The sequence below is a fragment of the Chromobacterium indicum genome (assembly GCF_039708975.1).
Classification (GTDB): Bacteria; Pseudomonadota; Gammaproteobacteria; order Burkholderiales; family Chromobacteriaceae; genus Chromobacterium; species Chromobacterium piscinae.
In genome coordinates, this window is the sequence record NZ_JAYFSJ010000008.1 from 1 (window position 1) to 55,901 (window position 55,901).

The 55,901-nt window shown below is 66.1% G+C and carries 52 protein-coding genes (1 of these 52 running past the window's edge); 10 read left to right on the forward strand and 42 right to left on the reverse strand.

From position 1 onward, the window contains the following. Positions 1–389 precede the first annotated feature (389 nt). The 10 genes from VA599_RS11890 to VA599_RS11935 form a co-directional block, all read right to left on the reverse strand. Positions 390–1,238: an HDOD domain-containing protein gene (locus tag VA599_RS11890; RefSeq protein ID WP_021478685.1), complete on the reverse strand. Its 849-nt coding sequence runs from the start codon at positions 1,236–1,238 to the stop codon at positions 390–392. A gap of 298 nt (positions 1,239–1,536) precedes the next feature. Next, positions 1,537–3,498, reverse strand: coding sequence for an acetoacetate--CoA ligase (locus VA599_RS11895; RefSeq protein ID WP_346788726.1), 1,962 nt, complete (start codon positions 3,496–3,498; stop codon positions 1,537–1,539). A 64-nt stretch (positions 3,499–3,562) separates the two neighbouring features. Beyond that, entirely contained in the window at positions 3,563–4,456 is an 894-nt protein-coding gene (locus VA599_RS11900) for a hydroxymethylglutaryl-CoA lyase (protein WP_166438443.1), read from the reverse strand. A gap of 9 nt (positions 4,457–4,465) precedes the next feature. Next, on the reverse strand, positions 4,466–4,975 hold the full coding sequence (locus VA599_RS11905) for a GyrI-like domain-containing protein (RefSeq protein WP_346788727.1): 510 nt from the start codon (positions 4,973–4,975) through the stop codon (positions 4,466–4,468). 10 nt (positions 4,976–4,985) lie between these two features. Then, positions 4,986–5,468: a tetratricopeptide repeat protein gene (locus tag VA599_RS11910; protein ID WP_346788728.1), complete on the reverse strand. Its 483-nt coding sequence runs from the start codon at positions 5,466–5,468 to the stop codon at positions 4,986–4,988. 34 nt (positions 5,469–5,502) lie between these two features. Continuing rightward, positions 5,503–7,458: an acetyl/propionyl/methylcrotonyl-CoA carboxylase subunit alpha gene (locus VA599_RS11915; RefSeq protein WP_346788729.1), complete on the reverse strand. Its 1,956-nt coding sequence runs from the start codon at positions 7,456–7,458 to the stop codon at positions 5,503–5,505. Positions 7,459–7,471: 13 nt separating this feature from the next. Beyond that, positions 7,472–8,263, reverse strand: a complete 792-nt coding sequence (locus tag VA599_RS11920) for an enoyl-CoA hydratase/isomerase family protein (RefSeq protein WP_234004344.1) — start codon at positions 8,261–8,263, stop codon at positions 7,472–7,474. Positions 8,264–8,270: 7 nt separating this feature from the next. Continuing rightward, positions 8,271–9,869 carry a carboxyl transferase domain-containing protein gene (locus VA599_RS11925; protein WP_346788730.1) on the reverse strand — a complete coding sequence of 533 codons (1,599 nt, stop codon included), beginning with the start codon at positions 9,867–9,869 and terminating at the stop codon, positions 8,271–8,273. Between the two features lie 13 nt (positions 9,870–9,882). Further along, the gene (locus tag VA599_RS11930; RefSeq protein WP_346788731.1) at positions 9,883–10,245 is read right to left on the reverse strand and encodes a nuclear transport factor 2 family protein; all 363 of its coding nucleotides are present in this window, start codon (positions 10,243–10,245) and stop codon (positions 9,883–9,885) included. A gap of 131 nt (positions 10,246–10,376) precedes the next feature. Continuing rightward, entirely contained in the window at positions 10,377–11,546 is a 1,170-nt protein-coding gene (locus tag VA599_RS11935; protein ID WP_021478694.1) for an isovaleryl-CoA dehydrogenase, read from the reverse strand. 211 nt (positions 11,547–11,757) lie between these two features. Here VA599_RS11935 and VA599_RS11940 point away from each other — a divergent pair, with 211 nt between their 5' ends. Next, complete coding sequence (locus VA599_RS11940; RefSeq protein WP_346788733.1) at positions 11,758–12,201, forward strand: YaiI/YqxD family protein; 444 nt, start codon at positions 11,758–11,760, stop codon at positions 12,199–12,201. A 391-nt stretch (positions 12,202–12,592) separates the two neighbouring features. Here the strand turns inward: VA599_RS11940 and VA599_RS11945 are convergent, their stop codons facing one another. From VA599_RS11945 to VA599_RS11960, 4 genes are all read right to left on the reverse strand, one after another. Further along, on the reverse strand, positions 12,593–13,816 hold the full coding sequence (locus VA599_RS11945; protein WP_346788735.1) for an L-lactate MFS transporter: 1,224 nt from the start codon (positions 13,814–13,816) through the stop codon (positions 12,593–12,595). A 106-nt stretch (positions 13,817–13,922) separates the two neighbouring features. Further along, positions 13,923–14,669, reverse strand: coding sequence for a LytR/AlgR family response regulator transcription factor (locus tag VA599_RS11950; RefSeq protein ID WP_021478697.1), 747 nt, complete (start codon positions 14,667–14,669; stop codon positions 13,923–13,925). Continuing rightward, the gene (locus VA599_RS11955; RefSeq protein WP_346788737.1) at positions 14,663–16,336 is read right to left on the reverse strand and encodes a LytS/YhcK type 5TM receptor domain-containing protein; all 1,674 of its coding nucleotides are present in this window, start codon (positions 16,334–16,336) and stop codon (positions 14,663–14,665) included. Before VA599_RS11955 ends, VA599_RS11950 begins: the two co-directional genes overlap by 7 nt. Positions 16,337–16,491: 155 nt before the next feature. Next, on the reverse strand, positions 16,492–17,034 hold the full coding sequence (locus VA599_RS11960) for a carboxymuconolactone decarboxylase family protein (RefSeq protein WP_346788739.1): 543 nt from the start codon (positions 17,032–17,034) through the stop codon (positions 16,492–16,494). Positions 17,035–17,152: 118 nt separating this feature from the next. Between VA599_RS11960 and VA599_RS11965 the strand changes: the two genes are divergently transcribed. Beyond that, a complete protein-coding gene (locus VA599_RS11965) occupies positions 17,153–18,052 on the forward strand; it encodes a LysR family transcriptional regulator (protein WP_346788740.1) in 900 nt (299 codons plus the stop codon). On the opposite strand, the gene VA599_RS11970 is transcribed toward VA599_RS11965, so the two are convergent. From VA599_RS11970 to VA599_RS11980, 3 genes are all read right to left on the reverse strand, one after another. Continuing rightward, positions 18,042–20,030, reverse strand: coding sequence for a 2Fe-2S iron-sulfur cluster-binding protein (locus tag VA599_RS11970; RefSeq protein ID WP_346788741.1), 1,989 nt, complete (start codon positions 20,028–20,030; stop codon positions 18,042–18,044). The genes VA599_RS11965 and VA599_RS11970 overlap by 11 nt on opposite strands. Before the next feature lie 16 nt (positions 20,031–20,046). Further along, positions 20,047–20,661 (reverse strand): glutathione S-transferase family protein, encoded by a 615-nt coding sequence (locus tag VA599_RS11975; RefSeq protein ID WP_021478702.1) that lies wholly within the window; start codon positions 20,659–20,661, stop codon positions 20,047–20,049. A 114-nt stretch (positions 20,662–20,775) separates the two neighbouring features. Further along, positions 20,776–21,288 (reverse strand): MarR family winged helix-turn-helix transcriptional regulator, encoded by a 513-nt coding sequence (locus VA599_RS11980; RefSeq protein WP_021478703.1) that lies wholly within the window; start codon positions 21,286–21,288, stop codon positions 20,776–20,778. 112 nt (positions 21,289–21,400) lie between these two features. Here VA599_RS11980 and VA599_RS11985 point away from each other — a divergent pair, with 112 nt between their 5' ends. Further along, positions 21,401–22,288, forward strand: coding sequence for an EamA family transporter (locus VA599_RS11985; RefSeq protein WP_104946734.1), 888 nt, complete (start codon positions 21,401–21,403; stop codon positions 22,286–22,288). Positions 22,289–22,291: 3 nt separating this feature from the next. Here VA599_RS11985 and VA599_RS11990 read toward each other — a convergent pair whose 3' ends face one another. From VA599_RS11990 to VA599_RS12095, 22 genes are all read right to left on the reverse strand, one after another. Continuing rightward, positions 22,292–23,869, reverse strand: a complete 1,578-nt coding sequence (locus VA599_RS11990; protein ID WP_104946735.1) for an aldehyde dehydrogenase (NADP(+)) — start codon at positions 23,867–23,869, stop codon at positions 22,292–22,294. Then, on the reverse strand, positions 23,869–25,248 hold the full coding sequence (locus VA599_RS11995) for a diaminobutyrate--2-oxoglutarate transaminase family protein (protein ID WP_021476239.1): 1,380 nt from the start codon (positions 25,246–25,248) through the stop codon (positions 23,869–23,871). Before VA599_RS11995 ends, VA599_RS11990 begins: the two co-directional genes overlap by 1 nt. 36 nt (positions 25,249–25,284) lie before the next feature. Next, on the reverse strand, positions 25,285–26,286 hold the full coding sequence (locus tag VA599_RS12000; RefSeq protein WP_346788744.1) for a fatty acid desaturase family protein: 1,002 nt from the start codon (positions 26,284–26,286) through the stop codon (positions 25,285–25,287). Between the two features lie 63 nt (positions 26,287–26,349). Continuing rightward, a complete protein-coding gene (locus tag VA599_RS12005; RefSeq protein WP_346788745.1) occupies positions 26,350–27,780 on the reverse strand; it encodes an FAD-binding oxidoreductase in 1,431 nt (476 codons plus the stop codon). Between the two features lie 5 nt (positions 27,781–27,785). Then, positions 27,786–28,328 carry a hypothetical protein gene (locus tag VA599_RS12010; protein WP_021475829.1) on the reverse strand — a complete coding sequence of 181 codons (543 nt, stop codon included), beginning with the start codon at positions 28,326–28,328 and terminating at the stop codon, positions 27,786–27,788. A gap of 19 nt (positions 28,329–28,347) precedes the next feature. Further along, positions 28,348–29,409: a TauD/TfdA family dioxygenase gene (locus VA599_RS12015; RefSeq protein WP_346788746.1), complete on the reverse strand. Its 1,062-nt coding sequence runs from the start codon at positions 29,407–29,409 to the stop codon at positions 28,348–28,350. Between the two features lie 14 nt (positions 29,410–29,423). Next, positions 29,424–30,086 carry a class I SAM-dependent methyltransferase gene (locus VA599_RS12020; protein ID WP_104946740.1) on the reverse strand — a complete coding sequence of 221 codons (663 nt, stop codon included), beginning with the start codon at positions 30,084–30,086 and terminating at the stop codon, positions 29,424–29,426. A 133-nt stretch (positions 30,087–30,219) separates the two neighbouring features. Next, positions 30,220–31,401: a citrate/2-methylcitrate synthase gene (locus tag VA599_RS12025; protein ID WP_346788747.1), complete on the reverse strand. Its 1,182-nt coding sequence runs from the start codon at positions 31,399–31,401 to the stop codon at positions 30,220–30,222. Continuing rightward, the gene (locus VA599_RS12030; RefSeq protein WP_346788748.1) at positions 31,370–33,250 is read right to left on the reverse strand and encodes an acyl-CoA dehydrogenase family protein; all 1,881 of its coding nucleotides are present in this window, start codon (positions 33,248–33,250) and stop codon (positions 31,370–31,372) included. The genes VA599_RS12025 and VA599_RS12030 overlap by 32 nt, the downstream gene beginning before the upstream one ends. Positions 33,251–33,270: 20 nt before the next feature. Then, positions 33,271–34,254: a hypothetical protein gene (locus VA599_RS12035; RefSeq protein WP_104946743.1), complete on the reverse strand. Its 984-nt coding sequence runs from the start codon at positions 34,252–34,254 to the stop codon at positions 33,271–33,273. Between the two features lie 4 nt (positions 34,255–34,258). Next, a complete protein-coding gene (locus VA599_RS12040; RefSeq protein WP_021475749.1) occupies positions 34,259–35,806 on the reverse strand; it encodes an acyl-CoA ligase (AMP-forming), exosortase A system-associated in 1,548 nt (515 codons plus the stop codon). Beyond that, positions 35,803–36,993 (reverse strand): type III PLP-dependent enzyme domain-containing protein, encoded by a 1,191-nt coding sequence (locus VA599_RS12045; protein WP_346788749.1) that lies wholly within the window; start codon positions 36,991–36,993, stop codon positions 35,803–35,805. The genes VA599_RS12040 and VA599_RS12045 overlap by 4 nt, the downstream gene beginning before the upstream one ends. Continuing rightward, positions 36,980–37,957, reverse strand: coding sequence for a beta-ketoacyl-[acyl-carrier-protein] synthase family protein (locus VA599_RS12050; protein ID WP_346788750.1), 978 nt, complete (start codon positions 37,955–37,957; stop codon positions 36,980–36,982). The genes VA599_RS12045 and VA599_RS12050 overlap by 14 nt, the downstream gene beginning before the upstream one ends. Positions 37,958–37,969: 12 nt before the next feature. After that, positions 37,970–38,959 (reverse strand): ferritin-like domain-containing protein, encoded by a 990-nt coding sequence (locus VA599_RS12055; protein ID WP_031296074.1) that lies wholly within the window; start codon positions 38,957–38,959, stop codon positions 37,970–37,972. A gap of 10 nt (positions 38,960–38,969) precedes the next feature. After that, complete coding sequence (locus VA599_RS12060; RefSeq protein WP_346788751.1) at positions 38,970–39,518, reverse strand: hypothetical protein; 549 nt, start codon at positions 39,516–39,518, stop codon at positions 38,970–38,972. Continuing rightward, entirely contained in the window at positions 39,515–40,363 is an 849-nt protein-coding gene (locus VA599_RS12065) for a hypothetical protein (protein WP_346788752.1), read from the reverse strand. Before VA599_RS12065 ends, VA599_RS12060 begins: the two co-directional genes overlap by 4 nt. A gap of 26 nt (positions 40,364–40,389) precedes the next feature. Then, positions 40,390–40,629: an acyl carrier protein gene (locus VA599_RS12070; RefSeq protein WP_021476263.1), complete on the reverse strand. Its 240-nt coding sequence runs from the start codon at positions 40,627–40,629 to the stop codon at positions 40,390–40,392. Positions 40,630–40,655: 26 nt separating this feature from the next. Beyond that, a complete protein-coding gene (locus VA599_RS12075) occupies positions 40,656–41,750 on the reverse strand; it encodes a hypothetical protein (RefSeq protein ID WP_346788753.1) in 1,095 nt (364 codons plus the stop codon). 43 nt (positions 41,751–41,793) lie between these two features. Continuing rightward, the gene (locus VA599_RS12080; protein WP_346788754.1) at positions 41,794–43,512 is read right to left on the reverse strand and encodes an AMP-binding protein; all 1,719 of its coding nucleotides are present in this window, start codon (positions 43,510–43,512) and stop codon (positions 41,794–41,796) included. Between the two features lie 665 nt (positions 43,513–44,177). Next, the gene (locus VA599_RS12085; protein ID WP_346788755.1) at positions 44,178–44,714 is read right to left on the reverse strand and encodes a GNAT family N-acetyltransferase; all 537 of its coding nucleotides are present in this window, start codon (positions 44,712–44,714) and stop codon (positions 44,178–44,180) included. Positions 44,715–44,782: 68 nt separating this feature from the next. After that, the gene (locus VA599_RS12090; protein WP_346788756.1) at positions 44,783–45,175 is read right to left on the reverse strand and encodes a MerR family transcriptional regulator; all 393 of its coding nucleotides are present in this window, start codon (positions 45,173–45,175) and stop codon (positions 44,783–44,785) included. Between the two features lie 473 nt (positions 45,176–45,648). Continuing rightward, positions 45,649–46,119 (reverse strand): RICIN domain-containing protein, encoded by a 471-nt coding sequence (locus VA599_RS12095; RefSeq protein WP_081665967.1) that lies wholly within the window; start codon positions 46,117–46,119, stop codon positions 45,649–45,651. A 738-nt stretch (positions 46,120–46,857) separates the two neighbouring features. Here VA599_RS12095 and VA599_RS12100 point away from each other — a divergent pair. Both VA599_RS12100 and VA599_RS12105 read left to right on the forward strand, forming a co-directional pair. Next, positions 46,858–47,538 carry a YecA family protein gene (locus VA599_RS12100; RefSeq protein WP_021476270.1) on the forward strand — a complete coding sequence of 227 codons (681 nt, stop codon included), beginning with the start codon at positions 46,858–46,860 and terminating at the stop codon, positions 47,536–47,538. Positions 47,539–47,700: 162 nt separating this feature from the next. Further along, positions 47,701–48,666: a CE1 family esterase gene (locus VA599_RS12105; RefSeq protein ID WP_346788757.1), complete on the forward strand. Its 966-nt coding sequence runs from the start codon at positions 47,701–47,703 to the stop codon at positions 48,664–48,666. 47 nt (positions 48,667–48,713) lie between these two features. Here the strand turns inward: VA599_RS12105 and VA599_RS12110 are convergent, their stop codons facing one another. The 3 genes from VA599_RS12110 to VA599_RS12120 all read right to left on the reverse strand — a co-directional run bounded on the left by VA599_RS12110 (position 48,714) and on the right by VA599_RS12120 (position 51,873). Further along, entirely contained in the window at positions 48,714–49,232 is a 519-nt protein-coding gene (locus VA599_RS12110; RefSeq protein ID WP_346788758.1) for a DUF5610 domain-containing protein, read from the reverse strand. A 17-nt stretch (positions 49,233–49,249) separates the two neighbouring features. Beyond that, positions 49,250–49,894, reverse strand: a complete 645-nt coding sequence (locus VA599_RS12115; protein WP_346788759.1) for a DUF5610 domain-containing protein — start codon at positions 49,892–49,894, stop codon at positions 49,250–49,252. A gap of 194 nt (positions 49,895–50,088) precedes the next feature. Continuing rightward, complete coding sequence (locus VA599_RS12120; protein WP_346788760.1) at positions 50,089–51,873, reverse strand: acyl-CoA dehydrogenase C-terminal domain-containing protein; 1,785 nt, start codon at positions 51,871–51,873, stop codon at positions 50,089–50,091. Positions 51,874–52,062: 189 nt separating this feature from the next. Between VA599_RS12120 and VA599_RS12125 the strand changes: the two genes are divergently transcribed. The 5 genes from VA599_RS12125 to VA599_RS12145 form a co-directional block, all read left to right on the forward strand. Then, positions 52,063–52,620: a DUF2062 domain-containing protein gene (locus VA599_RS12125; RefSeq protein WP_346788761.1), complete on the forward strand. Its 558-nt coding sequence runs from the start codon at positions 52,063–52,065 to the stop codon at positions 52,618–52,620. Next, positions 52,607–53,164 (forward strand): NUDIX domain-containing protein, encoded by a 558-nt coding sequence (locus VA599_RS12130; protein ID WP_021476276.1) that lies wholly within the window; start codon positions 52,607–52,609, stop codon positions 53,162–53,164. Before VA599_RS12125 ends, VA599_RS12130 begins: the two co-directional genes overlap by 14 nt. After that, the gene (locus tag VA599_RS12135; protein WP_104946755.1) at positions 53,151–53,468 is read left to right on the forward strand and encodes a PilZ domain-containing protein; all 318 of its coding nucleotides are present in this window, start codon (positions 53,151–53,153) and stop codon (positions 53,466–53,468) included. Before VA599_RS12130 ends, VA599_RS12135 begins: the two co-directional genes overlap by 14 nt. A 303-nt stretch (positions 53,469–53,771) precedes the next feature. Continuing rightward, positions 53,772–55,700: a PrkA family serine protein kinase gene (locus VA599_RS12140; protein WP_021476278.1), complete on the forward strand. Its 1,929-nt coding sequence runs from the start codon at positions 53,772–53,774 to the stop codon at positions 55,698–55,700. 149 nt (positions 55,701–55,849) lie between these two features. Beyond that, on the forward strand, positions 55,850–55,901 hold the start of the coding sequence (locus VA599_RS12145; RefSeq protein WP_021476279.1) for a YeaH/YhbH family protein. It continues 1,229 nt past the right edge of the window; only the first 52 of its 1,281 coding nucleotides appear in the window; the start codon lies at positions 55,850–55,852; the stop codon falls past the right edge of the window.

Genomic DNA, 55,901 nt, shown 5'->3' on the forward strand with positions numbered 1-55,901 from the left:
TGCGGCAGCAGCTGTTCCGGGCCGGCGGCGTCGCTGGCGATGGCAAGGGTGATATGGCGGTTGGCTTGGGAGAAGGCGGAGGCGAAGGAGGCGAGCAGGGCAGTAATGTCCATGGTTCTTCCATGCATGCGCCTCTGAGCGTCGGGCGCTTGTCGGGATGTAACAGAATGGGAAGAACGCAGGATAACCTTTTTAAAGATAGGGATGTGATGGAGGTGGCTGTACTTTTGGGCAGGTTGGACTTGGTTTGTTCTGAGTTTTCGGACACTAATTAAAGATGGATCATGCCGACCAAAGTGCAGTGTTCATGATCAAGACTCGGCGTGTCGTTCCAAAACGTCAACCGTACCTTGCTTCGATTTGTGCGGCGAGCCATAAGGGCCGGCTTTTCATTCTCCTTGCAGGCCCGCGAGAATATGAGTCTTCTGCTCATCGGAAAGCGGCAGGGCCGAGATCAGTTTTTCCTTGGCGACGCCTGGTATGTACTGGGAGATATTGTCGATATCGAAAGGCAGGGCCGGGTTGTCCGGATCCTGGGTCAGGTGGCGGGCGCAGTCGATGGCGATTTGCGCGATATGGGTGCGCGGCCGGTCGACGCCCCTGATCAGCTGGCTGATCATCTGCGGCAACTGCCAGATGTCGGCCAGCGCCAGCGTCAATTGCCGGAAGGTGAATCCGGCGGTGTTCAACTGGGCCAAGCCGGTTCGGTTGGCGCGTCCGGATTCGAATTCCGCGATGGCGGCGGTCGGCAATTCCGGCGCGAAATGCCAAAGCAGCAAATCTCCGGTTTCGGAAAGCAGCGTGGCCAGCGAGATTTCCTCGGGCGAGGTGTCGGCACGGAAATTCGACCACGCCCGCGCGATGCTGGACGCCATGACGGCGGTGGAAACCGCCGCTTTCCAGCCGGGATGATCCACATTCACGACCGGGCTTCTGGAAATCAGCGAATATAATTCATCGCTGCCCAGCTGGAGGATGGTGGCCAATTGGGTGGTGGTTTCCTTGCCCAGCCGCCTGGAGCGGTGCCGCTCGGCCTCTATCAGCAATTTGACGGCCAGATAGGGATCGTCGTGAACCATTTCCACCAGTTCCCGCGGCGAAAATTCAGGCGCCTCTTTCCCCTGGGATTTCAGCGATTGGAAAATATCCCGCGTCGCCGATAGAACGGGAATGTCCTTGTCTTTCAGGTAGGCCGCCCATTGTTCAACACCCCAGCCTTGCTGGTGCCGGCTCAACATTTTTCCGCTCCGTAAATCGTTGCGCTTCGCTTTGCTCGCGCGATCGGCGGATTCCGCCCGCATTCGCGGGATCCATCGCTGCCAGGCAAGCGCTTTAGCCTTCTATTCATAATAATTCAGTTCCAGGCTTCCAGCGCTTGAAAACATCCCGATATTGCCCCCGCCTCGCGCATTTGGCGGATTTCGGAATGAAGCTGTCGCGTTGGAGAGGTTTTGGCCGGGCCGTTGCCGATCGCGCGGCGAAAATAAAAACGAGGGCGGCTACCCTCGTTTGCTGAATCGCGCGCGCGGCGGCAGTTTATTCGCCCAGCTCGCTCAGGTTTTCGAACAGCTTTAGCGCTTCCGGATTGGCCAGCGCGCTGACATTGCTGACCGGACGGCCATGGATCACATTCTTCACCGCCAGTTCGACGATCTTGCCGCTGACGGTGCGGGGGATGTCGGCCACCGCGACGATGCGGGCGGGTACGTGGCGGGGGCTGGCGCCGTTCTTGATCTGGGCCTTGATGCGGCCGGCCAGGTCTTCGTCAAGCTGCACGCCCTCGCGCAGCTTGACGAACAGCACCACGCGCTCGTCGTCCTGCCAGGCTTGGCCGACGGCCAGGCTCTCCAGCACTTCCGGGAACGCTTCCACCTGCCGGTAGATTTCGGCGGTGCCGATGCGCACGCCGCCGGGATTGAGCACCGCGTCGGAGCGGCCGTAGATGATCACGCCGTCGTGCTGGGTGACTTCGGCGTAGTCGCCGTGGCACCAGATGTTGGGGAAGCGGCCGAAGTAGGCTTGGCGGTATTTCTCGCCGTCAGGGTCGTTCCAGAAACCGATCGGCATGGACGGGAACGGCTTCAGGCAGACCAGCTCGCCTTTTTCGCGGTACAGCGGGCGGCCCAGCTCATCGTAGATGTCCACCGCCATCCCCAGGCCGCGGCATTGCAGCTCGCCGCGGTAGACCGGCAGCGTCGGCGCGCCCAGCGCGAAGCAGGAGACAATGTCGGTGCCGCCGGAGACGGAGGCGAGGTTGAGGTCGGACTTGATGTTCTCGTACACCCAGTCGTAGCTTTCCGCCACCAGCGGCGAGCCGGTGGAGAACAGGCTGCGCAGCTTGGGCAGCTGCCAGTCGCGGGCGGGGACGAGAGGGGTTTTCCTCAGGCTGTCGATGTACTTGGCCGAGGTGCCGAAGTGGGTGAAGCCGTGCTCGGCGGCGTAGTCCCACTGCGCGCGGCCGTCATCGGCGAACGGCGAGCCGTCGTACAGCATCAGCGCCGCGCCGGAGGCGAGGCCGCTCACCAGCCAGTTCCACATCATCCAGCCGCAGGTGGTGAAGTAGAACAGGTGGTCGCCCTGATGGACGTCGGCGTGCAGCTGGTGTTCCTTCAGGTGCTGCAGCAGCGTGCCGCCGGCGCCGTGGACGATGCACTTGGGCTTGCCGGTGGTGCCGCTGGAATACAGGATGTACAACGGGTGGTTGAACGGCAGGCGCAGGTATTCCACCGGGCGGGCGTCGAAGCCGGCGAGGAAGGCGCCCAGCGTCTGCGCGCGCGGCACGGCGGAGGCGAAGTCCACGCCATCGCCCAAGTAGGGCACCACCACGAAGCGCTCCACGCTGGGCAGCTTCTCCGCCAGGTGGATCATCTTGGCGCGGATGTCCACCGCCTTGCCGTTGTACCAGTAGCCATCCGGGCAGAACAGGATCTTGGGCTCGGTCTGGCCGAAGCGGTCCAGCGCGCCGTCGGTGCCGAAGTCGGGCGAGCCGCTGGTCCACACCGCGCCTAGGCTGCTGGCGGCCAGCATCGCCGCCAGCGTAGCCGGTATATTGGGCATGAAGCCGGCTACGCGGTCGCCCGGCTGGATGCCGGCCGCGCGCATCGCCTGCTGCAGGCGGGAGACCAACTGGTTCAGCTCGCGCCAGGACAGTTTCTGCTCGATCTTGTCCTCGCCGCGGAACACCACGGCCAGCGTGTCGTCGTCGCGGCGCAGCAGGTTTTCCGCGAAGTTGAGCCGGGATTCGGGAAAGAAGCGGGCGGCCAGCATGTCGTCGCCGTTTTCCAGCGCGACCGAGCCCTTGTCGCCGATCACGCCGCAGTAATCCCATACCAGCGACCAGAAGCGGCCCGGGTCTTCGACGCTGGCGCGCCACAGGCGGTGGTAGTCGGGCAGCTCCTTGCCCCAGACGGTTTCGGCCAGGCGGGCGAAGGCGGTGAGATGGCAGCCGGACAGCCGCTCGGCGGAGGGCGTCCAGATCGGGGTAACGCGTGCTTGCATGGTTTCTCCTGTGGCGGCCCGCCTGTTTGTTTTGCTTTGGGGGAGCGGACTCGCCGGTATGGTTTCAGCCCTGGCGGCCGAGCGCGTGCGCCAGTTTGGAGGCGGGGGGCTTGCCCAGCGCGTCGGCGATGAACCAGGCGACATCCACCAGTTTAGTGAGATCGATGCCAGTGTGGTAGCCCTCGCCCGCCAGCAGGTAGGCCACGTCTTCGGTGGCGACGTTGCCGGATGCGCCGCGGGCGTACGGGCAGCCGCCCAATCCCGCCACCGAGGCGTCGAACACGCGCAGGCCGATGTCCAGCGCGGCGCGGATGTTGGCGACGGCCATGCCGTAGGTATCGTGGAAATGGCCGGCCAGCTGCTTGGCCGGCACGGCGTCCAGCACCGCGTCCAGCATCTCGCGCACCGAGGCCGGGGTGCCCACGCCTATGGTGTCGCCCAGCGAGATCTCGTAGCAGCCCAGGTCGGCCAGCGCCCGGGACACCTCGGCCACTTTTTGCGGCGCGATCCGTCCCTCGTACGGACAGCCGACCACGCAGGACACGTAGCCGCGCACCCTGACGCCGGCGTCCAGCGCGCGGCGGGCCACGCTTTCGAAGCGTTGCAGGCTTTCGGCGATGCTGGCGTTGATGTTCTTCTGGCTGAAGCTTTCGCTGGCGGCGCCGAACACTGCGATTTCGCGCGCGCCGGCAGCCAGCGCCGCGTCCAGTCCCTTGTCGTTGGGCACCAGCACCGGGTAGGCGATGGGGCCGGACGCGTCCAGCGCGGCCAGCACCTCGGCGCTGCCGGCCATCTGCGGCACCCACTTGGGCGACACGAAGGCGCCGGCCTCGATCGCGGACAGGCCGGTTTCGGCCAGGCGGCGGATCAGTTCCAGCTTGATCTCGGCGCTAAGCGGCTGTTTCTCGTTCTGCAGCCCGTCGCGCGGACCCACTTCCACTAGCTTGACGCTTTGCATGGCTTTCCTTCAGCGCTTGGGCTGGATGGGGATGTAGATGTCCATCTGCAGGGTATCCCTGCCGGGTGAGCAGCGTCCGTCGTAGCGTTCGAAGGATTCGCCCGGCGCGTGTTCCCACTTGGCGGACGCGGGCAGCCAGGTCTGGTAGATGTGCTGCCAGGTTGCGACGATGGCTTCGCCGAAACTGGCCGGGTCGGCCGCCGGCGGCGTGGTGAACACCGCGTACTTGGCCGGCGCCAGGTTGCGGCGCTCGCTGTCCGGCGGCGGCGCGCCGTCCGCCGGGCATTCCATCGCGATCAGGTAGCGGAAGCCGCCGGTTTGCGGATTGAAGTCGCAGGTGACGCCGTATTCCGGGGCGTGCGGTTTGCCCAGCGCGTCCAGCAGCGGCTGGCGCAGCCGTTCGGCGTAATCGTTCCAGAAGGCGGGAATCTGGCGCAGGTTGTCGCCGTTTTCCAGCCGGGTGGGGATGCCGTAGCCGGCCAGCGACAGGCCGGGATGATTGATGATGACGGGGTCCATGTCGGTCTCGTTACCAGGTGCGGTCAAGGTCTTCAGCGTAGAAGCGGATGGCGCGGCGGTAGGCGCGGATGCCGTGGTCGGCGCTGCCGTCGGCCAGCAGCGCCAGCAGGCTCTGCGTGGCTTCCTTGTGCTGGCCGCGGTTGTACAGCGCCATCGCCAGGAAGGCGCGCAGCGCGTGGTGTTCCGGGAACTGCCGCAAGCCTTCCCGCAGCGCGGCTTCGGCTTGGTCGAAGCGGCCCAGCGCGCGATTGCTGCTGCCCAGGCCCAGCCAGGCTTCGGCCGCGGTATCGCCGCTCAGCCCCAGCTCCAGCGCCTGCTGGTAATGGGGGATGGCTTCCTCTTCCAGGCCCAGGCTGTCGTGAATGCAGGCGGCGAGGTAATGCAGGTCGGCATGCTGGGGCTGGTGCCGCAACAGCTCCAGCGCCTGGCTGCGCGCGGCTTCGTGCTCGCCGCGCTGGCGCAGTTGCTGGATGTTTTCCAGGGCGATGTGCATGTCCTTGCCTTATGAAGTCAGGAAAATGATTTTGTCATTCTGCGGCAAAATCGACCAGCTCGTCACCATCATTGACTTGCTCGCCGGCGGAGAAATAGAAATCCTGCACCACGCCGTCGCCCGGCGCGGTGATGGTGTGCTCCATCTTCATCGCTTCCAGGATCAGCAGCGGCGAGCCTTTGGCCACCTTCTTGCCGATTTCCGCCAGCAGCGCCACCACCCGGCCAGGCATCGGCGCTTTCAAATGGGTTTCGCCATGCACGCCCAGCTCGGTGTAGGCATAGGGATCGACGAAGTCGACGCCCAGCCGCTCGCCGTTGTCGAACAGCACGCGTCGCGCGCCGTGGCGGATGACGACAGCCTTGATCTTGACGCCGTCGAGCGCCGCCTCCAGCCGGTGGCCGACTAGGCTTGCCTGGGCGGCGAAGCTTTCCGCGCCGACGCGGATGGCGTAGCCGTCGTCCAGATGGCTGAGCGCCACGCTGTAGTCGTCCTCATCGCGCTGGAAGGCGAAGCGGCGCGTCAATCGCCCGTTCAAGCGCCAGCCGGCGGATACAGGATAGGGCGCCTGATTCGCCAGCGCTTCGGCCAGCGCCAGCAAGGCCAGCTGCCTGGCGGTAGGCGCGGCGGGCGGCGGCAGCAGCTCGTCGTGATGGCGGGCGATCAGGCCGGTGTCGACCTGGCCGCTGGAGAAGCTGGGATGGTTCACGATGCGGCGCAGGAAAGACACATTGCTGGACAGGCCGACGATCTGATATTGCGCCAGCGCGGCATCCATCTGTCTGAGCGCCGCCTCGCGGGTCTCGCCCCAGACGATCAGCTTGGCGATCATCGGATCGTAGAACGGCGAGATGGCGTCGCCTTGCTCGACGCCGGCGTCGATGCGCACGCAGGCGGATTCGACCGGCGTCGCCAGGTGAACCAGCGTGCCGGTGGACGGCAGGAAGCCCTTGTCCGGGTCTTCGGCGTAGATGCGCGCCTCGATCGCGTGGCCGCGGATGGCGAGCTGTTCTTGCTTCAGCGGCAGTTCGCCGCCAGCGGCGACGGCCAGCTGCCAGGCCACCAGGTCCTGGCCGGTGATCATCTCGGTGACCGGGTGTTCCACCTGCAGCCGGGTGTTCATCTCCATGAAGTAGAACTTGCCCGTGTCCACGTCCATGATGAACTCGACTGTACCGGCGCCGACATAGCCCACCGCGCGCGCGGCGGCCACGGCGGCTTCGCCCATCGCTTCGCGGGTGGCTTGCGGCAGGTGCGGGGCCGGCGCTTCTTCCAGCACTTTTTGATGGCGGCGCTGCACCGAGCAGTCGCGCTCGAACAGGTAGACGCAGCCGCCCAGCTTGTCGGCGAAGACTTGAATCTCGACGTGGCGCGGCTTGGTCAGGTATTTCTCCACCAGCACCTTGTCGTCGCCGAAGCTGGCGCGCGCTTCGCGCTGGCAGGAGGCGAGGGCGGCGGCGAAGTCGCCGGCCTGCTCGACGATGCGCATGCCTTTGCCGCCGCCGCCGGCGCTGGCCTTGATCAAAACCGGGTAGCCGATGGCGTTGGCCTGCTTTTGCAGCAACGCCGGGTCTTGCTCGTCGCCGTGGTAGCCGGGCACCAGCGGCACGCCGGCTTTCTCCATCAGCGCTTTGGCGGCGGATTTGCTGCCCATCGCGGCGATGGCCGAGGCCGGCGGACCGATGAAGGCGATGCCGGCGGCTTCGCAGGCGGCGGCGAAGTCCTCGTTCTCGGACAGGAAGCCGTAGCCGGGGTGCACCGCCTGGGCGCCGCTCTGCAGGGCGATGGCCAGGATCAAATCGGCGCGCAGATAGGATTCGGCGGCCGGCGCCGGGCCGAGGCGGTAGGCCTCGTCGGCCAGCTTGACGAAGCGGGCGTCGGCGTCGGCGTCGGAGTAGACGGCGACGGTGGCGATGCCGAGTGCCTTGGCGGTCTTGATGACGCGGCAGGCTATCTCACCCCTGTTGGCGATCAGAATCTTGTTGAACATGGCCTTATCCTTGTTATTCCTGCCACTTGGGCGCGCGTTTTTCGAAGAATGACGCCAGTCCTTCGCGCGCCTCGTCGCCGGCGCGGATGGAGGCGATGCGGCCGGCGGTGCGCTCCAGCAATTGGTCGTCCCACGGTGAGCCTTCGCGGAGCTCGGCCAGCAGCAGCTTGGCCTCGCGCAGCGCGCCGGGCGCGCCCTTGGCCAGTTCCTCGGCGATCTCGGCCACGCGCTCGTCCAGCAGCTCCTCGCTGACCAGTTCGTGGATCAGGCCCAGCTTCAGCGCGGTGCCGGCGGTGATGCGCTCTGCGGACAGGAAGTAGCGCCGCGCCTGGCGCGGGCCGATGGCGTCGGCGACATAGGGGCCGATGGTGGCCGGAATCAGGCCCAGCCGCACCTCGGTCAGCGCGAACTTGGCGGCGTCGGTGGCGATGGCGATGTCGCAGACGGCCGCGAGGCCGGTGCCGCCGGCCATCGCCGCGCCGTGGATGCGGGCGATCACCGGCTTGGCGCTGCGGTAGACGCTCTTCAGCATGGCAGCCAGCTTTTGCGCGTCGGCCAGGTTTTCAGCTTCGCTGTAGCCGGCGGCGCGGCGCATCCAGTCCAGGTCCGCGCCGGCGCAGAAGCTTTTGCCGCGGCCGGCCAGCACGATGACGCGCACGTCCTGCTTGCGGTTCAGCTGGCGCATCGCCTCGGTCAGCTCGGCGATCAGCACCTCGTTCAGCGCGTTGTGCAGCTCCGGCCGGTTCAGCCAGACGGTGGCCACCTTGCCGGTTTGCTCGATTTGCAGCGTGGTGTAGCTCATCATCCGCTCCTTACATCCGGAACACGCCGAAGCGCGTGGCTTCGACCGGGGCCGACAGCGAGGCCTCCAGCGCCAGCGCCAGCGCGTCGCGGGTCTGGGCCGGGTCGATCACGCCGTCGTCCCACAGCCGCGCGCTGGCGTAGTAGGGGTGGCCTTGTTCCTCGTACTGCTGGCGCACCGGGGCTTTCAGCGCTTCTTCCTGCTCAGGCGTGAAGGCGTCGCCCAGCTGTTCCTTCTTCACTTGGGCCAGCACGCCGGCGGCCTGTTCGCCGCCCATCACCGAGATGCGGCTGTTCGGCCACATCCACAAAAAGCGCGGCGAGTAGGCGCGGCCGCACATGCCGTAGTTGCCGGCGCCGAAGCTGCCGCCTATCAGCACGGTGAATTTGGGCACCTTGGCGCAGGCCACCGCCGTCACCAGCTTGGCGCCGTCCTTGGCGATGCCGCCGTTTTCGTACTTCTTGCCCACCATGAAGCCGGTGATGTTCTGCAGGAAGATCAGCGGGATGCCGCGCTGGCAGCACAGCTCGACGAAGTGCGCGCCTTTCAGCGCGGACTCGGAGAACAGGATGCCGTTGTTGGCGAGGATGCCGACGCGGTAGCCGTTGAGGCGGGCGAAGCCCGTCACCAGCGTGGTGCCGTAGTTCTGCTTGAATTCGTCAAAGTCCGAATCGTCCACCAGCCGGGCGATGATCTCGCGCACGTCGAACGGTTTTTTCGGATCGGCCGGGATCACGCCGTAGATTTCTTCTGCGGCGTAGCGCGGCGGCTTGGGCTCGGCGCGGTCCAGTTCGCCCTGTTTTTTCCAGTTCAGGTCCGACACGATGCGGCGGGCGATGGACAGCGCGTGGGCATCGTTCTGGGCCAAGTGGTCGGCGACGCCGGAGATTTTTGTGTGTACATCGCCGCCGCCCAATTCTTCGGCGCTGACCACCTCGCCGGTGGCCGCGCGCACCAAGGGCGGGCCGCCCAGGAAGATGGTGCCTTGTTCCTTGACGATGACGGTTTCGTCGCTCATCGCCGGCACATAGGCGCCGCCGGCGGTGCAGCTGCCCATCACCACGGCGATCTGCGGGATGCCGGCGGCGGACAGATTGGCCTGGTTGTAGAAGATGCGGCCGAAGTGCTCCTTGTCCGGAAACACTTCGTCCTGCAGCGGCAGGAAGGCGCCGCCGGAGTCCACCAGGTAGACGCAGGGCAAGCGGTTTTCGCGGGCGATTTCCTGCGCGCGCAAATGCTTCTTCACCGTCATCGGATAATAGGTGCCGCCCTTGACGGTGGCGTCGTTGGCGATGATCAGGCAGTCGACGCCGGAAATGCGGCCGATGCCGGCTATCATGCCCGCGCCGGGGGCGTCGTCGCCATACATGCCGTAGGCGGCGAGCTGGGACAGCTCCAGAAACGGCGCGCCCGAGTCCAGCAGCAGGTCGATGCGCTCGCGCGGCAGCAGCTTGCCGCGCGCGGTGTGCTTGGCGCGGGCTTTCTCGCCGCCGCCCAGCGCGGCCTTGGCGACCTTGTCTTTCAGATCGTCCACCAGCGCGCGCATCTTGTCGGCGTTGGCGACGAAGTCCGCGGCGCGCGGCGACAGCTTGGATTCCAGGATGGGCATGTGGTTTACCTTGTCATTCGGCGTCGACGAACCAGACGGCGGCGATCAGGCCGTCGGCGTTGACGTCGTAGATGGCGACGGCGCGAAAACGGTTTTCGCCGTCCAGCGTCACGTCCTCGTGGTCGATGACGCGGCTGCCCTGGACGATGCGGTGCAGCAGCGCGGCGTGCAGCCGGGGCAGATTGAAGCGCTTGGCGGCGTAGTGGTCGGCCAGCGCGGCGCGGCCGTCCAGGCTCAGCGCCATGGACGGCAGGCGGTAGACCTTGACGTCCTCGGCGTAGCAGGCGGCGAAGGTCTCAAGGTTACGGGCGTTGTAGGCGTCCAGCTGGGTCTGGACGATGCGTTCGGCGGCGTTGCCGGAAGAAAGCACGGGCATTTTTAAACCTCTGTTTTGCCACGAACCCCACGAAAAACACGAAAAACGATGCTTTCAATAGATGGGAAACGCATGATGCTCGTTTTTCTTTCGTGTTCTTTGGTGGGTTTCGTGGCTGTCCTTTAAAGGTCTTATCGGGTCTCGGACATCAACTCGCGGCCGATGAGCCAGCGGCGGATCTCGCTGGTGCCCGCGCCGATTTCGTACAGCTTGGCGTCGCGCAGCAGGCGGCCGGTGGCGTATTCGTTGATGTAGCCGTTGCCGCCCAGGCACTGGATGGCGTCCAGCGCCAGCTGGGTGGCGTTCTCGGCCGCGTAGAGAATGGCGCCGGCGGCGTCCTTGCGGGTCTGGCGGCCGGTCTCGCCGCGGTCCAGCGCCTGGCCCACGGCGTAGACATAGGCGCGGCTGGCGGACAGCTTGACGTACATGTCGGCCAGCTTGCCCTGCATCAGCTGGAAGTCGCCTATCGGTTGGCCGAACTGGCTGCGGTCGTTCAGGTAGGGCACCACGATGTCCAGGCTGGCCTGCATGATGCCCAAGGGGCCCGCCGCCAGCACCGAGCGCTCGTAATCCAGGCCGCTCATCAGCACTTTCACGCCATTGCCTTCGCCGCCCAGCACGTTCTCGTCCGGCACGAAACAGTTGTCGAAGAAGATCGGGTAGGTGTTGGAGCCGCGCATGCCCAGCTTGTCCAGCTTGCTGCCATGGCTGAATCCGCCGAAGCTCTTCTCGATGATGAAGGCGGTGATGCCCTTGGGGCCGGCGTTGACGTCGGTTTTGGCGTAGACCACCAGGGTGTCGGCGTCGCCGCCGTTGGTGATCCACATCTTGCTGCCGTTGAGCAGATAGCCGCCGTCGGTCTTGTCGGCCTTCAGCTTCATGCTGACCACGTCAGAGCCGGCATTGGGCTCGGACATCGCCAGCGCGCCGACGTGTTCGCCGGAGATCAGCTTGGGCAGATACTTGGCGCGCTGGGCGTCGTTGCCGTTCTTGTAGATCTGGTTGACGCACAGATTGGAGTGCGCGCCGTAAGACAGGCCCACCGAGGCGCTGGCGCGGCTGATTTCTTCCATCGCGATCATGTGGGCGAGGTAGCCCATGTCCACGCCGCCGTACTGCTCGCTGACGGTGATGCCGAGCAAGCCCAGCTCGCCGAACTTGCGCCACAGATCGGCCGGGAACAAATTGTCCTGATCGATGGCGGCGGCGCGAGGGGCAATTTCGCGTTCGGCGAAGTCGCGTACCGATTCGCGCAGGAGGTCGTAAGTCTCGCCGAAGGCGAAGCGCAGGCTGCTGTACATGGAATTCTCCTCGTTGGGCGTGCGGCGCGGCTGGCGGCGCCTGATGAGCACATCATCGCTTACGTTTACGTAAGCGTCAATATGGCGGAATGACGAGGAATTGAAAGACAGAGCTGTTTGATCCGCAAACAGCGGCTGCCCCGTCGCCATTGATACGATTGCCGGGATTGACGGGTATCATGGCGGCCTGTTGATAGAGAAAGAAACCGCCATGACGATCTGGGTAGACGCCGACGCCTGTCCCAAGGTGATACGGGAAGTGCTGTGCCGCGCGGCGCAGCGTACCGGCGTGGAGCTGGTGTTCGTCGCCAACCAGCTGCTGACGGTGCCGAAGGCACCGAATATCCGCGCGCTGCAGGTGCCGAAGGGCTTCGACGTGGCCGACAACGAGATCGCCCGCCGCATAGCGCCGACCGACCTGTTGATCACCGGCGACATCCCGCTGGCGTCCGAAGTCCTGGCCAAGGGCGCGCAGGCGCTGAACTGGCGCGGCGAGGCGTTTTCCAAGGAAACCATCGCCGCCCAGCTGACGATGCGCGACTTCATGGACACGCTGCGCGCCAGCGGCGTGCAGACCGAAGGACCGCCGCCCTTGAGCCAGGCGGATCGGCAGGCTTTTGCCCGCCAGCTGGATATCTGGCTGGCGCGGCGGTAGGGCGGAAGTCCGGCTCAGGCCGGGCGTTCCCTTAAGCCATGGCCGCAGGGTGATGATGTCCTGGCACTAATTCCGCCTGGTAGGCGGGTCAGGGGGCTGCGCGGCCAGCCCCCCGACACCCCCAAGCCGCCCCTGCAGCCCGTGAAACCCCGGTAAAAAAGCGCCTGGCCAGGAGCCGCCGAAACTAGCCGCGCGCTACCGTCGCGCGGCGTCGAACAAGTCGGCGTCTTAAAACCTGGCCAGGCGCTTTTTTACCGGCGCGTGCTGAAGGGGATATGGTCGCATGGACGATCATGTGCCTGAATTGGAAAAGCCAACAAGCTGTCACTATCACATCGCATGAGAAAAGCCCCCGAGTCCGGGGGCTTTGTCATGCAGGAAGGGGAGAGGCTCAGGCCTTGCCCAACTGCGGCTCGGCATCGAAGTCTTCCCGCTTGGCCTGGGCCGCGCCCGGCTGGCGGATGGTCAGCGAGAACAGCAGGGCGACGATCAGCAGGGCCAGGATCAGGTGGAAGGTGGCGAGGAAGCCGCCGAACAGCGAGGCGACGATGGAGCCGACGATGCTGCCGATGCCGAAGCCCAGGTAGATCACGCCGTAGTTCTTGGTCAGGTTGTTCAGGCCGAAGAAATCGCTGACCAGAGACGGGTAGACGGTGATGGTGCCGCCGAAGCTGAAGGCGATGCAGGCGATGGCGGCGAAGAACAGGCCGGCGTTGAGCGGGGCGAACAGCAGGGTCAGCATGCCGGCCAGCGCGGCGATCTGGGCGATGGTGATGACGCGGATGCGCGGCATCTTGTCGGACAGCACGCCCAGCACCAGGCGGCCGGACAGGTTGGCCACGGCGATCACGGCCACCGCGTTGGCGGCGGTGGCGGCCGACAGGTGGACGAAGCTCTCGCCGATGTCCTTGGCCACGCCGATCACGTACAGGCCGCTCATGCACACGGTCAGGAACATCAGCGCCAGCATCCAGTATTGCGGTTGGCGCATCGCTTCGGCCAGCGAGTAGTCGCGGCTGTTGCCGGTTTGCGCAGCGGCCGGTTGCTTGGGCGCGTCAGTCATCAACAGCGCGCCCGCCACCACCATGGCCATGGCGATCAGGCCCCACAGCTGGAAGGTGGCTTCCAGGCTGAAATGCGACAGCAGCGCCAGGTTGATGAACTTGAAGCCCAGGCTGCCCAGACCGTAAGCGCCGATGGCGCAGGCCGAGATCAGGCCCTTGCGCTCGGGGAACCACTTAACGCAATTGGACAGCGACATCAGATAACCAGCGCCGTCGGCGAAGCCCACCAGCAGGCCTGCGCACAGGTAGAGCATGATCAGGTTATTGGCTTGCGAGGTCAGGTAGAAGCCCAGGCCCAGCATCAGGCCGGAGGCGATGGCCACCTTGCGCACGCCGAAGCGTTCCTGCAGCTTGCCGGCCATCGATGACGCCACCGCCAGCGCCAGACTGAGCAGGCCGAAGGCGAAGGCCACCTGGCTGACCGGCTCGCCCAGCTTGTGCGACAGCTGGGCGTTGAACAGGCTCCAGGTGTAGACGGAGCCCAGCGCGAACTGGGTGAGGACGGTACCGGCCAAGGTACGGTAGCGGATGGCGTTGCTTGAGGCGTTCATGGCGCTGCTCGCTTAAAGTCATTACTGTTGGCATGACTATAAGCCCGCGCTTATAGAGTCGGAGCAGCGCGGGAATGAAATGCAGGCGGCGCGGAATGAACTGCAATCAAAGGTGCATCAACTGCCTGAACGCCTTGATGTTGCTGCGGCTGACCGGGATTTCCGCCTTCAGATCGTACAGCTTGATGATGTAGGTGCTGTTCTGCCACGGCGCGATCTCGCGGATCTTGTGGATGTTGACGCAGAAGGAGCGGTGGCAGCGGAAGAAGCTGTCGGCCGGCAGGCGAGACACGAATTCGCTGATGCTCATCGCCATCACGTAGCGGTCGTGCGCAGTGTAGACCAGGGTGATTTTCTCGTCGGCCTCGACGTAGTAGATGTCGTCGCAGGGCGTGACAATGATGCTGTCGCCCTTGGCCAGGTTGACGGTGCGACTGGCCGGGGCGGCTTCGGCGGCCGGCGCGCTTGCCGCGGTGATGGGCGACGGGGCCTGCTCCAATGCCTCCAGCTTGCGCAGCAGGCCGATGATGCGGGTCTCGTTGTAAGGCTTGAGAATGTAGTCGAAAGCCTCCAGCTCGAACGCGTCCACCGCGAACTCCTTGTAGGCGGTGACGAAGACGATGCGTGGCGGCCGGGTGGTCTTGTGCAGGTTCTTGGCCAGCAGCAGGCCGTCTATCGACGGGATGTTGATGTCGAGGAACACCACGTCGACATCGCGCTCCTGCAGGAATTTGAACGCTTCCAGCCCGTCCTCGACGCTGGCTGCGATCTCGATGGAGCTGTGCTCCTGGATCAGGTAGGCCAGCTCCTCGCGCGCCAGGTATTCGTCTTCCACGATCAGCGCCTTCAGCATGCGGCGTCCTCCAGCGGCAGTTCGAAACTCACCTCGGTGCCGGGCTCCAGCCGGGCCAGCCGCAGGCCCTCGCCGTATAGCAGCTTGATGCGCTCGTTGACGTTGGATAGGCCTATGCTGCGGCTTTCCACCTTGCCCTCGGCGATGCCGTCCATCACTTCCTGGCTGATGCCGTAGCCGGTGTCGCGCACCGACACCCGGATGCGGTCGTCCAGCTTCTTCACCGCGATGCGCACCTCGCCCGGCTCCTTGCGCGGCTGGATGCCGTGCAGGATGGCGTTTTCCACCAAGGGCTGCAGCAGCAGGCTGGGCACGCGGGCGTGGACCTCGTCCACGTCGAACACCACCGACAGCTTGCTGCCGAAGCGCGCCTGTTCGATGGCGACGTAGTCGCGCACCTGTTTCAGCTCTTCCTGGATGTCGATCAGCGTGTCGCCCAGCGACAGGTTGTAGCGCAGGTAGTCGGCCAGCTTGGCGATCAGCTGCCGCGCCTCGGACGGCTGGATGCGGATCAAGGACGAGATGGCGTTCAGCGCGTTGAACAGGAAATGCGGGTTGATCTTGCTCTGCAGCGCGGCGAACTCGGCCTTGCGCGCCATTTCCTGCAATTGCTTGATCCGCGACGCTTCCATCTGGGTGGAGATCAGCTGCGACAGGCCGACGGCAAGTTCGCGCAGCGAGCCGGTGATGCCGCCGCTCTTGCGGAAGAAGATTTTCAGCGTGCCGGTGACGCGGCCGTTTTCGCGCAGCGGGATGATGATCACCGAGTGGAAGTCCGCCACCCGGTATTGGCGCAGGTCGTTCTCGATGATGATCTGATCCTGTTCCACCGCGCGGCGGGTGATTTCGCCGATGGCGGAATGGGCGGCCGGTTCGTAATAGTCCTTGCCCAGGCCGACGTAGGCCTGCACGTCGCGGGTGTCGGTGATGGCCACCGCGTCGGCGCCGATGTGGTTGCGGATCACGGTGCAGACTTCCACCAGCGCGTCGCGGTCCACGTTCTGGAAATAGGGCAGGGTGCGGTTGGCAATGGTCAGCGCCAGCTTGGCCTGGCGGGCCGCCAGCAGTTCCTTTTCGTCATCCAGATCCTGCACCAGCTTGATGATCAGACCGATGCAGACCGTGCCGGTGATCATCGGGTAGGCGATGTGGCTGACGATGGCCTGGCCGACGTCCGGCTTGGTGAGCCACAGGATCAGCGCCATGGTCAGGCTTTCGCAGGCCACGCCGGCGGCGATGCCGTACAGCCACAGCCGCTGGCGGCCGGCGCGGTAGTGAATGGCGGTGGCGAGCAGCCCGGCGCAGATGCTGGAGATCAGGCAGGGCAGCGAGGTATAGCCGTGGATGTCGATCAGGTAACGGTGCAGGCCGGAGACGACGCCGGCCGGAATGCCCACCCAGGGGCCAAACAATATGCCGCCGGCCAGGATGGCGATGGTGCGGACATTGACCAGCGAGCCGTCCACCGGGATGCCGGTATAGGTGCTGAACACGGCGAACAGGCAGAACAGCAGCGACACGCCGGCCAGCTCCGCCGGCGTATGGCGTTGCTGGCGCAGCAAATCCTGGAACGGCCGGACGCGGGTGAGGAAGAACAGCGCCATCAGCATCAGCGCGGCGCGCTCGAACACCGCCAGCAGCAACATATTCGGGTTGTTTTCTATCATCGGAAGCAGAGCCGCGGCGGCGGCTGGGAAATCGGTGAAACCGGAATGGTTGCCGCTATTTTAAGGCATGGGGACGAATGGGGCAGCCTGGCGGCCAATAAAAGACCATGGGCATGGAAGGGCCGGGGGCCGGTAGGCTCCCGGCGATGGCGGGCTTACGCGCGGGCCTGGACCAGGGGGAAGTCCACCGCAGTGGCGGCGGCATTGTTGATGTAGTTGGTCAAAATGTTCAACGCCACCGTCAGCACGATTTCCAGCGTTTCCGCTTCGTCGAAGCCGGCGCCGCGCAGCGTGGCCAGCTCGGCGTCGGCCACGCGGCCGCGCTGCTCCGCCACATTCAGCGCGAAGCGCAGCGCTACGGCCTGGCGAGCGTCGGCGCTGGAAAAATCGCGCGCGGCGGCAATCTCATCATCGTTCAATTTGGCCACATGCTTGGCCAGATAGCTGTGGGCGGACAGGCAGTAATCGCAGCCGTTGAATTCGGCCACGGCCAGCGCGATGCGCTCGCGCAGCCCGGCGCTCAGCTTGCCCTTGCCCAGTGTGCCGTTCAGCGACAGATAGCCTTCCAGCGCGGCCGGACTGCGGGCCAGCAGCTTCATCAGATTGGGCACCATGCCCAGTTGTTGCTGCACGGCGGCCAGCAGCGGCTGGCTGGCGGCGGGGATTTGCTCGGCGGCGGGGATGGCGATGCGGCTCATGGTAAGTCTCCTTGGGTGGGGCGGAATGTTTCCGCTATGGGGAGCACTTTGCCAAATTCTTGATTGTGGAAGAATATCTGTTTTATTTAATTGATTGTTCCGTTTTGAGGAATAGTGAGTGGATCGTTTCCATCTGATGAGCGTTTTCGTCGCCGTGGCCGAGGAAGAGGGTTTCGCCGGCGCGGCGCGCAGGCTGAAGCTGTCGCCGCCGGCGGTGACGCGCGCGGTGGCGGCGCTGGAGGAAAACTTGAGCGTGCGCCTGCTGAACCGCACCACGCGTTATGTCAGGGTGACCGAGGCCGGCGCGCGTTATCTGGACGACGCGCGTCGCATCCTGGCGGCGGTGGCCGAGGCGGAGGAAGCTGCGGCCGGAGGCAATGCCGAGCCGCGCGGCCTGATCCGCCTGACCGCGCCGGTTTTGTTCGGCCGGCTGTACGTGATGCCGGCGGTGCTGGACTTTTTGCGCCAGCACCCGCTGGTGGAGGTGTCGGCGCAACTGCGCGACAACGTGGTGAACCTGATGGAGGAGGGGCTGGACGCGGCGGTGCGCATCGGCCATTTGCCGGATTCCTCATTGCGCGCGGCCAAGGTGGGCGAGGTGAGGCGGCTGGTGTGCGCTTCGCCGGATTACTTGGCGCGGCATGGCGCGCCGGAAGCGCCGGAAGACTTGCTGCGGCATACGGTGATCGCGTCCACCGCCGCGTCGGCTTCGCTGGAGTGGAAGTTCGGCGCTGACGGCGAACGGCGGGTGAGGGTGCGGCCGCGGCTGACGGTCAGCGGCAACGATGCGGCGATAGACGCGGCGCGAGGCGGTTTCGGCCTGATCCGGGTGATGTCCTACCAGGTGGCGGAGGCGCTGGCGGCGGGAGAGCTGGAGCGGGTGCTGACGCCCTACGAGAGCGCGCCGCTGCCGATACACATCGTTCACGCCGAAAGCCGTTACGGCTCGACACGGATGCGCCGCTTCATCGACTACCTGGCCGAGCGGCTGCGCGCGGACCCGCGGCTTACAGATTGATTTCCAGCTTGATCGCGCCGGCGGCCGGATAGGCGCAGCACAGCAGGATCTCGCCGGGCCGGGTTGAATAATCCGGCGGCTGCAGATAGGTGGCCTTGCCGGCCAGCAGCGCGGCGCGGCAGCTGCCGCAAGTGCCGCCGCGGCAGCTGAAGTCCGGGTTCAAGCCGCAGGACTCGGCCAGCTCCAGCAGATTCTGGCCCGGCTGCCATTCGGCGTCGACGCCGCTGGAAGCGAAGCGGACCGGCACCGCATGGTCGGCCGGGGGCGGAAGCGCGGCTTTTTCATGGCCATGCCGTTTGAGGCCGGCAGGGCCAAAGGCTTCGGCATGGATGCGGCCATCTTCCACGCCGGCGGCGATCAGCTGCTCGTACAGCGCCTGCATGAAGCCGGCCGGACCGCACAGGTAGAAATCGCCGGCCAGGTCCGCGCCGGACCGGAGCAACAGTTCGATGTCGGCGCGGCCGGCGTGCTGATAGTCGATGACCAGCCGGCGGCCGGTTTCCGGCTGGCTGGCGGCCTTGACGATGCGCAGCCGGCCGGCGGCCTTGGCCTGCAGGGCTTCCAGCTCTGCGTCGAACGCGCGCTCGGCCACCGCGCGGGTGGCGTAGACCAGCAGCGTGGGCGGCATCGCGGCGGGGTTTTCCGTCAGTTGATGCAGCATGGCCAGCAAGGGGGTGATGCCTATGCCGCCGGCCAGCAGCGTAATCGGGCGGTCGGCGCGCGCGAGCGTGAAGTCGCCGCGAGGCGGCAGCGCCTCGACGATGTCGCCGGGCGCCAACTGGTGCAGCCGGGCGGACGCCTTGCCCTGGCGTTTGACGCTGATGCGGTAGCCGCCGGTCTGCGATAGCGTGTAGTTGCGCATGCGCGCGCCGTCCACGCCCGCCACTTTCAGGCTCAGGTGTTGGCCGGGGATAAAGTCCGGCGGCGCGGAGCCATCGGCGGGTTCCAGATAGATGGATCGGACGGTTTCGTTTTCGTCTTCCACATGGCGTACCCGCAACGGCAGCCACTGCCGCTCCGGCGCTTGCTGAGGCCAGGAACCGGTGGCCAGCGCGAACGGCGAGTACTCGCGCAGCGTCCAGCGCAGGGCCAGCGCGTTGCGGCGGCGGACCACGCGTTCGACGCGGAAGGTCCACAGTCGCTCGGCGCCGGCGAACGGAGGCGGCGCGCCGTCATCCGGCACTTCGGCGCGGCCGGCCAGTTGCAGGGTGTCGCCGCTGGAGAAGTCGATGAACAGCAGGCAGGCGCGCGGCTGGAGCAGCAGATTGCCCAGGGTGTTGAAGAAACCGTTACCGGCGAAGTCGGGGATGGTCAGCGTGTCGCCTTCCACTTTGACGAAGCCGGGCTTGCCGCCGCGGTGCGACGCGTCGGCCTGCCAGCGGCCGTCGGCGTCGGCCCAGGCGCTGGCGATGAAGAAGGTGTCGGCGGCGGCGATGGCGGCGCGCGCGTCGTCATCCAGCTCGTGCATCCATTCCACCGAGCCGAGGATGCGCGGTCCCGGTTCGCGCGAGAATTCAAACTCGCGCAGCTGGATGTACTTGGGACAGTTGCCGAAGGAGTGGCCGACGGCGACGGTGAAGCCATCGTCGTCCAGCGCCGTCAGTTCGCCGTTCATCCGGTTGCGGCGGCGGCTGTGCAGCTCGATGCCGAGCAGGCCCACCGCCGCGCCGGGGCGCAGGCAGTCGCGCAGCGGATCGGCCGGGCTGGGCTGGGCGTTTATCCGCAAGCTGCGCGGATCGGGCGAACCGGCGAAGCCGGGCTTGCCCTCGACGATGCCCGCCCACGGCCTGCCGGCCTCGTCCACCGCCGCCATCACCATGAAGGGCAGCTGGCGGAAGAAGTCGCGGTGCTGTTCCGGCATCTGGTCGCGGATCACGCGCGGACCCACGGCGGCCATCCTCTGCTGGCTGCCGGCGCGGCGCTGCATTTCCTGTTCTCCGGGGTGCCAGGGCGAGGGGGCGGGGCGGGCGTCAGACATCCGTTGTTCCTATCGTTTAAGCGTTGATGGCTGGCATGGGCAGGAAGCCGGGCAGCGCCTCTACGCGGGTCAGCCAGGCGCGGACATGCGGATATGGCTCCAGCGGGATCTCGCCTTCCGGCGCGCGCGCGGTGTAGGTGTACAGCGCGACGTCGGCGATGGTGGCGGCGTCGCCGGCCAGGAAGGGGCGCTCGGCCAGTTCCTCGTCCATCACCTGGAACAGCGCCTTGGCGCGGCTGGCGGCCAATTCATAGTCCAGCGGCACGCCGCGCCATTTGTGCAGCCGGGCCTGGGCGGCGCCGAAAGCCAGAGGGCCGGCGGCGGCGGACAGCCAGCGCTGCACGCGCGCTTCGCCGAGGGGATCGGCCGGCAGCCAGTCCCCATGGCCGTAGCGGCGCGCCAGGTAGACCAGGATGGCGTTGGAGTCGGGAATCGTTTCGTCGCCGTCGGCCAGCACCGGAATCTGGCCGAAGCGATTGAGCTTGAGGAAGTCCGGCCGCTTATGTTCGCCTTCGCGCAGATTGACCGGAATGGTTTCGTACTCGAGGTTCAGCAGCGACAGCATCAGCCGGACGCGGTGGCTGTGGCCGGACAGGGCGAAATCGTACAGTTTTAGGGCTGGGCGGGTCATGCGTTTCTCCTAGGGGCGAAAGCGGGATTCAGGCCTTCACTCTGCCTGAGGATGACGAAAACATAAACATCCATCGCAGGCAATGGATTATTCCATGATTCGAAATAAACCGGCTCAGCCGCGCGGCGTTTCCAGCGCGGCCAGCAATTCCGCCAGTCGCTTCTCCAGCGCGTCCACGCTGCGGGCCGGCAGCGCGGACAGTATTGCGTGCTCATTGGCGACGTGTCCTTCCAACGCGCGCTCCAGCAAGGCGAAACCTTCGCCGCTCAAGCGCACCAGCGTGCTGCGCGCGTCCTGATTGCTGGCTTCGCGCACGATCCAGCCTTTGCCCTCCAGCACCTTCAGCCTGTGGGTCATCGTGCCTGAGGTGACCATCAGCGACGAGAATAATTCGGTCGGCGCCAACTGGTAAGGCGCGCCGGCGCGGCGCAGCGTGGCCAGCACGTCGAATTCCCAGCCGCTGAGGCCGTATTCGGCGAACACGCCGTCCAGCCGTTGCGACAGCAGCGCGGCGCAGCGGCTGAGCCGGCCTATCACGCCCATCGGACTGACGTCCAGGTCCGGGCGCTCGCGCGCCCATTGTTCGAGTATGCGGTCTACCGCGTCGCCGGGAAGGGCATCGCTCATGCCGTCTCCTTGTCTTGATTTCAAGATTGATTTGCCTTGAATTTGAGATAAATGTTATCTTGAATTCAAGTTAATAATGTTTGAATTATAATCACAAGCGGAAGGATTGCCCATGTCTGCGGAAAACGAAGCCGGCCACTGGCGCGACGTATTGCTCACTGCGCTCACTCCGGTGATCTGGGGTTCCACCTACATCGTCACCACCCAGCTGCTGCCGCCGGATCGGCCATTCATCGCGGCCTTGCTGCGGGTGCTGCCGGCAGGCCTGCTGCTGGTGTGGATGGGCGGCTGGCGCCCGCGCTCGGCGGAGTGGGGCAGGTTGTTGATTCTGTCGGCGCTCAATATCGGCGCTTTCCAGGCTTTGCTGTTCGTCGCCGCCTACCGGCTGCCGGGCGGCCTGGCGGCAGTGGTCGGCGCCTGCCAGCCCTTGCTGGTGATGGCGCTGGCCTGGCGGCTGGACAGCAGGCGGCCGGCGGCGCTGGCGCTGTGGGCCAGCCTGTCGGGCGTGGCCGGCATGGCGGCGCTGTTGCTGTCGCCGGGCTCGAGCTGGGATGGGCTGGGCATGCTGGCGGCTTTCGGCGGCGCGGTGGCGATGGCCTGCGGCACTTACCTGACCCGGCGCTGGCAACTGCCGGCTCCGGTGACGGCGCTGACCGGCTGGCAGTTGACGCTGGGCGGGCTGATGCTGCTGCCGTTGGCGCTGGCGGTCGATCCGCCGCTGCCTAGCCTGGGCTGGGCGCAGGTGGCCGGCTACGCCTACCTGGGCTTGTTCGGCGCGCTGCTGGCTTATCTGCTGTGGTTCCGCGGCATCGCGCGGCTGTCGCCGGTGGCGGTGTCGTCGCTGGGCCTGCTCAGTCCGCTGACCGCGGTGATTCTGGGATGGGCGCTGCTGGGGCAGGCCTTGTCCGCTCAATCGCTGCTGGGCATGGCGGTGGTGCTGGCAAGCGTGCTGGCGGTGCAGTGGAGCGGCGCCGCGCCGGCGAGGAGCGGGCGCGGCTGACGCTCAGCTCTGGCTCCAGGCGCTGTCCACCCGCCGCCATAGCCGCAGCGGATTGTCGTCGGCCACTTGCGGCGGCAGCAGCGCCGCCGGCAGGTTCTGGTAGCACACCGGGCGCAGGAAGCGGTCCATCGCGGCCAGGCCGACCGAGGTGGCGCGGCTGTCGGAGCTTGCCGGGAACGGCCCGCCGTGAACCATGGCCGGCGAGGTTTCCACCCAGTTGGGGAAGCCATTGGCCAGCACGCGGCCGGCGCGCGATTCCAATAGCGGCAGCAGCTCGCGCGCCAGCGGCAGGTCGGCGTCGTCCATCTGCAGGGTGGCGGTCAGCTGGCCGTCCAGGCCGGCCACGATCGACAACAATTCATCTTGATCGCGGCAGGCGACGATCAGCGCGCAAGGGCCGAAAATCTCCTCGGCCAGCTCCAGCCGCGCGGCGAAGCCGGCGGCGTCGATTTCTAACAGCGCCGCCTGCGCCGCGTACGGGCCGCCGCCGGCTTGGCCGAATGCCAGCTCGGCGACGCCTGGGGTGCGGCGCAGCCGGTGCAGCGCGCTCTGGTAGGCGTCGTGGATGGCCGGCGTGAGCATGGTGTCCGACGGCTTGGCCGCCGCCGCGTTTGCCGCGGCGCGGCGGAACCGCTCAAGATCTTCTCCCTCCACCGCCAGCAGCAGCGACGGGCAGGTGCAGAACTGGCCGGCGTTCAGCGTCAGCGCGTCCACCCAGGCCGCGCCCATGGCTTCCGCCCGCGCGGCGAGCGCATGCGGCAGCGCCAGCACCGGATTCAGGCTGCCCATCTCGGCGTACACCGGGATCGGCCGGGGGCGCAGCGCGGCGGCGCGCATCAGGGCTTCGCCGCCCCGGCGCGAGCCGGTGAAGGCCACGGCGGCGATGGCCGGGTGCTCGACCAATTGCCGGCCCAGCGCGTGGCCATCGGCGATCAGCAGCGAAAACACGCCGCCAGGCAGGCCGCAGTCGGCGACTGCCTGTCGGATGACCCGGCCGGTCAATTCCGATACCCCGGGATGGGCCGGATGCGCCTTGACCACCACCGGACAGCCGGCGGCCAGCGCGGAGGCGGTGTCGCCGCCCGCCACCGAGAAGGCCAGCGGAAAGTTGCTGGCGCCGAACACCGCCACCGGCCCGATGGGCACGCGGCGCGCGCGCAGGTCAGGGCGCGGCGGCAATTTGTCGGGCTGGCCCGGTTCCATAACTGCGCCGGCATCCAGGCCCTGGCGCGCGGCGCGCGCGAATTGGCGCAGCTGGGCGACGGCGCGGCCGCGTTCGACGATCAGCCGCGCTTGCGGTAAGCCGGTTTCCCGCGCCGCCCGCTCCAGCAGCGTACCGCCCAGCGCCAGCAGGCCGGCGGCGATGGCTTCCAACAGACGCGCCCGCGTTTCTCCGTCGGCGGCGGCGAACGGCGCGGCGGCCTGGCTCGCCAGCCGGCAGGCGCGCTCCGCGTCGGCCGCGCCGCCGCAGCCGAACGCGGGCGCCAGCGTTTCGCCGCTGGCCGGGTCTACCGCGCGCAGCGCGCCTTCGCGGCCATAGACCGGCTCGCCGCCTATCAGCATTTCTCCATGGATGTCCATCAGCCCTCCATCGCCTCGCGCATCGAGCGCTCCAGCTTCTCTACCGCCTCGTCCAGCTCGTCCTCGCTGATCACCAATGGCGGCAGCAGCCGCAGCACGGCCGAGTGGCGGCCTCCGGTTTCGATGATCAGGCCGTTGGCCAGGCAGCGTTTCTTGATCGCGCGCGCCAGCTCGCCGTCGGCCGGGCGGCTGCCCAGCGCGTCTGCCGGCGCGTCGGGGTCTATGATCTCCACGCCCCACATCAGGCCGCGGCCGCGCACGTCGCCGATGATGGGCAGCCGCTCGGCCAAGCCGCGCAGCGCGGCGCCCAGGCGTTCGCCCTTGGCGCCCGCCTGGGCCACCAGCTGTTCGGACTGGATCACTTCCATCGCGGCGGCGCCGGCCGCCATCGCGATCTGGTTGCCGCGGAAGGTGCCGGCATGGGCGCCGGCCTGCCAGGCGTCGTATTTCTCGTGGTACAGCAGCAGCGCCAGCGGGAAGCCGCCGCCGACAGCCTTGGAGATCACCACCGCGTCCGGCTCGATGCCTGCATGCTCGAAGGCGAACATGTGGCCGGTGCGGCCGAAACCGGTCTGGATCTCGTCGATGATCAGCGGGATGCCCAGCCGCGCGGTGATGTCGCGGATGCCGCGCAGCCAGCGCGCCGAGGCCGGGATCACGCCGCCTTCGCCTTGCACCGCCTCGACTATCATCGCCGCCGGCGGGATGATGCCGCTTTCCGGATCGCTCAGCGTGCGCTCGATGTAGGCCAGCGAGATGTCCTCGCCACGCTCGCCGCCGACGCCGAACGGGCAGCGGTAGGAATAGGGATAGGGCAGGAAATGCACGTCCGGCATCAGGGACGCCACCTGGCGCTTGGCGCCGAGGTTGCCGGTCAGCGCCAGCGCGCCGGCGGTCATGCCGTGGTAGGCGCCGTGGAAGGCCAGCACGCCGCGGCGGCCGGTGGCGGTCTTGAACAGCTTGATCGCGGCCTCCACCGCGTCGGCGCCGCTGGGGCCGCAGCTCTGGATGCGGACGCGGCGGGCGAAGTCGGGAGGCAGGCATTCCAGCAGTTTGCGCAGGAAGCGGTACTTGGCGGGCGTGGTGATGTCCAGCGCCTGGGTCACGTGGCCGGATTGCAGGAATTCAAGCACCCGCGCCTGGACTTGCGGGTGGTTGTGGCCGGTGGCCAGCGTGCCGGCGCAGGACAGGCAGTCCAGGTACTCGCGGCCGGCGCGGTCGAAGACGCGCGCCAGGCGGCCGCGCTCGATGACCGTGTCGATGGAGTTGGCATAGGTGCGGGCGCCGGATTCACGCGCTTTGACGAAGTCGTACATTTCCTGCCAGTCGGGCGCGTCGCTGTGCGAGACGGGGGCGTCCAGGAGTTCGGTTGCGGGCATGGGGCACCTTGTTGTCGTGTGAGGGGTGGAGGGGCGCTAGCGGAGCAGGCTGTTCATCAGCCCTTTGTCGTTCTTGCCGAAATACCGGGGCCACAGCATGGCTTGGGCGCGGAAAGCCGGGTCCCGCAGCAGCAGCGCGTGCAGCCGCGGCAGGTTGTGCAGCGGCACCGAGGGAAACAGATGGTGCGCGATGTGGTAATTGATGTTCAGCGGCGCCAAAGTCAGCCGTTCCAGCCAGCTGGCGTCGACGTGGCGGGTGTGGGACAGCTCGGGGCCGCTGTCGTCCAGATTGTGCTCGGCGACGATGCGGACGCGCATGAACGCCAGGCATAGCGTGTACAGCGGCAGCAGCCACAGGACGATCAGCCAGGGCCAGGCGCCGCTGGCGATGGCCGCCGCGGCGACGATCAGCCAGAAGGCCGCGAATTGCAGCCGCTCGGAGCCGGTCAGCAGCTTTTCGCGGTTGTCGATGACGGCGCCCCAGCCGGTCCAGTAGCGCAGGATAGGCCGCCAAGCCGCGAAGTTCAGGCAGAACAGATCGCGCAGCAATAGGCGGCGGAAGGACTGGCGGCTTTGCGGAAAGCGGTAGGCGGGGTCTTCTACCAGCCTGGCCCAGTACGGGTCGTTGGGACGGTTGGTGAACACGTGGTGCGGCAGATGGCCGCGCCGGTAGCAGGAGGTGACCATGCCGGCGGGGAACGCGCACAGCCAGTTGCTGGCCAGCTCGTTCAGGCGGCGGTTGGAAAACAGCCGGTAATGGGTGGCGTCATGCATGATGATGCCCAGCGCGTGCTGCTTGCAGGCGACCAGAAAAAAGGACAGCGCGAAGCAGGCCGCGACCGCGGCCCAGCCGGCGGCCGACAGGGAGCCGGCGCCACCGTGAAACTCCAGGACGATGAAGGGCAGCGCCAGCGCGGCGGCGATCACCAGCCACTGGCGGGCGATCAGCCACAGGCTGCGCAGAGGGTGTATGCGTTGCAGCGATTGCGCCTCGGCGGCGTATTTGCGGCGATAGTTGACGGTCTGTCCATCATTCACGGTTGCGCACTCCTGTCTTTGGGCTTGCTCGCAAGCCGGGTTCGACAACGGAAAACGTCCCACTCAGTCGTAGCGGTGGCGGCCCAGCGCCGCCGCCGGGTCCAGCAGCCGTTGCAGCCCGGCTGCCAGCCGCTGCGCGCCGGCGTCGGCGAATTTGCGGTAGAAAGCCGCGTTCAGCGGGCCGACGCCGTGCTCGGCGCTGAAGCTGCCGCCGTGCTCGGCCACCAGCCGGTACAAGCCGCTTTTCAGCACCGCCAGCTTGGCCGGGCCGTAGGCGGCGGCATGTTCGCGCGGCAGCAGCGCGATCAAATGGCAGCCGCCGTCGCCGAAGTGGCCGAAGTCGTATAGCCGCAGCGCCGGGTGCTCGCTGGCCAGCCAGCGCTCGGCGGCGGCGTGGAAGGCCGGCAGCCGCGAGCGCGGCAAGCCGACGTCGAAGGACAGCGGCAGTCCCTCGGCCGCCAGCGCCAGCGGCAGGCTGTCGCGCAGCGGCCACAAGGCCTCCGGCCGGGCGAAGGCGGCGTCGGCGACCAGCCCGCGCTGATGCAGGCCGGCCAGCAGCGATTCGGCCTGTTCCCGCAGCAGCGCGTCCAGCCCCGGCATCGCGCTGGCGATTTCCACCAGCGCGTAGCAGCCAGCCGGCGAATCGGCCAGCGGATGGCGCAGCGCCGGAACGTGGCGCAGCGTGACGGCCAGCGCCGGCGCGCCCATCACCTCGAACGCCGACAGCATCTCGCCGAAGCGCTGCTCGCAGGCGTCCAGCATGGCGAGCGCGGCCTCGCGGCCGGGCAACGCGGCGAACAGCGTCAGCGTCGAGGCGTCGCGCCGCTTCAGGTCCCAGGACGCGGCGGTGACCACGCCCAGCGCGCCGCCGCTGCCGACGAACAGCTGCTTGAGATCGATGCCGGCGTTGTTCTTGCGCAGCGGGGCGGTCAGGTCCAGCACGCTGCCGTTTTCGTCGGCTAGCACCACTTCCAGCCCCAGCAGATTGCGGCGGACGTCGCCGTGGCGCAGCAGCCGGCTGCCGCCGGTGTTGGCGCCGACCAGGCCGCCGACGGCGGGGTCGCTGCCGACGTCTATCGGCAGCCACAAGTTGTGCGGCTCCAACTGGCGGTTCAGCTCCGACAGCGGCATGCCGGCCTCGGCCACCGCGCTGCGGTTCAGCGGGTCGAAGGCGCGCAGCCGGCGCATCCGCGCCAGCGACAGCGCCACCTGGCGGCCGGAACCATCGGGCACCGCGCCGCCGACCAGGCCGCTGAGATTGCCCTGCGGCACCAGCCGCGCGCGGTGGCGGACCGCGGCGCGCAGCAGCGCGCTGACGGCGGCGGCGTCGGACGGCAGCAGCACGGCGGCGGCCTGGCCGCGGCAGTTTGACGCGTCGGCCTGGTAGGGCGCGCAGGCGTCGCCGCGCAGCAGCGCATCCGGAGGCAGCAGCGCGGCGGCTTCGGCCAGGAAGACATCCAGTCCGGCGGCGGGGGCGAGCAGGGCGGCGTCCATCGCGCCTACCTCGCCAGCGCCAGCTGTTGCGCCAGCCGGCCGCGGATCAGCAGCACCGCCAGCACCGGCGCCACGCCGCCCAGCAGCGGATTGGCGCGCAGCCACAGCGCGATGCCGGCGGCCAGGCCGGAAGCCAGCAACAGCCAAGCGGACATTCGCCGTACCTGTTCCGGGTCAGGGTGCGGCTCGCCGATGAAGCCGAGCGGCGACAAAAGCGTGGCGGCGAGGCCGATGGCGAACACCGAGGCCAGCGCCGGCGCGGCGCCGTAGCCGCGCCCCCACAGATCAACCGCCTGGGCCGATGCCAGGGCCAGCAGTCCGCCTATCGCCAGGTAGAGATCGACGCCGAGCGCGATCCAGCTGCCGGCTCGCCGCTTAAGCAGCCAGGCCGCGTGCGGCAGCGCCAGCAGGCCGCCGGCGAGGTAGGCGGCGGACCAGCGCGCGCCGGCGTCGCCGGAGCCGAAGCGGCCCCAGAGCAGGAAGGCGATCGCCGGCGCGAAGGCGGCGGCGTGGATCAGGTAGGAACGGCTCAGTTGGCGGATGGGCATGGATCTCCTCGCAATGCGTTCAGTCGAACAGCGCGACCTGGATTTCGCGCGGGCCCTGGAAGGGATTGCGGCCATGCGCGACGGCGATGTTGTCGAGCAGCAGCAGGTCGCCGCGCTGCCAGGGGAAAGCGATTTCCTCGGCCTCCAGAGCGTCGTAGACCGGCGCGAGGTCTTCCGGCGCGATGGCCTCGCCGTCGCCCATCCTCACCTCGTATGGCCGCGCCGGCCGGTCGCGGTACAGCAGCCGGATGTATTCGTAGCCGGCCACGCCCATCGAGCGCGCGTTGTTGTGCTGGGTGGACAGCTGGTTGAACCAGATTTCCTCGCCGGTGGCCGGATGGCGCACGGTGGCGCCGCCGACGTGGGACACGGTCAGACTGCCGTCGTCCAGCCAGCGGCAGGCCAGGCCGGTGTCGCGGCACAGTTGTTCGATTCGGGCCGGATCGTCGCTCTGGAACACGTCGTCCCAGGGCCGGTGGTATTCGCGCAGCGTCGAGTTGCGCGGCTCGCCGTCGGCGCTCGGGCGGCGGAAATTGCGCAGGTACTGGATGCCGCGTTGGCGGAAGCGCTCCACCAGTTCCGGCGGCAGCCGCCGCGTCACCGCCCGCATGTCGCAGATGACGGTTTCGCCGCCGCTGTCCGATGGCTGCTTGCAGAAGAAGGCCAGTCGGCGCGGATAGTGCGCCATATAGGCCTTTTCCTGGTGCAGCCCGATTTTCAGCGAGGCGGGAATGCGGGTGGACTCGTACACCTTGCCGTCTATATTGCGGCGCGGCGTGGCGCCGCCGATATAGCCGAAAGCATGTTCGGGATGCAGCTGGGCGATGGCCTGGAAATCGGCGGTGTCGCGCAGCGCGAAGCCGCGCAGCAGCAGGCTGCCGTATTCCAGCAGCGCCTGTTCCAGCGCCGGCAGGCTGTCGCGGTACCAGTCGGCGACCGCGGCCGGGCTGTCGCGCAGCGCGTCGTCGCGCGGCGTGATCAGCAGCGGCATCCGCCATGGCGACAGCGGGCGGCAGTCCACCCGCGGGTCGTGTTGCAGATCCAGCCCGCAGCGCGGAACGGCATCGGCGGCGTGTTCCATCGTCGTCTCCTCGCTTAGGCCGGCAGCGGCTTGCGGATCAGGATTTCGAAGCCCAGCGCGCCCAGGCCGATGCCGGGGCTGGTCACCGCGCTGCAGTCGGCGAGACCGGCTTCGGCCACTAGCGCGCGCGCCTCGTCCAGCGTCACCTTCTCCTCGACGTGGGTGGGCGGGTAGCCGACGGCAGCGCGCATCTGGGTGAATTTTTCCAGCAGCGCCGGCGACACGTCGCGGCGCATGTCGTGCACCAGGCCGATGCCGCCCGGCTGCAGCACGCGGTACATTTCGGTCAGGCTTTTGAGCTTGTCCGGCAGGTGGTGCAGGGTGGCGCGGCTGACTGCCATCGCCAGGCTGCCGTCGGCGAACGGCAGGTTCTGCGCGTCGCCGACTTTCAGCTCGATCACGCTTTCCAGCCCCAGCTCGGCGATGCGCGGGCGGCCGCCGTTCAGCATGGTTTCATCCAGATCCAGGCCGACGAAGCGCCAGTCCTTGAACACCGGGTCGGCGGCCAAGCGTACCGGCACCACGGCGGTGGCGGTGCCGATGTCGACCAGCGCGCCGGGCGCCATGTCGCGGGCCAGCTGGCGGATGCGGGCGACGAACAGCACATCCCAGGGCTCCAGCGCTTGGGAGGCGAAGCGGTCGTATTCGTCGGCGGGGCGGAGGTTTTTCAGTAGCATCGGGTTTCTCCAATTAAACAAACAGGGTGGCGAGCGGCTAAAGAAAGGCCTGAGGCAAGGCGCGCCGACGCGGACGGTACAATTCGTACGCCAAGGAGGCGCAACGCGGCATCAGGCTTTTCTTGAGTCGCGTTCAAAGCCAGCCGACGGGGACGGTGGCCAACAACTTCCGGGCCGCCTTGCTGCTGACGCCGAAGGCGGGCCGGTCGCGGCGTTCTATCGCGTGCGCCACCATCGCGGCGACACGGGCGCACAGCCCCAGCCCGACTCCCCAGCGCGGCTCCTCCACGCCCAGGTCCAGCAATGCGGCGGCGGTGATGAAATCGATGTTCGGCCGCAGGCCCTTGCGTTCCAGCGCGCGGCGGCAGGCGAGGTCGAATAGCCGGACATGCGGACCTTCGAAGCCCCATTCGGCGAACAGCGCGCGGATGCGCGGCGGGCGGGGGTCTTCGACGAACAGCGGATGGCCGAAGCCGAACAATAGCTGGCCCGGCGAGTCCAGCGCGGCGTCGACGGCGGCATGGACCGCGTCGTCGCCGGCGTCCGGGCCGATGGCCTTCAGCCAGGCCAGCGCCTCTTCGGCGGCGCCGACATGTTTGGGGCCGCTGGCCATGAAGCCGGCCGCCACTGCCTGCGTCAGGGTGACGCCGGTGCCGATGGCGACGCGCGGCACCAGCACCGTCGGCGTGATGTAGCCGAAGCCGGCGTGCCAGGCCACCAGCAGCGCGTCGGCGACGCGGATGGCCGTCTCGTCGCGGCGGACGGCGCGCATCGCGGCCAGAGTACGCTCGGCATGGCGGGCGCCGCCGGATTCGGCTCCGCCTCCCAGCGCCGCGGCCAGGAAAACCGGCGCGCAGGCGATGGCGGCCAGGCCCTGGATGAAGTCCTCGTCGTCCGGCAGGCCGCGCGTGGCTGCCTGTTCGCGGGCGACGGCTTCCAGCGCCGACAGATCGGCGAGGAAGCCGCAGGCGGCGGCCTGCACCATGCCGGCGCCGCCATCCGCCACCGCCCGCACTGCGGCGATGGCGGCTTGGCCGGCTTCGCCGACCAGCGCCGCGGACACGGCGGCGAGCGCGGCGTCCACCGCGGCGGCGATGGCGGGCTCCGGCATCTCGCCGAACCACACCCGCCACAGCGCGCTGGCGAAATCGATGCCGCCTATCAGTTCGTTCAGATTGCTGCCGCGCACCCACAGGCCTTCATTGGGCTCGATGGTGGCGCCGTCGATGTCCGTCCCGCGGTACAGCGTGCGGGGGCCGCCGAACAGCGATTGCGGCGCGGCCTCAGATGGCGGCGTGGCGACGGTCTGCGTCATGGCGGTCCTCCTGGGCGAGTTCGTCTACGGCGACGGCGACGGCCGCCGCCGGCAGGTCGGCGATGATCCGGCCGTGCAGGTGCACGGTCGGCAGGATGTTGGCGAAGAAATAGCGGGCGGTTTTCAGCTTGCCGCGGTAGAAGGCGGCTTCGGACGGCGGCAGCTCCCTCTCCAGCGCGCGCGCGGCGAGATGGGCGCCTTCCAGCAGCGTCCAGCCGGAGACGGTGTAGCCCAGCATTTCCAGGAAACGGGTGTAGAACTGGCTGCTCTCCTGCATGCGGCCGTCGCGCACGGCTTCGCCTATTCGCTCCAGCGACGCCTCCACGGCGGCCATCGCCTCGTCCAGCCGCCGCGACAGCGGCGCCAGTGCGGCGGAAGCGTCGGCGTCGTTTAGGAAAGCGTTCAACTCCTCGCGCAGATACTTGATCAGGCGGGAGTTGCGGCCGAAGCCCAGCTTGTCGCGCACCAGATCCTGCGCCTGGATGTAGTTGGTGCCTTCCCAGATCGACAGGATTTTCACGTCGCGCGCGTTCTGCTCCACCGGATAGGCGTCGGTGTAGCCGATGCCGCCGTGCACCTGTATCGCCAGCTCGCAGATTTTCCACGCCTGATCGGAGACGAAGGCCTTGCACACCGGGGTCAACAGTTGCACCAGCTTGCGCTGTTTCTCCACCTTCATCTCGTCCGGCGCGGCCTCGGCTTCCAGCGCGAAGGCTTCGGTGGACGCGGCTGTGAGCTTGCCCAGCAGGCCGCGGCAGCCTTCGACGCGGGCTTTCATTTCCAGCAGCATCCGCTGCACGTCGCCATGCTCGGCGATGGGCAGGCTGGGCGCGCCGCTGTCCGAGGTGCGTTCGATCGAGCGGCCCTGCAAGCGTTTGGCGGCGAACTCCACCGAATGCAGATAGGCCGACGAGGCCAGGCCCAGGCCGATGACCGCGGTGCTGATGCGCGCCTGGTTCATCAGCGGGATCAGTTGCAGCAGGCCGGCGTTTTTGCGGCCGCCCAAGAGCGCGCCGCGGGTGACGCCCTTGCGGCCGAAGACCAGCCGGGTATTGGCGCAGCCCTTCAGGCCCATCTTCACCGGCAGCTCGGCGCACTCGACGAAGTTTTCTTCCAGCTCGCCGGTTTCCGGATTCGGCCAGAAGCGCGGCACCAGCAGGCAGGACAGCGAATAGGAGCTGCCGCCGGCGTTGCCCAGGCGGCCGAGCACGAAGTAGACGGTGTTGTCGGTCAGGCTGTGCATGCCGGCCGAGATGAACACCTTCTCGCCGGTCACCGCGTAGACGCCGTCCTGTTCCAGCGGCTCGGCCAGCGTTTTCACTGCGGTCAGGTCGCTGCCGGCCTGGGCCTCGGTGGCGCAGAAACAGGCATCCCATTCGTGGCGCTGCAGCTTGTCCAGATAAACGGCCTTCTGTTCCGGCGTGCCGTGCAGGCGGAACAATTTGATCGCCGGCAGGTTGAAGCCGCCGTAGGTCATGAAGGCCGGATTGGCGCCCATGAACATTTCCTGTATCGCCTGGCGGACGATGGGCGGCAGCGCCGGACGGTGGACGTCGCCGCCATTGCCCAGCACCGGCACCCATTCCTGCTTGTAGCGCTGCCACAGCGGGTGGAACTCGCGCGGGATCTCCACCTCGCCATTGTCCAGCAGCCGGCATTCCTGGCGGTCGGACGCCTGGTAGGCGCGGCCCAGATCCAGCGCGAAGGCGCGCGCCTTCTCCAGCAGGAGGTCGTAGTGGTCGCGGTCCTTGTCGTCGAACGGCGGCCGCGACAGGAAGCGGCGCGCGGACTGGTTCTGCTCCCACAGGAAGAAGCGCAGTTCGCGCAGGCTGACTTTGTAAGCGGACATATCGTTTTCCTTGTTGGCGTTCAGGCCGCGGCGGAGATTCTGGCGACGACGGCGCCGGCGACGCCGCACAGCGCGGCGTCCCACAGCAGGGCGGTGGCCTGTTGTCCCGGTTGCAGCGAGGCGCGCAGTTCCATCAGCGCCAGCAGCGGATCGGCGTTGGATAGGTGGCCGCCGGCGCGCGCGGCGCGGCGTTCCGGCGCGATGCCCAGCTCGTCGCCGACGCGGGCGGCGAAGGCTGCGCCGAAGCCGGCCGGCAGCATGTAGTCGATGTCGGACGGGCGGATGCGGGCCTTGTCCAGCGCCGCGCGCGCCGCGGCCAGCGCCTGCGGCAGCAGCAGGTCGGCCAGCCGGTTTGGGGCGTGTGCCCATGGATTGGCGATGGCCTCGCCGTAGTGGACCGCGTGGGCCTCGATCGCGCCCCAGCCGCCATCGCCGCCGTCCAGCAGCATCGCCGCCGCACCGTCGCCGTAGGCCACCAGATCGCCCCAGGCGCGGAAGAAGGGGTACAGCCATTTATCGGTGGCCACCAGCAGCACGCGGCCTCCCAGCCGGACCAGCGAATCGATCAGCGGCAGCGCGTTGTAGGCGCCGGCGGTGCCGGATTGGCCGACCGCGAACGGCAGAGCCTCGTCCAGGCCCAGCGCGTGCTGGACGCGGCCGGCCACCGATTCGTTGATGCGCTGGTTCAGCGAGGCGCTGGCGACGACGATGTGGCTGACGGCGGCCAGCTCCTCTGCGGCGACTTGCTCGCGCAGCGCGGCCACGGCTTGCAGCGCCAGGTCGGCGTGGCTGAGTTTGGCCTCGGCCACCGGCAGCGCGGCCGGGGAGCCGGGCATCAGCCGCAGGCTTTCCTCCTCGTCCAGCCGGCCTTTGCCGCGCGGCAGCGCGCTGGCGGCGGACGGGAACAGCAGGTGGCCGTAGCCGAAGTTGCGTTCGGCGGCCTGCACGCCGTGGAAGTCGGAGCGCTCCGGCACGGCGGAGGCGATGGCGCGGATTCTGAGCATGGCGTTACCCGTTGATGGTGGAAGAGGAGGCGAACAGGCCGACGAAGCGCTGCTTCAGCGCTTTGCGGTCTATCTTGCCGTTCGGATTCCGCGGCAGCGGCTCAGCGTGCAGGGCCAGGTGCTGCGGCACCATATAGCCGGGCAGCCGCTCGCGGCACAGCCGGACCAGTTCGGACTCGGCCACGCCGTCCGCAGCGTGCAGGCCGACGACGATGGCCTCTCCCAGCATCGGATGGGGCACGCCGAAGGCGGCCGCTTCATGGACGCCGGGCAGGGCGAACAGGATTTCCTCCACCTCGGTGGGGCTGACGCGGTAGCCCGAGGTCTTGATCATGTCGTCGCCGCGGGCGACGAAGTACAGATAGCCTTCGTCGTCGCGGTAGACGATGTCGCCGGACCAGACGGCGATGTCGCCGCGCGGAATCTGGCCGTGCGGGCCTTGCCACGGCCGGAAGCGGTGGGCGGTCAGCTCGGGATCGTTCCAGTAGCCCAGCGTGACGAAGGCGCCGCGGTGGACCAGCTCGCCCGCCTCGCCCGGCGCGCATTCGCCGCCGTCGGGCCGCAGCACGCGGATGTCGGCGTTGGGGACTGCCTTGCCGATGGAGCCGGGGCGGCCGGCGGCGTCTTCCGGCTGCAGATAGGTGGAGCGGAAGGCTTCGGTCAGGCCGTACATCAGATAAGGCCTGGCCTGAGGGAAGGCCTGCCGCAGCCTGTCTAGCAACGGGCCCGGCATATGGCCGCCGGTATTGGCGAAGCGGCGCACGCGCGCGCCGGTTTGCGCCGGCCAGGCGGCAGCCATCAGCTGCATCCATAACGGCGGAACGCCGGTGATCGAGGTGACGCCGTGGCGCTCGCAGAAGGCGGGCACCTCATTGGGCTGCAGGAAGTCCAGCGGCGCGTAGCAGGCGGCGCTGGCCAAGGCGGTGGTCAGCTGGCTGAGGCCGGCGTCGAAGCTCAGCGGCAGGATGCCGAGCACCACGTCGTCCTCGGCCAGGCCCAGGTAAGCCGATACGCTGTCTGCGCCGGACACCAGGTTGCGCTGCGACAGCACCACGCCCTTGGGGCGGCCGGTGGAGCCTGAGGTGTAGAGGATGGCGGCCGGATCGTTGTCGACCACCGCCGGCTCCGGCGTGTCGAGAACGGCTTCGGGCAGCGCCTCCAGTTTCCAGGCGTCCAGCGCCAGATCCTCCAGCGCCTCCTTGAGCCGCTGCAGCCGCGGGCCGCTGCTGAGCAGCAGGCGCGCGCCGCTGTCTTGCAGGATGTGGCGGACCTGGGCCGGCTTCAGCTGCGGATTGATCGGCACCAGGATGGCGCCGCGGGCGTTGACGGCCAGCATCATCGCCACGGTGTCGTATTGTTTGCCGGCGTACACCGCCACCCGATCGCCGGGCTGGAGGTCGGCGGCGGCCAGTCGCGCGGCGTGGCCGCGGACGTCGGCCAGCAGCCGGGCGTAGTCGGCGCGGACCTCGCCCTGGGCGAAAGCCGGGCGTTCGCCATGGCGCTCGGCGCTCAGTTGCAGCAGATGATAGAGGCTGACGCGGGCGCGGTTCATTCGCTTGCTCCGGACTGGTGGATGTAGGCCCCGGCGGCGCCCAGCGACAGGAAGCCGCTGACGCTGTAGCTGGGGTGGTAGGCGCCGCATTGCTCGAAGATCACCAAGTCGCCGACGCCCGGCGCGGCGATGGCATCCGGCTGCCAGCCGATGATGTCGGCGCGGCTGCAGGTGCTGCCGACGTACTGCACCGGGGCGACCGCCGCGCCGTCGGCGGCCGGCTGGCGGTGCAGCAGCCTGGGCCGCGCGTATTTCTTGATTGCGGATTCGGTGCGGGCCAGCAGGAAGTTGTGGCTGAGGCCGCCGTCGCAGACGGCCACGGTGCGGCCGCCCAGCGTTTTCACCGCGCGGACGCGGGTGGCGAACAGGCCGGCGCCGGCGAAGATGCCGCGGCCAGATTCGTGGACCAGCCGGAAGCGGCGGCGCAGCGGGGCCAGGCGCTCGCGGTAGGCGGCGAAGGCGGCCTCGTCGTCGTGGAAGCGCTCGCCGAAGCCGCCGCCGCAGTTGAGGAACTCGATCGGCGCGCCGGTGGCGCCGGCCGCGTCGGCGGCGAAAGCGGCCAGCGCGTGGGCGAGATCGGCCGAGTCGCCGCCGCTGTCGTCCACGCGGAACTGGTGCGAGCCGGCGAAGCTGTGCAGGCCGATGACGGGAATGTCGGCGCGGCTCAGCGCCGCAGCGGCCAGCAGCGCTTCTTGCGGGCTCATGCCGAAATGGTCGGCCGCTTCGCGGCGGCGGCCCGGCATCAGCTCGGCCGCGTTCAGCCGCAGCACGGTCTGCGGCGCCGGCTGCTTGCCCATCAGCCCGGCCAGCCGTTCGGCCTGGCCCAGGCTGTCGATGATGAAGACGCAGCGCGAGGCGAGCGCGGCGCGCATGAAGGTCTCGTCCATCGAGGGATTGTTGACGTATTTGGTTGCCGCTATCCGGCCGACGGCGAGATCGAGCTCGCCCAGGCTGGCCAGCTCGACGCCATCGACGAAACCATGGCCGCAGCGTATCAGCAGCTCCAGATTGGAATTGGCCTTGAGCGACACGATCAGCCCGGTGTCCAGCAGCTCGCGCAGCCTGCGGTAGCGCGCCAGCGCGATGGACGGGTCGAACACGTAGCCGGGGGTCTTGACGTCCCACAGCCACTGAATGGCCTGGTCGTTTTCCGGCAGCGGGATGGAGAGGGCGTCAGTTCGCGTCATGGCTGGCCACCGGATGCAGGGTGAGGGCGGAGAAGGCGCCGCTGTTGGATTGGGTGACGCTGAGCAGATGGCGGCCGGCGTCCACTTCGGCCAGGCCGATGTCGGCCAGATTGACCGCCAGGTCAGAGCAGCAGGCGTGTCCCTTCAGCAGGATGTTGTCGGCGCGCAGCCTGTCCACCGGGATGTCCAGCGCCTTGCAGATGGAGATCCAACCCTTGTGGTCGGAGTTGTGCGGCAGCAGGCAGCCGTAGTCTTCCAGCGCCACGCCGCTGTCGGCCACCGCCTGCTGCATCACCTTGCGGGTGTAGTGCCATTCCAGGTTGATCATGTCGCGCTCCACCGCGGCGTTGGTGTCCGATCCCTGGTGCCACTTGCCGTAGTTGCGCAGCGCCAGCGCGCCGATGCGGTTGCGGCGGCAGTCGCGGCTGAGCAGCAGGCAGGCGGCGCCGTCGCTCTGGATGCCGGACATCTGGCGCAGGCGGAAGCGTTCGCCGTAGACGCGGTCGACCGACACGATGATGGCGTGGCGCAGCTCGGCGTAGCTGGCCATCAGCGCGCCGGCCAGCTGGATCGCCGCGGCGTTGGACGAGCAGTTCAGCTGATTGACTGAGCCGGTCCACAGTGGGCGGATGCCGAAGCGCGAGACCAGCTCCAGCGGCAGGCTGCGCGGCGCGGCCGGCACGCTGAACAGCTGGGTATGCACATGGATCACCGCGCCGACGTCGGCCGGCTTGAGGCCGGTTTCGTCGAACAGCCGCGCCATCGCGCGTTCGGCCAGCTCGACCTCGCCGATGTCGGGCGCGGCATGAAAGTGGCGGCAGCCGGAGCGGATGATGGCCTGGACGCGGGCATCCGGCCAATTGTGCTGGCCGGCGCAGGCTTCGATATCCTGCAGCTCGCCGGGAAAATGGTAGGCGGCGGCCGCGATGCCCATTTGGACTGGAATGCTGGCGATGCTTGTCATGCGTTATCCTCCTCAGGCCGGCAGCGGCATGGCGGCGTAGTCCATCACCTGCAGCTGCTCGAACACCCGCTGCACCCGCGGACTGAGCAGGCCCATCTCGCGTATGGTGGGCACCAGGCGGCGGAAGATGGAGCGGCGCATCGAGCTGGTGACCGGGGAGTTCCGCACCAGGTGTCCGCACTCTTTCTTCGACAGGCCCATCGGCTCCCAGATGTCGTCGGCGCACAGGTGTTCATGCAGGGTGTGGGCGCCTTCGGCGACGAACTCCTCGCGCTCCTTGCGCTCGGTGTCCGTCATCTCCTTGTAGACGCGGCACAGCGTGATGCGGCCGATGGCGAAGTGGCGGGCCTCGTCGCGCTGGATGCGGGTGACCAGGTCGCGGATGAACGGGTCCTGGGTGTAGGCGACGATGCTCTGGAACAGCGACAGCGCGATGCCTTCCACCAGCACCTGCATGCCGAGATTGGTGATGTCCAGATGGCTGCTGGTGATGGTGTCGCCCAGCAGGCTCTTCAGCGACTGGCTCATCGGATAGCTGATCGGCAGCTTGTCGTTGACTAGGCGGCCGAAAGCCTCGATGTGGCGGGCTTCGTCCATGATCTGGCCGGCAGCGCACAGCCGCGCCGACAGGCTTTCCTCGGCCACCGCCAGCTTGGACGCGCAGATCAGCGCCGCCTGTTCGCCGTGCAGCACCTGGGACAGGGTCCAGCCTTGCGAATGGTGGCGCACTTCGGCCCGGCCCTTGGCGTCCAGCTTGTTCCAGACATCGCTGCCGTAGATCAGCAGCGTGCCGTCCGGCATGCCCAGCGGGTTGTCGGCGCTCAGCTCGCTGCTCCAGTCGAGATCGGTGTTGACGTCCCACTGGTTGGCCTTGGCTTTCTGGTAAATGGCGTTCAGGCTGTCGTCGCCGAAGTCGTAGTTTTCGGACATGAATGCGTCCAGCGCGAAGTTCCATTTATACGGCTGGGCGGCATCCATCCGCGTCTCTAGCGTCGCTTGCATATCGATTCCTCTATCGCGTGGCGTCGGCGGCAGGGCCGCCGTCGGTCAGATCCAGAAAGCGGGGCGCCAGCGCGTCCAGCGCGGGCAGGAGCAGGGCGGCCGGATCGGGCTGGCCTGCGTTCCAGAAAGCCAGGCGCAGCGTGTTGTCGCCGGCGTCCCACAGGTCGCGTCGTACGCGCTCGGCGGCGATCCAGGCCACCGGCGCCGGATCGAGGCCGGCGCGCTGCGCGGCCTCCCGCGCCAGGCCCGCTCCCACCGTCACCCGCGCGTCTAGCAGCGAGGCCGGCAGCGCCAGGTCCATCGCCGGCAGCCGCAGCTGCACGAACAGCCGGCAGCGCTCGCCCAGTCCAGGCCATGCTTGCCGGACCAGGCGGTCCAGCAGCGCGTAGTACTGGCGGTGGTTGACCAGCACCGGCGCCGGGTTGGCGCGCGCGTAGGCGTGGCGGCGCGCGTAATCCTGTGTTTCAAGCAGCGGCAGATTGACGCTGGCGCAAGGCGCGGCGCGGCCGTGGTCGGGGTTGCGCGTCAGGCGCAGCGCCAGGGTTTGCTGCGGTGTCATGCGGCCTCCAGCGAGTGGCGCAGGTCCGGCGCGAAGGCCAGTTCGGCGATGGAGAAATAGCCGTTCAGCGCCAGCGAGGCCAGCACGCAACGCCCGCCGGCGTAATCTTCTCCAGCCTCCATTTCCGCCAGCAGCGATAGCCACGGGTCGCTGCCGAAGGCATGGCCGAAGCGAGGGTAGTGGTCGGGGTGGGCGGCGGCGGCGTTGAAGCTCTTGAATAGCGCATGGCGGGTGGCTTCGGGGAAGAAGGGCAACGCCAGCGGGGTGCCGGGGCGGGGCACGGTGAAGCGGCCCAGCGCGCGGCCCATCATGGTCAGCGCGTGCGCTTGGGGCGCGGTGCCCAGCAACAGCGCGCCGTCGTCGCCGTCCGGGTGGATGTCCAGCAGCAGCGTGGCGATGCCGAAGCCGGAGCGGCCCCAGCGGCTGGTGCCGCGCCAGAAGGCGAAATTGTGGATGTCGACGTCGACGATCTGCAGCAGCAGTCGGCGCGGGCCGGTCAGTCTGGCCTTGTCTTTGACGTGGCGCAGGATATAGCCCCAGCCGGTGCATTCGTAGCCATTGGTGATCCAGTCCGGCTCGCGGCCGCAGCCGTCGGCGATGGCTTGGCGGAAGCGTTCCGCTTCCGGGGTGTCGTCGGCCAGGTACTGGGACAGCACGGTGGAAGTGACGATGTAGTCGTCGATGCGGGCGCCCGCCGCATGGCGGTCGGCCTCGACGCCCGCGCGTCGGCCGAGTTCGGCGGCTGCTTCGGCCAAGGGCACCGACGCCGAGACGAACGGCGTTTCCGTCTGGCGGTAGGCGACGACGTCGACCCGGAAAGCGGGCGGCGTTTGCGGTTCGGTCATGGCGGTCCCCGGCCTAGGCGTGGCGATCAGGCGGTTTGCTGCTGCAGCTGGGCGTCCAGCTGCTCCAGCGTGGTGAATTGGGTGATGTTCAGCTGCTCCGGGTCGATCGAGCCGTACAGCTGCTCGCAGAACACGATCAGCTCGACGACGTTCAGGGAGTCGATGCCCAGCTCGCCGAGGCCGACGTGGGTGTCCACGGTTTCCACGTTCAGGATCTTGGCGGTTTCCTTGCGCAGCATTTCCAGGGTGTTGATGGTTTCGGACATGGTGTTTCTCCTAGTTGAGGGGGGGATCAGGCGTTTTGCGCGCGCGCGGCGGCGCGCAGCTCGTGGTAGCAGCGGTAGGAGCTGCCTTCCATCTTGGTGAAGGCCAGCAGGTCGCGCTGGTCGGCGAAGCGTTCGACGGCGCCGCTGGATGCCAGATGCAGCAGCAGTTCATTGGAGGCGAACTTCAGCGCAAGCACCTTGTGCACGTCCTCGGCGGCGTAAGTGCCGGTCTGGGTCTTGGCGCGGGCGGCGGCGGCGATGAAGTCGCGCGCCGCGCGCTCGTCCTCGCCCAGCCGGAGCCGGCCCTGGCCGTGCAGCCATTCGACGTGGGCCATCAGCGCGCGAACCAGGTAGGGCCGCACCGTGGTCAGGTATTTGTTCAGCGCCGCCGGGCCGCCGGCCTTCAGCTTGTCGGCGGCGGCCACCGTCACTTCGCCGCGCACATTGCCCAGCTGCACCACGTCGTCGAGGAAGCTGTCGCCGCATAGGCTGCGCTGCAGCGTCGCGTACTGTTCGGGCCAGACCAGGAAAGCAGATGGGAAGAAGCTGCCCGGAGTACGCGCGGCGACGATGGCCATGCCGTCCAGGTTGGCATACATGCCCCAGACCTTGTCTATGCGCAGCTTGAAGCCATCGCCGTCGGGCTGGGCCACGGTGCGCCAGCTGCCCAGCGTCGGGCCGCCGGCGTCGCTCATCAGGAAGCGCAGATTGTTGCCGCTGTCTATGCAGGCGCAGGCCCGGTCGTATTGGTCCGGCGTCAGGAACAGCGAAAACAGGATGCGGGCGAAGGTGCGCATGAAGGGCTTGTAGTGCGGCGCCAGGCCATCGCGGCGTATCTGCCCCAGTATGCTTTCGCTGAGCGCGTGCTCGCGGTGCTCCAGCGGCACCGGCGCGTGCGCGCTGGCTTCCGGCGCGGCGAATGGCTGCGCCGTCTGCCGGATCAGCATGTCTGAATCCAGCAGACGGGCCGAGGCGCGCGCCACGATGGCGGCAAGGCCGGCTGGCGCTTCGCCGTAGCTGCGCAGCCGCTGCAGCACGGGCTGGGCGGCCAGTTCCGGCAAGCTGGTGGCCTGAGTGGCGGGCGCGGTGGCGCCGTCCGCCAGCGGAGTGGTGGTGTGCATGGGGCTTCCGTTTGATTGTGAGGGTAGGGCGCGGGGGCCGCCGTCAGGCCGTCGTCGCGGTTTCCTGATCCACGTCGCGCAAGGCCTGTTCGATGTAGAGGCCACGGCATTTCAGCCTTTGCAGCTTGCCGCTGGTGGTGCGCGGCAGGCTGCCGTTGGCGACGAAGACGATGGCGTGGGCGCCGAAGCCGAAGCGCTCGCGCAGCATGGCTTGCAGTTCGGCCCGCAGCGCGGTTTGCTGGTCTTCGCGATCGAATTCGATCATCGCGATCAGGTTCTCGGTGCCCTGGGTTTCGTCGTAGACGCCGGTGGCGGCGATGGCGTTGCCGCCTGCCAGCAGCGGATGGGCGGCCAGCGCGTCTTCTATTTCGTGGGGAAAATAGTTGCTGCCGCGGATGATGATGATTTCCTTCTGCCGGCCGAGCACGAACAGCTGGCCGTCGGCGAGATAGCCCAGGTCGCCGGTGGCGAACCATTCGCCCGGCCGGTAGGGCTCGTTCTGCCCTTCGGCGGGAAGATAGCCGGACATCAGCGAACTGCCGCGCAGCTGGATCTCGCCGATCTTGCGGGCCGCGGCCTCGGCGCCGTTGGCGTCGACCACGCGCAGCGACATGCCGGGAATCGGCTTGCCCATCGCCAGCACCGTTTCCGCGGCGCGCGTCCGCGCGTCGGCGGGGCGGGCGACGGCGTCAGCGACGAGGGCGTCGGAATCGATCCGGTCGGGAATCAAATAGGTAAACGACTGGCGGTCGTAACCGGCGGTGGCGTCGTGCATGGTGGCGGCCAGCGTGGTTTCCGCCATGCCGTAGCACGGCTGCAGCGCGGAGCGGGATAGCCCGTGCGCTTCGAACACCCGGGAAAACTCCTGCAGGCAGGCTAGGTCGACCCGCTCGGCGCCGATGAAGATGTTGCGCAGGCAGGAGAGATCGACGTCCTGCATGGACGCGGCGCGGTAGCGGCGCACGCAGTATTGCAGGCCGAAGGTGGGCGTGGCCGTGGTGGTGGCGCCGAAGGAGGCGATGCGCTTGAGCCAGCCCAGCGGATTGCGGATGAAGCCGGACGGCTGCATCAGCAGCAGCGGCGCCTGGTAGTAAAGATTGGACAGCAGCGTGACCAGGCCCATGTCGTGGTAGAGCGGCAACCAGCTGGCGGAGGCGTCGCCGCGCGCCGGATCATAGCCGACGACGCCGCCGATGCCGCGCACATTGTCGATGACGTTGCGGTGGCTCAGCACCACGGCTTTGGGGCGGCCGGTGGAGCCGGAGGTCAGTTGCACGTGGTGGGCATCGTCCGGGCTGGCGCGGAAAGGCTGGATTGAACCGGCGGCCTCGGCTGCCAGCTCCACCTCCATGGTGGAGAGCACGCGCACCGGCAGCCCGGCGAGTTGTTGCCGCAGGATGTCGGCCTGAGGCGGCGCCGCGATCAGCAGGCGCGGCGAGAACAGCCGGCAGGCGAGATGGATCTGGTTGCGCGAAGAGTCGGCTTGCGTCCGGCCCGGCAACGGCGCGGTACAGGGCAGGGCGCCTAGCAGCGCGCAGCCGGTTTGCAGCAGCAGATGGTCGATGGAGGCGGGCAGTGCCAGGATGATGAGATCGTTGCGCGACGCGCCCAATTCGCGCAGGGCCGCGGCGACGGCCAGCGCGCGCCGGGCCAGATCGGCATGGGAGATTCGTTTTTCTTCGCCATTTTCCTCAAATATGGCGATGTGTCGCTCTACGCCCGACTGGGAATGTTCCAGCGAAGATAGAATGGCGTCCGTCATTGATGCGTGGGTCTGCAATTTCCGAATCTCCTGCAGTTCTACTAAACGTTATTCTGGCGTTGCATCATGCGGATAAGGGTTTGATTTTATTTTTTATGAAATTATCATTTTATTTTTTCGAAAATAATACGACCACGTTGCTTTGGTGTGACCTGTTATCTAGGACAGGTTTTTGAGTATATTTCTGGGTTTGTTTTTCGAAAGTTTTGAATGGGAAAACGAGAAGCTATATTTCTCGTTGATCAAATTCATGCCGGATTTTTAGCTGAAATAAGCCAAAAATTGGCTGAAAAATTTACCCTCTATTGGATTTGTGATTGAAAGATATGGTTTGGAAGCTGAGGGGCGTGATTTGATGCGTGATGGCTGGAGGGGGGATGGCCTCTTCGATAGTTAGGCGCGGAGTGTCATGTAATTATTGGCAATGTTATCTAGGCTAATTGGAATTGTTAGTTTTGTTCTAATGATTGATATTTTCCAGGCGCAGGGAAAATGGAAGTGCAGTGAAATATTAATGGCATTGTTATTAATGTTGGTGCGGAAATCGGATTGCTATTGGGATCGTTGGAATGCCACAAATACTGGTTGACAGTTTCTGCGAAGCTTGATCCGGGTAGAGGATCCCCGGCGGAGATCGTGGCGGTAAGCCGCCACGGTATGGGAATTCAGGGCCGAGGATTGCCTGGCGCGGCGTCGGCGCTCAAGCGAGCCATCATCAGGACGTTTTTATAGCGGCTATCGATGCGTACTGCGTTGCGCTTGCGGCCTTCCAGTTGGAAACCATGCTTTTCGTAAAGCTTGATCGCGTTGAGATTATCTTCATGCACGGTCAGCTCCAGACGGCGGAGGCCGCGCTGTTCCGCTAAGTGCAATGTGCTTTCCAGCAGCCACCCGCCCAGGCCCATGCCGCGGTAGCGGGGAAGCAAGCCCATGCCCAATGTGCCGCCATGCTGACAACTGGGAAGGCGATGAAGGGTGACATCGCACCACCCGACGACCTGGTTGCCGTCCAGCAACAACAAATGCGGCGCTTGGCTGGCTAGTTGGCTGCGCACGTATTCCGCCGAGTCCGCTTGCGCGATTTCCAGAAATGGCATGTAGCGCCGCTCTCTGGCCACGCTGTCCGTCAACTGCCAGAACGCCTCGGCGCGCTCGGGGGTGAGCGGTTGCAGCGTGTATGGGGCGGTGTATGGGCTGGGCATGACGGCATCTCCTGAATCGGGGCCATCATTCTGCCGAAGCGAAAATGCCAATGCAATAATCTGTTGGGTCAGGCCGCCGCGCCGTCGCTGGCGATCACGCCGCGGCAGTGCGCTTCCAGCGTGCCGATCTCGTCCAGCACCGCGTCGATGTCGCGGCGCTGCTCTTCCAGCTGGCGCCGCCGGGCCAGCAGCAGGTCCAATAGCTTCTGGGACTGGCTGGCTTCGTCGTGGGCCAGCTGGTACATGTCTATGATTTCGCGGATTTCCGCCAACGACAGGCCGATGCGCTTGCCGCGCAGGATCAGCCTCAGCCGGGCGCGGTCGCGGCGGGTGAACAGGCGTTGGCGGCCGTCGCGCTGGGGCTCGATCAGGCCTTGCTCTTCATAGAAGCGGATGGTGCGCAGGGTGACGTCGAATTCGCGCGCCAGGTCGGAGATGGTGAATAGTTCGGCTTGGTTCATGGATTTCCTTACAGGCGCGATTGTAGCGTTTTTCCCACGCGGCTTGCTGAAAGCTTGATTTACGTTTACGTAACCGTCAATTGTTCATTCAAGATTTGAAGAGCGCCGTTGCCGAAAAACCGCATCGCAAGCGCTGCGGCCAGTCATGATCGACAGGGGGAATGAGTGTCCCGTTAGGCGAGGCGGGCCAGCAGGGTATTGAAGAATGCGTGGCCGCGTGGATTCAGATATTTGCCTGAAGGCGCGTTTCCGGGCAGCGGGGCCTATGTGTCGGATCATGATGTGGAGCGAGGGGCACGGCTCAGCCATTTTGTTGAGTGAGCAGGTTGATGAAGGAGGCTTGCGCACCTTGTTCTGAGCTTGGCGCCAGGTGTTCGTACCGCGTCAAGAATGCGGGACCACAGAAGGCGTCCCGCATCTGGCGGATAGGAGGAGACGGCAGCTAAGACTGCCGTTGACGACTCCTGAGCGTTTTATCGCACTACCCATACTTGATTATCGTTGCCTGACATGCAATCCCATACCTGAACGTTGGTGCCGTTCGTGGTCCCGCCGCCGCTGACATCCAGGCATTTGCCGCCGACCCAGACAATCCTGCCGGGAAAGTTGGAGTCGGTCGACCATTGCTGATTGCGGTTGCCTGCTTGGCAATCCCAGATTTGGACATTGGTGCCGTTGGCGGTGCCTCCGCCGGAGACATCCAGGCATTTGCTGGTGCCTGCCCAAATGATTCTTCCCTGGCTGAGTATCCATTGCTGGTTGCCGTTTCCGGGCTGGCATTGCCACATCTGGACATTGGTGCCATTGGCCGTGCCGCCTCCGCTGACATCCAGACAATTGCCGCCATGACCGATCACCGTGGCGGCATGCGCAGCGACGCTGAACAGGGATGCGCTCCCAAGTATGGCCAAGCCCATCAATACGGAATGTGTCGTTTTCTTCATGTCAATCTCCAAATCAGAGAGTCAATCAGGATTCGTTAGCGGTCACATTTGATATCGAAATATCCGGCTTCGGTTTCCTGATATGGCTGGAGACGTGGAGCATGGGTGTTTCTTACTGCCGATGGCTGCTTATCGGCGCAACATGACTGCCAGAGCGAATGCTTTACTGCCACGTGAGTATGGAGTCTGATTTTGTCCATTCAAGTTGGTATGTTTACTGATGTAAGTTATTGTTTTTAATGGGTAAGTGATTCGTATTGCCGAAGGGAAAATACAGATGGATAAAGCGGCGTTCAGGGAATCGTGGCTGACATCGGAAAGCTAGTGGCATTGCGTCGCAATGAGGGAGAGCTCTGTAGCTCTGGCAAGCAACTGAGGCATTGCGGAGGGCTGCCAGGGCTGATAAGGGGCAAAATGCAATGTCTTCGCGGGGAGGGGGCGTGCGAGTCGCTTGGACGCAGCGAAGACGCGGTGTGAAATCATCACTGTTCTTTTTGCCAGGGATGGAACGCCCATTGCAAGACTCATCGCTACATCGAGCTTGTCGGTTGTTTCCCGATGCCTGCCATCGGCAAAATCCAGAAATGCCTGATGTGGAGGACGATGGTGGAAAAGTTGAGTCTGAACGACGCCAGGATGGCCTGATCGAGGACAAGAACGCTAGTCGAAATGCGAGGCCGCCGCCGCGCTTTTGGCTTACAATGCCGCCAGACCAGATACATCCAGAGGAATCACACCATGACCGCAACCGTTTTCAATGACGCAGACCTGACCCGTCTCGAAACTCTGCTGACTCCGCTGTCGGCCAGCGGCAGCACCATGCGCCCGGACGAGGTGCAGGGCTTCTTCTCCGCACTGGTCAGCGGTCCGGACGCGGTGGACACTGACTTCTGGCTGCCGGAAGTACTGGGCGACGCGCCGGCTTTCGAAAACCAGGCCGACGAAGTCGAGCTGAAGGCCCTGCTGCAGAAACTGTTCGATGCCACCCGCGACGCGCTGGCGGCGGGCGAAGAGCTGGACCTGATCCTGTACGCCGAGGAAGACAGCGGCGAAGAGGGCGAGCCGGACTACTGGCCGTGGGCCAACGCCTACCTGTACGCGCTCGATCTGGTCGACACTGACTGGTTCGAAGTGGCGGAAGAGGATGAGGGCTTCGAAAGCCTGATGATGCCGATGCTGGTGCTGGGCGGCGCCTTCGAGGACGAGGAAGGCGGCGAAGATTTGCTGACTTTCACCGACGAAGAAGTCGACGGCTACAAAGGCGAGCTGAGCGACGCGCTGGCCGCGGTGTTCGCCTACTGGCGCGCCAAGGACCAGGCGCCCACCACCGTTCGCCGCGAAGGCGACAAGGTGGGCCGCAATGATCAGTGCCCGTGCGGCAGCGGCAAGAAATACAAGGCCTGCTGCGGTGCCAACTGAGGCGACAGTCAGTACCATGGCAAAAGCGGACTTCGGTCCGCTTTTTTGTTTTCTGCCGCTGCGGGACCCGGTTTGGCAGGTTGGTATGGCGCTGGCCGGAAGCCTGTGCGGGTGATAGAACGAAATCATGGCGAGAGGGGCCGGCGGTCCAGGGAGGCGGCGATGGATTGGAAAACGTGGTTCTGCGGCGTAGCGGCCGCTTTGGCCGCCGCCGCTTCGCTGGGCGCGGAGGTGGCGTCGATGCGGATTCAGCTTCCGGAAGGCGCGCGCGATTATCTGCGGGTGACGCCGCATTCCTTGCCGGCAGGCAAGCGTCCGCTGGTGATTCTGCTGCATGGGCACGGCGGTTCGGCGCGCCAGCTGCTGGGCCTGGAGGCGGGCGCGGCGCCGCTGTCGCAATGGATGGAGATCGCCGACCGCGAAGGCTTGCTGCTGGCGGTTCCCGACGGCGCGCGTGGCGGCGACGGAAAGCAGGGTTGGCATGATTGCCGGGCCGACGCGGCCAAGAGTCCGCAGACCGACGATGTTGGCCTAGTCGCCGCCATCATCCGGCGCGAGGTTGCCGAGCGCGGCGCCGATCCGGCGCGAGTCTATGCAATGGGCATGTCTAATGGCGGCATGATGGTCTTCCGCCTGGCCAGCGAGTTGGGCGATGGCCTGGCGGCTTTCGCCACCGTCGGCGCGTCGATGGCGCGCAGCAGCGGCTGCGCCGCGCCCAGCCATCCCTTGTCCGCGCTGATCATCGCCGGCACCGCAGACCCGGTAGTGCCCTATGCAGGCGGGCAGGTTCGCCTGTTCGACGAGAAAGGTCGGGGCGAGGTGATGCCGGTGGCGGACAGCGCCGCGTTTTGGCGTCGGCTGGACGATCTGCCGGACATCCCGCATGTCACCGCGCAGCTGCCGCATGCGAGCGCCGGCGATCCGACACGGGCCACGCTGACGCAATGGGGGGAGGATGGCCCGGGGCGCAGAGTGTTGCTGCTGACCATCAGCGGCGGCGGCCATGTCGAACCCAGCGTGGCCCACCGGGTCGGTACGCTCTACACGCATCTGCTGGGGCATCAGAATGGCGATGTGGAGTCGGCGGAGCTGGCCTGGAAGCTGTTTCGCGACCAGAGAAAACCGTGAGCTCATCGCCGTCGGAGGCCCGCGGCCTTGAGATTCGAGAGGAGGGGCTAGACAGCCAGCAGCCGTTCCTCGAACAACTGCTGGGTCAGCAGAAGCAGGCCCTGCAGCTGGCCGGCGACGACGGGCGTATAGACGTTCAACTGGCGCAGCACCTGGCAGGTTTCCTGATAGCCACGCTCCAGTCCGGAGCGAGCCAGCGGAGCGAACGCCTGCAGCAGCGCTTGAGAGGATAGGTCTTCGCGCTGCCGGCGATAAAGCTCCAGCAGGATTTCCATGCCCAGCAGCAGGCGCTGGCTGTGGCTGCCGCCGGTCAGTTCGTTTTCCGGCGGCAGCACCGGTTCGACGTCCAGGCCGGCCAAGCGGGAGATTTGATCCATGGCCGCGCTGAACAGCAGCTCGGCGGCTTGCGCGCCCTGGCTGAGGCTGATGTCGGCGCTGTCCTCTCCCGCGGGCTTGCCGCCGTGCTGGCCGGTCCGGTATGAGACAGCGAACGGCTCATGATTGCCGGCCGGCCGCGGCTGCACGCCGCGGATCGGTTGCACGGCGATATCATTATCCTCCGCCATCGCCGTCTCCCGCAGGCTCAGCTAGCGCTGGCCTGGCTGGTTCCCGTCCCGGACGAGGCCGATTGGGCGCTGGAGGACAGGTTGCTTTTCAGGAAGGCGTCCAGGCCTTTTTCGACCAGGTCCTTGGTCTTTTCCACCCCGCTTTGCACGTCGCCGTTGAATACCTTGAGGCTTTTCAGGATGTCGGTAGCTTCGCCGTAACCCTGTTCGAAGCCCTGGCGGATCAGGTTGACGAAGTTTTTGGCCTGGTCGTCGGCGCTGAGTTCGGGATGCTGTTGCTGGTACAGCGCGAACATGCTGGTGGCGCCGTCCAGGATGCGCTTGGAGGTGGCTTCCGGCGAGTTGTCGTCGCTCTGGCCGTCCTGCTGGATGGAAATGCTCAGCTGGGTGCTGCTGATCTGCAGAGACGCGCTGCCCTGAGTTTGCTGCGAGCCATCCTGGCTGGAGAAATCGGCGTTGAGAATCTGGGTGATATTGGTGAGCGAGGCGTGGAACAGCAGGGTTTGAGACTGCTTGCCGCTGCTGATCGACACATCCAGCGATTGCACCAGCACCGAATTGAGCTGGTTGCGGGAGTTTTGGGCGCTGTAGGCGGCAGTCTGGGCCGGGAGCGCGCTGCCGGCCTGGCCGGGCTGATTGTTGTTCAGAGAGGATATCGACATCACGGACTCCTGTCGGCGCGTCGTTATTTGGCTGGCGCACGCTTGTGGTGGTTAAGAAGACAACTCCAGTATGCCCCGATATCGGCAATCCGGCCGAAAACTTGGGGGTGGGGTGGGCAAGTAAGTGATTTTGCTGATTAAAATGACACAGGCCGCGCCTGGGCGCGGCCTGTGCAACAACGATGCGTCGATGCTTAGAAGACGAAGTGTTCCTCGTCCAGCGCCATCAGCGGCTTGGCGCCGGCCTTGATGCTGGCTTTCAGCGCTTCGGCTTCCGGCAGCAGCTTGGCGTAGTAGAAGCGGGCGGTGGCGATCTTGGCGTTGTAGAACGCGTCGTCGCCCTGGCCCAGCTTGGCGAACGACACTTCTGCCATGCGCGCCCACAGCCAGGCGTAGGTCAAGTGGCCGATCAGGCGCAAGTAGTCGGAAGCTGCCGCGCCGGCTTCATCCTTGTCCTGAAGGCTGGCCATGCCCACGCCCATGGTGAGCTCGCCCACTTCCTTCATCAGCTTGGCGAGAGGATTGGCGAATTCGCCCAGTTGGGGGTGGCCTTCGTGCTGCTGGCAGAACTTGTGGATCAGCTTGGTGAACTTGCGCAGCTTGGCGCCCTGGTCCAGCAACACCTTGCGGCCCAGCAGGTCGATCGCCTGGATGCCGTTGGTGCCTTCGTAGATCTGCGAGATGCGGGCGTCGCGCACCAGTTGCTCCATGCCCCATTCGCGGATGTAGCCGTGGCCGCCGAACACCTGCACGCCGTGGTTGGCGGCGGCGAAGCCGTTATCGGTCATGAAGGCCTTGGCCACCGGGGTCAGCAGCGCGACCAGGTCGGCGGCGTCGGCGCGCACGGCGGCGTCCGGATGCTTGTCCTCGATGTCCAGCTGCAGCGCCAGCAGGCCGGCCAGCGCGCGGCCGGCTTCGGTGTAAGCTTTCTGGGTCAGCAGCATGCGGCGCACGTCGGGGTGGACGATGATAGGGTCGGCCGGCTTGTCGGGGCGCTGGGCGCCGTTCAAGGCGCGCATCTGCAGCCGCTCGCGGGCATAGGCCAGCGCGCCCTGGAACGAGGCTTCGCCCAAGCCCAGGCCCTGCATGCCGCAGCCGAGGCGGGCGGCGTTCATCATGGTGAACATGCAGGACAGGCCCTTGTTGGCTTCGCCGATCAGCCAGCCCTTGGCGCCGTCCAGATTGATCACCGCGGTGGCGTTGGCCTTGATGCCCATCTTGTGTTCCAGGCTGCCGCAGGCGACGGCGTTGCGGCTGCCGTCCTTCAGGTATTTGGGCACGATGAACAGCGAGATGCCCTTCACGTCCTTGGGCGCGTCCGGCAGACGGGCCAGCACCAAGTGGATGATGTTGTCGGACAGGTCGTGCTCGCCGGCGGAGATGAAGATCTTGGTGCCGCTGATGAGGTAGCTGCCATCGGCTTGAGGCTCGGCTTTGGATTTCAGCAGGCCCAGGTCGGTGCCGCAGTGCGGCTCGGTCAGGCACATGGTGCCGGTCCAGCTGCCGTCCACCAGTTTGGGCAGGTAGGTCGCCTTCTGCTCGTCGGTGCCGTGGGCGTGGATGGCGGAATAGGCGCCGTGCGACAGGCCCGGGTACATCGACCACGCCACATTGGCCGAGCATTGCATCTCCATGATGGGGAAGCCCAGGCTCTTGGGCAGGCCTTGGCCGCCAAAGGTCGGGTCGCAGTCCAGCGCCGGGAAGCCCAGCTCGCAATACTGCTTGTACGCTTCCTTGAAGCCGGCTGGAGTGGTGACAGATTTGGTGGCGCTGTCATAGTGACAGCCTTCCTCGTCGCCCTGGCGGTTCAGCGGCGCGAGTTCGGATTCGCAGAATTGGGCTGCTTGTTCCAGGTAGGCGCTGAAGATGTCCTGGGTGGCTTCTTCATATCCCGGCAATGTGGGGATGATGTCCTGTACCTTGATCAACTCGTTGAGAACGAAATCAAAATCGCGCAGGGGGGCTTTGTAAGCGGGCATTCGGTTTCTCCAGTTGGTTGGCGCCGCCTGGTGCGTGCCAAGGCGATACGTTGTTATGATGAGACCCTGTGTAGGCTGGGGTATTCATTCAAACGCTTGTTTAAATTATTCCCGGGATTTTGACAACTAAATCGCGCTCGCGCCTTGGCGGGGGTGTGGTTTAACGGCAACGCGACGGCAAGAAATGGAATGACCTGGCTTAAACGCAAGATGCGCCGCTTTTCGGCGGCGCGGCACAATTGGTTCGCGCGCCCAGGCATGCGGCGGCTGGCGCCGTATCTGGACCGGCCGGCCTATTGGTCGTTCAATCGCCGCAAGGTGGCGATGGGCGTGGCGGTAGGGCTGTATTCGGGCGTGATGCCGGGCTTCACGCAAAAGGCCACGGCGCTGGCGCTGGCCTTGCTGCTGCGGGTGAACATTCCGGCGGCGATGGTGGTTTCGCTGTACAGCAATCCGCTGACCGTGCTGCCGCTGTACTATTTGGCCTATTGCTATGGACGATGGCTGCTGGGTTCGGATGCGGCGGCTACAATGACGGCGCCCCCGGGTTTGCTCGCGCTGGGGCCGGCGGCCTGGGTGCGGCAGACGCTGGGGTGGTTGATTGATTTGGGCTGGCCGCTGCTGGTGGGCATGCCGGCATTGGGAGCGACCCTGGGCGCGGCGGGATATCTGGCCACCCGGGTATTGTGGCGCTGGGCGGTGGTCAGCGCATGGAACGATAGAAAGGCGAAGTGTGGATCTCGTTGAAAAACGGTTGTCGTCGGAACTGGTCTATCAGGGCGGATTCATCAGCGTGCGCAAGGACCGGGTAGCCCTGCCGGATGGCAACGAATCCTCGCGCGAATACATTCTTCATCCCGGCGCGGTGGCCGTGCTGGCGATCACGCCGGAGGGCGAGCTGGTGCTCGAGCGGCAATACCGTTATCCGGCTGGCCGCGAGTTCATCGAGATACCGGCCGGCAAAATCGACCCGGACGAAGCGCCGGAGCAGACCGCCCGGCGCGAGCTCCTGGAGGAGACCGGTTACCGGGCAGGCCGCTGGACCTATCTGGGCACCGCGCATCCCTGCATCGGATATTCCAACGAAAAAATCAGCTATTACCTCGCGCAAGAACTTATGCTTAGCGAGAGGCAACTGGACGCCGGCGAGTTTCTGGAAGTGCTGACAGTGCCTCTGGACGCCGCGATGAACATGACGCTGACCGGCGAAATTTGCGACAGCAAATCCATTGTCGGCCTGCACTGGCTGGCGGCCTATCTGGGCGGGAGGATGCGGGGTGTCGAGATTTGACGCGTATTACGACCGGCGGCGCGGCCGCCGGGTCAGCATGGGGTGCAAGGCCCGCATCAAGTCGCTGCTGAGCGGGCAGACGTTTTACGGGGAGTGCGTGGACTTGTCGGTGGACGGCATGGCCCTGCGCTCTGCCTTCGTGCCGCAATTCGGCGAACGGCTCAGCGTGATCGTGCTGGTGCCCGGCGTTGGCGCCACTTCGGGCAAGCCGTTCGAGGCCGAGGTGGAGGTCAAACGCTGCAATGAAGTGCAGCGCGGACTGATTTATGAAATAGGCGTGCGCATTCTGGTGCGGAAAACCTGAGCGGCGAGATATTCATCGCTTTTCCGCACTAATTTCAGTAGGCATTACAAGAATTTACTAAGCTTCATCTATTGTTACAAAAATCCGCAATTAAAAAAATCCATTGATTCAAAGGCTTCCCCCGCACAATGTTCTCGGCACTGCCTGAACCCGGTTCAGACCGGCTTTTGTCCGGTTGATTGGCGCTGCTATGCTATACCCAAAATAGAACCGGAGACACAGTCAGTACTCTAATTCAGCAAGGGGAAAGGCAGATTGCGAGTTGCAGCGCGCCCGGCCCCTGCTACCAGCCAGGAGAGAGTCATGCACCCGGATATCTTCAGTCACTACGCAGTGCGATACGACAAGACCCGCGAGGAGGAGTACACGATCCAGGAGTACCTGGAGCTGTGCAAGAAAGATCCGGGGGCTTACGCCACCGCGGCCGAGCGCATGTTGACCGCCATCGGCGAGCCCGAGTTGGTGGATACCCGCCACGATTCGCGGCTGTCCCGCATTTTTTCCAACAAAGTCATCAAGGTTTACCCGGCGTTCCGTGACTTCTACGGCACGGAGGAGGTGATCGAGCAGGTGGTCGCCTATTTCCGCCACGCGGCCCAGGGCCTGGAAGAGAAAAAGCAGATTCTCTATTTGCTGGGGCCGGTGGGCGGCGGCAAATCGTCGATCGCCGAGAAGCTGAAAGAGCTGATGGAGCTGGTGCCGTTCTATTGCCTGAAGGGCAGCCCGGTCAACGAGTCTCCGCTATCGCTGTTCAGCTACGATGAGGACGGTTCCATCCTGGAGGAGCAGTATGGAATCCCGCGCCGCTACCTGAAGCCGATTCCCAGCCCTTGGGCGGTGAAGCGCCTGCACGAGTTCAACGGCGATATAGGCCAGTTCCGCGTGGTCAAGCGCTATCCGTCGGTGTTGCGCCAGGTGGCCGTAGCCAAGACCGAGCCGGGCGACGAGAACAACCAGGACATCAGCTCGCTGGTGGGCAAGGTGGACATCCGCAAGCTGGAGAAGTACGCGCAGGATGATCCGGACGCCTACAGCTACTCCGGCGGCTTGTGTCTGGCCAATCAGGGCCTGCTCGAGTTCGTCGAAATGTTCAAGGCGCCGATCAAGGTGCTGCACCCGTTGCTGACCGCCACCCAGGAAGGCAACTTCAAGGGCACCGAGGGCTTCGGCGCGATTCCGTTTGACGGCATCATTCTCGCGCACTCCAACGAGAGCGAGTGGAAGCAGTTCCGCAACAACAAGAACAACGAAGCCTTCCTCGACCGGATCTACATCGTCAAGGTACCTTATTGCCTGCGCGTGGCCGAGGAAATCAAGATCTACGACAAGCTGATCCGCAACTCCTCGCTGGGCAAGGCGCCGTGCGCGCCGGGCACGCTGAAGATGATGGGCCAGTTCGCGGTGCTGTCGCGTCTGAAGGAACCGGAAAATTCCAGCCTGTACAGCAAGATGCAGGTGTACGACGGCGAGAATCTGAAGGATACCGACCCCAAGGCCAAGTCGCTGCAGGAATACCGCGATTACGCCGGCGTGGACGAAGGCATGAGCGGTTTGTCGACGCGCTTCGCCTACAAGATTCTGTCCAAGGTGTTCAACTTCGATCACAGCGAGGTGGCCGCCAATCCGGTGCACTTGCTGTATGTAATAGAGCAGCAGGTCGAGCGCGAACAATTCCCGGCTGAGACGGAACAGAAATACCTGACTTTCCTGAAGGAATATCTGGCGCCGAAATACGTTGAATTCATCGGCAAGGAAATTCAAACCGCCTATCTGGAAAGTTATTCCGAATACGGGCAGAACATTTTCGACCGATATGTGACTTTCGCCGATTACTGGATACAGGATCAGGAATATCGCGATCAGGATACCGGCGAAATTTTCGACCGCACGTCTCTTAATGCCGAACTGGAGAAAATCGAGAAGCCCGCGGGAATTTCCAATCCCAAGGATTTCCGCAATGAGATCGTCAACTTCGTGCTGCGGGCCCGCGCCAACAACGGCGGCAAGAATCCTACCTGGACCAGCTACGAGAAGTTGCGCACGGTGATAGAGAAGAAGATGTTCTCCAACACCGAGGAGCTGCTGCCGGTGATTTCCTTCAACGCCAAGGCTAGCACCGAGGATGCCAAGAAACACGAGGACTTCGTCAACCGCATGGTGGAGAAGGGCTATACCGCGAAGCAGGTGCGGCTGTTGTGCGAGTGGTACCTGCGCGTGCGCAAATCCTCATAAGCCGCCCGAGCCGGCCCGGCCAGCGCCGGGCCGGCAGGAGGCGCCGGATCCGCGCGGTCCGGCGACAAGGAGACACAACCGCGCGCGGCGATCGGCACGGCTTCCTGCGGGACGCCGGCAGCCGCCAGCAGCGCGCCAGAGAGGTGGCGATGTCCCATATCATAGACAGACGCCTCAACGGCAAGAACAAGTCGGCGGTCA

Bases quoted from the DNA above. Each gene is read 5' to 3' on its own strand.
- VA599_RS11995 (WP_021476239.1), bottom strand. From the start codon at position 25,248: ATGCCCGCAACCGAACTCCTGGACGCCCCCGTCTCGCACAGCGACGCG.
- VA599_RS11940 (WP_346788733.1), top strand. From the start codon at position 11,758: ATGACGATCTGGGTAGACGCCGACGCCTGTCCCAAGGTGATACGGGAA.
- VA599_RS11915 (WP_346788729.1), bottom strand. From the start codon at position 7,458: ATGTTCAACAAGATTCTGATCGCCAACAGGGGTGAGATAGCCTGCCGC.
- VA599_RS12045 (WP_346788749.1), bottom strand. From the start codon at position 36,993: ATGACGCGAACTGACGCCCTCTCCATCCCGCTGCCGGAAAACGACCAG.
- VA599_RS12070 (WP_021476263.1), bottom strand. From the start codon at position 40,629: ATGTCCGAAACCATCAACACCCTGGAAATGCTGCGCAAGGAAACCGCC.
- VA599_RS12110 (WP_346788758.1), bottom strand. From the start codon at position 49,232: ATGGCGGAGGATAATGATATCGCCGTGCAACCGATCCGCGGCGTGCAG.
- VA599_RS12015 (WP_346788746.1), bottom strand. From the start codon at position 29,409: ATGGAACACGCCGCCGATGCCGTTCCGCGCTGCGGGCTGGATCTGCAA.
- VA599_RS12060 (WP_346788751.1), bottom strand. From the start codon at position 39,518: ATGACACCGCAGCAAACCCTGGCGCTGCGCCTGACGCGCAACCCCGAC.
- VA599_RS12100 (WP_021476270.1), top strand. From the start codon at position 46,858: ATGACCGCAACCGTTTTCAATGACGCAGACCTGACCCGTCTCGAAACT.
- VA599_RS12020 (WP_104946740.1), bottom strand. From the start codon at position 30,086: ATGCTACTGAAAAACCTCCGCCCCGCCGACGAATACGACCGCTTCGCC.
- VA599_RS11955 (WP_346788737.1), bottom strand. From the start codon at position 16,336: ATGATAGAAAACAACCCGAATATGTTGCTGCTGGCGGTGTTCGAGCGC.
- VA599_RS12080 (WP_346788754.1), bottom strand. From the start codon at position 43,512: ATGACGGACGCCATTCTATCTTCGCTGGAACATTCCCAGTCGGGCGTA.
- VA599_RS11905 (WP_346788727.1), bottom strand. From the start codon at position 4,975: ATGGACCCCGTCATCATCAATCATCCCGGCCTGTCGCTGGCCGGCTAC.
- VA599_RS12105 (WP_346788757.1), top strand. From the start codon at position 47,701: ATGGATTGGAAAACGTGGTTCTGCGGCGTAGCGGCCGCTTTGGCCGCC.
- VA599_RS11980 (WP_021478703.1), bottom strand. From the start codon at position 21,288: ATGAGCGATGCCCTTCCCGGCGACGCGGTAGACCGCATACTCGAACAA.
- VA599_RS11895 (WP_346788726.1), bottom strand. From the start codon at position 3,498: ATGCAAGCACGCGTTACCCCGATCTGGACGCCCTCCGCCGAGCGGCTG.
- VA599_RS12075 (WP_346788753.1), bottom strand. From the start codon at position 41,750: ATGCACACCACCACTCCGCTGGCGGACGGCGCCACCGCGCCCGCCACT.
- VA599_RS11990 (WP_104946735.1), bottom strand. From the start codon at position 23,869: ATGGACATCCATGGAGAAATGCTGATAGGCGGCGAGCCGGTCTATGGC.
- VA599_RS11985 (WP_104946734.1), top strand. From the start codon at position 21,401: ATGTCTGCGGAAAACGAAGCCGGCCACTGGCGCGACGTATTGCTCACT.
- VA599_RS12005 (WP_346788745.1), bottom strand. From the start codon at position 27,780: ATGGACGCCGCCCTGCTCGCCCCCGCCGCCGGACTGGATGTCTTCCTG.
- VA599_RS11970 (WP_346788741.1), bottom strand. From the start codon at position 20,030: ATGTCTGACGCCCGCCCCGCCCCCTCGCCCTGGCACCCCGGAGAACAG.
- VA599_RS12025 (WP_346788747.1), bottom strand. From the start codon at position 31,401: ATGACGCAGACCGTCGCCACGCCGCCATCTGAGGCCGCGCCGCAATCG.
- VA599_RS12055 (WP_031296074.1), bottom strand. From the start codon at position 38,959: ATGCAAGCGACGCTAGAGACGCGGATGGATGCCGCCCAGCCGTATAAA.
- VA599_RS11945 (WP_346788735.1), bottom strand. From the start codon at position 13,816: ATGAACGCCTCAAGCAACGCCATCCGCTACCGTACCTTGGCCGGTACC.
- VA599_RS12090 (WP_346788756.1), bottom strand. From the start codon at position 45,175: ATGAACCAAGCCGAACTATTCACCATCTCCGACCTGGCGCGCGAATTC.
- VA599_RS12065 (WP_346788752.1), bottom strand. From the start codon at position 40,363: ATGACCGAACCGCAAACGCCGCCCGCTTTCCGGGTCGACGTCGTCGCC.
- VA599_RS12040 (WP_021475749.1), bottom strand. From the start codon at position 35,806: ATGAACCGCGCCCGCGTCAGCCTCTATCATCTGCTGCAACTGAGCGCC.
- VA599_RS12050 (WP_346788750.1), bottom strand. From the start codon at position 37,957: ATGACAAGCATCGCCAGCATTCCAGTCCAAATGGGCATCGCGGCCGCC.
- VA599_RS12010 (WP_021475829.1), bottom strand. From the start codon at position 28,328: ATGCCCATCCGCCAACTGAGCCGTTCCTACCTGATCCACGCCGCCGCC.
- VA599_RS11920 (WP_234004344.1), bottom strand. From the start codon at position 8,263: ATGATGAGCTACACCACGCTGCAAATCGAGCAAACCGGCAAGGTGGCC.
- VA599_RS11925 (WP_346788730.1), bottom strand. From the start codon at position 9,869: ATGCCCATCCTGGAATCCAAGCTGTCGCCGCGCGCCGCGGACTTCGTC.
- VA599_RS12030 (WP_346788748.1), bottom strand. From the start codon at position 33,250: ATGTCCGCTTACAAAGTCAGCCTGCGCGAACTGCGCTTCTTCCTGTGG.
- VA599_RS12095 (WP_081665967.1), bottom strand. From the start codon at position 46,119: ATGAAGAAAACGACACATTCCGTATTGATGGGCTTGGCCATACTTGGG.
- VA599_RS11890 (WP_021478685.1), bottom strand. From the start codon at position 1,238: ATGTTGAGCCGGCACCAGCAAGGCTGGGGTGTTGAACAATGGGCGGCC.
- VA599_RS11900 (WP_166438443.1), bottom strand. From the start codon at position 4,456: ATGCAAAGCGTCAAGCTAGTGGAAGTGGGTCCGCGCGACGGGCTGCAG.
- VA599_RS11930 (WP_346788731.1), bottom strand. From the start codon at position 10,245: ATGCCCGTGCTTTCTTCCGGCAACGCCGCCGAACGCATCGTCCAGACC.
- VA599_RS12125 (WP_346788761.1), top strand. From the start codon at position 52,063: ATGACCTGGCTTAAACGCAAGATGCGCCGCTTTTCGGCGGCGCGGCAC.
- VA599_RS12035 (WP_104946743.1), bottom strand. From the start codon at position 34,254: ATGCTCAGAATCCGCGCCATCGCCTCCGCCGTGCCGGAGCGCTCCGAC.
- VA599_RS11950 (WP_021478697.1), bottom strand. From the start codon at position 14,669: ATGCTGAAGGCGCTGATCGTGGAAGACGAATACCTGGCGCGCGAGGAG.
- VA599_RS12085 (WP_346788755.1), bottom strand. From the start codon at position 44,714: ATGCCCAGCCCATACACCGCCCCATACACGCTGCAACCGCTCACCCCC.
- VA599_RS11960 (WP_346788739.1), bottom strand. From the start codon at position 17,034: ATGAGCCGCATCGCCATCCCCGCCGCCGAGCAAATCCCCGCCGCCAGC.
- VA599_RS12115 (WP_346788759.1), bottom strand. From the start codon at position 49,894: ATGTCGATATCCTCTCTGAACAACAATCAGCCCGGCCAGGCCGGCAGC.
- VA599_RS11975 (WP_021478702.1), bottom strand. From the start codon at position 20,661: ATGACCCGCCCAGCCCTAAAACTGTACGATTTCGCCCTGTCCGGCCAC.
- VA599_RS12120 (WP_346788760.1), bottom strand. From the start codon at position 51,873: ATGCCCGCTTACAAAGCCCCCCTGCGCGATTTTGATTTCGTTCTCAAC.
- VA599_RS12140 (WP_021476278.1), top strand. From the start codon at position 53,772: ATGCACCCGGATATCTTCAGTCACTACGCAGTGCGATACGACAAGACC.
- VA599_RS11910 (WP_346788728.1), bottom strand. From the start codon at position 5,468: ATGCACATCGCCCTGGAAAACATCCAGCAACTGCGCCAGCGCGGCGAG.
- VA599_RS11935 (WP_021478694.1), bottom strand. From the start codon at position 11,546: ATGTACAGCAGCCTGCGCTTCGCCTTCGGCGAGACTTACGACCTCCTG.